This is a genomic window from Nostoc sp. DedVER02 (assembly GCF_034530675.2).
Classification (GTDB): Bacteria; Cyanobacteriota; Cyanobacteriia; order Cyanobacteriales; family Nostocaceae; genus Nostoc.
In genome coordinates, this window is sequence record NZ_JAVRCP020000008.1 from 1 (window position 1) to 57,671 (window position 57,671).

At 40.1% G+C, this 57,671-nt stretch carries 45 protein-coding genes and 1 pseudogene; 20 read left to right on the forward strand and 26 right to left on the reverse strand.

Going from position 1 to position 57,671, the window contains the following annotated elements:
• Positions 1-588: 588 nt before the first annotated feature.
• From RMZ41_RS10915 to RMZ41_RS10930, 4 genes are all read right to left on the reverse strand, one after another.
• Positions 589-1,020: a DUF2808 domain-containing protein gene (locus RMZ41_RS10915; RefSeq protein ID WP_322642041.1), complete on the reverse strand. Its 432-nt coding sequence runs from the start codon at positions 1,018-1,020 to the stop codon at positions 589-591.
• A 251-nt stretch (positions 1,021-1,271) separates the two neighbouring features.
• Positions 1,272-1,760, reverse strand: a complete 489-nt coding sequence (locus tag RMZ41_RS10920) for a DUF2808 domain-containing protein (protein WP_322642040.1) — start codon at positions 1,758-1,760, stop codon at positions 1,272-1,274.
• 355 nt (positions 1,761-2,115) lie between these two features.
• Positions 2,116-2,580, reverse strand: a complete 465-nt coding sequence (locus tag RMZ41_RS10925; RefSeq protein WP_322642039.1) for a DUF2808 domain-containing protein — start codon at positions 2,578-2,580, stop codon at positions 2,116-2,118.
• 127 nt (positions 2,581-2,707) lie between these two features.
• Positions 2,708-3,523: a CemA family protein gene (locus tag RMZ41_RS10930; RefSeq protein WP_322642038.1), complete on the reverse strand. Its 816-nt coding sequence runs from the start codon at positions 3,521-3,523 to the stop codon at positions 2,708-2,710.
• A 917-nt stretch (positions 3,524-4,440) separates the two neighbouring features.
• On the opposite strand from RMZ41_RS10930, the pseudogene RMZ41_RS10935 reads away from it, so the two are divergent.
• Positions 4,441-5,001 (forward strand): annotated as a pseudogene (locus RMZ41_RS10935) (MBL fold metallo-hydrolase); the annotation flags it as partial.
• Positions 5,002-5,141: 140 nt separating this feature from the next.
• On the opposite strand, the gene RMZ41_RS10940 reads toward RMZ41_RS10935, so the two are convergent.
• The 6 genes from RMZ41_RS10940 to RMZ41_RS10965 form a co-directional block, all read right to left on the reverse strand.
• A complete protein-coding gene (locus RMZ41_RS10940; protein WP_322642037.1) occupies positions 5,142-6,056 on the reverse strand; it encodes a cation diffusion facilitator family transporter in 915 nt (304 codons plus the stop codon).
• A 9-nt stretch (positions 6,057-6,065) separates the two neighbouring features.
• Entirely contained in the window at positions 6,066-6,395 is a 330-nt protein-coding gene (locus RMZ41_RS10945) for a DUF190 domain-containing protein (RefSeq protein ID WP_322642036.1), read from the reverse strand.
• A 369-nt stretch (positions 6,396-6,764) separates the two neighbouring features.
• Entirely contained in the window at positions 6,765-7,295 is a 531-nt protein-coding gene (locus RMZ41_RS10950; RefSeq protein ID WP_322642035.1) for a hypothetical protein, read from the reverse strand.
• Between the two features lie 163 nt (positions 7,296-7,458).
• Entirely contained in the window at positions 7,459-10,578 is a 3,120-nt protein-coding gene (locus RMZ41_RS10955) for an efflux RND transporter permease subunit (RefSeq protein WP_322642034.1), read from the reverse strand.
• 503 nt (positions 10,579-11,081) lie between these two features.
• Positions 11,082-11,765 (reverse strand): tetratricopeptide repeat protein, encoded by a 684-nt coding sequence (locus RMZ41_RS10960; RefSeq protein ID WP_322642033.1) that lies wholly within the window; start codon positions 11,763-11,765, stop codon positions 11,082-11,084.
• A 94-nt stretch (positions 11,766-11,859) separates the two neighbouring features.
• Positions 11,860-13,167 carry an Nramp family divalent metal transporter gene (locus RMZ41_RS10965; protein ID WP_322642032.1) on the reverse strand — a complete coding sequence of 436 codons (1,308 nt, stop codon included), beginning with the start codon at positions 13,165-13,167 and terminating at the stop codon, positions 11,860-11,862.
• Positions 13,168-13,447: 280 nt separating this feature from the next.
• On the opposite strand from RMZ41_RS10965, the gene RMZ41_RS10970 reads away from it, so the two are divergent.
• The 3 genes from RMZ41_RS10970 to RMZ41_RS10980 all read left to right on the forward strand — a co-directional run bounded on the left by RMZ41_RS10970 (position 13,448) and on the right by RMZ41_RS10980 (position 16,158).
• Complete coding sequence (locus RMZ41_RS10970; protein WP_322642031.1) at positions 13,448-13,639, forward strand: CbtB domain-containing protein; 192 nt, start codon at positions 13,448-13,450, stop codon at positions 13,637-13,639.
• 317 nt (positions 13,640-13,956) lie between these two features.
• A complete protein-coding gene (locus tag RMZ41_RS10975) occupies positions 13,957-15,123 on the forward strand; it encodes a hypothetical protein (protein ID WP_322642030.1) in 1,167 nt (388 codons plus the stop codon).
• Positions 15,124-15,234: 111 nt separating this feature from the next.
• Positions 15,235-16,158 carry a cation diffusion facilitator family transporter gene (locus RMZ41_RS10980; RefSeq protein WP_322642029.1) on the forward strand — a complete coding sequence of 308 codons (924 nt, stop codon included), beginning with the start codon at positions 15,235-15,237 and terminating at the stop codon, positions 16,156-16,158.
• Between the two features lie 75 nt (positions 16,159-16,233).
• Here RMZ41_RS10980 and RMZ41_RS10985 read toward each other — a convergent pair whose 3' ends face one another.
• Both RMZ41_RS10985 and RMZ41_RS10990 read right to left on the reverse strand, forming a co-directional pair.
• Positions 16,234-16,851, reverse strand: coding sequence for a TMEM165/GDT1 family protein (locus tag RMZ41_RS10985; RefSeq protein ID WP_322642028.1), 618 nt, complete (start codon positions 16,849-16,851; stop codon positions 16,234-16,236).
• Positions 16,852-17,245: 394 nt separating this feature from the next.
• Complete coding sequence (locus RMZ41_RS10990) at positions 17,246-17,650, reverse strand: metalloregulator ArsR/SmtB family transcription factor (RefSeq protein WP_322642027.1); 405 nt, start codon at positions 17,648-17,650, stop codon at positions 17,246-17,248.
• Between the two features lie 133 nt (positions 17,651-17,783).
• On the opposite strand from RMZ41_RS10990, the gene RMZ41_RS10995 reads away from it, so the two are divergent.
• The 5 genes from RMZ41_RS10995 (at position 17,784) to RMZ41_RS11015 (ending at position 23,550) form a co-directional block, all read left to right on the forward strand.
• Entirely contained in the window at positions 17,784-20,585 is a 2,802-nt protein-coding gene (locus RMZ41_RS10995) for a heavy metal translocating P-type ATPase (protein WP_322642026.1), read from the forward strand.
• A gap of 3 nt (positions 20,586-20,588) precedes the next feature.
• Entirely contained in the window at positions 20,589-21,512 is a 924-nt protein-coding gene (locus RMZ41_RS11000) for a cation diffusion facilitator family transporter (RefSeq protein WP_322642025.1), read from the forward strand.
• A 204-nt stretch (positions 21,513-21,716) separates the two neighbouring features.
• Positions 21,717-22,094 carry a hypothetical protein gene (locus RMZ41_RS11005; protein WP_322642024.1) on the forward strand — a complete coding sequence of 126 codons (378 nt, stop codon included), beginning with the start codon at positions 21,717-21,719 and terminating at the stop codon, positions 22,092-22,094.
• Positions 22,095-22,173: 79 nt separating this feature from the next.
• Entirely contained in the window at positions 22,174-22,848 is a 675-nt protein-coding gene (locus RMZ41_RS11010) for a cation diffusion facilitator family transporter (protein WP_322642023.1), read from the forward strand.
• A gap of 84 nt (positions 22,849-22,932) precedes the next feature.
• Positions 22,933-23,550, forward strand: a complete 618-nt coding sequence (locus RMZ41_RS11015; protein ID WP_322642022.1) for a hypothetical protein — start codon at positions 22,933-22,935, stop codon at positions 23,548-23,550.
• A gap of 29 nt (positions 23,551-23,579) precedes the next feature.
• Here RMZ41_RS11015 and sigB read toward each other — a convergent pair whose 3' ends face one another.
• From sigB to RMZ41_RS11045, 6 genes are all read right to left on the reverse strand, one after another.
• Positions 23,580-24,578, reverse strand: a complete 999-nt coding sequence (sigB, locus tag RMZ41_RS11020) for a sigma-70 family RNA polymerase sigma factor SigB (RefSeq protein WP_322642021.1) — start codon at positions 24,576-24,578, stop codon at positions 23,580-23,582.
• Between the two features lie 300 nt (positions 24,579-24,878).
• Complete coding sequence (locus RMZ41_RS11025) at positions 24,879-28,034, reverse strand: efflux RND transporter permease subunit (protein ID WP_322642020.1); 3,156 nt, start codon at positions 28,032-28,034, stop codon at positions 24,879-24,881.
• Between the two features lie 60 nt (positions 28,035-28,094).
• Positions 28,095-28,721, reverse strand: a complete 627-nt coding sequence (locus tag RMZ41_RS11030) for a class I SAM-dependent methyltransferase (RefSeq protein ID WP_322642019.1) — start codon at positions 28,719-28,721, stop codon at positions 28,095-28,097.
• 225 nt (positions 28,722-28,946) lie between these two features.
• The gene (locus tag RMZ41_RS11035) at positions 28,947-30,635 is read right to left on the reverse strand and encodes an efflux RND transporter periplasmic adaptor subunit (protein ID WP_322642018.1); all 1,689 of its coding nucleotides are present in this window, start codon (positions 30,633-30,635) and stop codon (positions 28,947-28,949) included.
• 42 nt (positions 30,636-30,677) lie between these two features.
• Positions 30,678-30,779 carry a tail fiber protein gene (locus RMZ41_RS11040; RefSeq protein WP_368736700.1) on the reverse strand — a complete coding sequence of 34 codons (102 nt, stop codon included), beginning with the start codon at positions 30,777-30,779 and terminating at the stop codon, positions 30,678-30,680.
• 407 nt (positions 30,780-31,186) lie between these two features.
• Positions 31,187-31,774, reverse strand: coding sequence for a hypothetical protein (locus tag RMZ41_RS11045; RefSeq protein WP_322642017.1), 588 nt, complete (start codon positions 31,772-31,774; stop codon positions 31,187-31,189).
• Between the two features lie 380 nt (positions 31,775-32,154).
• On the opposite strand from RMZ41_RS11045, the gene RMZ41_RS11050 reads away from it, so the two are divergent.
• From RMZ41_RS11050 to RMZ41_RS11060, 3 genes are read left to right on the forward strand one after another with little or no spacing between them, the layout of a single operon-like run.
• Positions 32,155-33,084 (forward strand): chromosome partitioning protein ParA, encoded by a 930-nt coding sequence (locus RMZ41_RS11050; protein ID WP_322642016.1) that lies wholly within the window; start codon positions 32,155-32,157, stop codon positions 33,082-33,084.
• A gap of 23 nt (positions 33,085-33,107) precedes the next feature.
• On the forward strand, positions 33,108-33,914 hold the full coding sequence (locus tag RMZ41_RS11055; RefSeq protein WP_322642015.1) for a hypothetical protein: 807 nt from the start codon (positions 33,108-33,110) through the stop codon (positions 33,912-33,914).
• 55 nt (positions 33,915-33,969) lie between these two features.
• Positions 33,970-34,590, forward strand: coding sequence for a DUF6753 family protein (locus RMZ41_RS11060; protein WP_322642014.1), 621 nt, complete (start codon positions 33,970-33,972; stop codon positions 34,588-34,590).
• A 4-nt stretch (positions 34,591-34,594) separates the two neighbouring features.
• On the opposite strand, the gene RMZ41_RS11065 is transcribed toward RMZ41_RS11060, so the two are convergent.
• Positions 34,595-35,383: a response regulator transcription factor gene (locus RMZ41_RS11065; protein WP_322642013.1), complete on the reverse strand. Its 789-nt coding sequence runs from the start codon at positions 35,381-35,383 to the stop codon at positions 34,595-34,597.
• Between the two features lie 264 nt (positions 35,384-35,647).
• Between RMZ41_RS11065 and RMZ41_RS11070 the strand changes: the two genes are divergently transcribed.
• The gene (locus RMZ41_RS11070) at positions 35,648-35,893 is read left to right on the forward strand and encodes a hypothetical protein (protein ID WP_322642012.1); all 246 of its coding nucleotides are present in this window, start codon (positions 35,648-35,650) and stop codon (positions 35,891-35,893) included.
• Here the strand turns inward: RMZ41_RS11070 and RMZ41_RS11075 are convergent.
• From RMZ41_RS11075 to RMZ41_RS11085, 3 genes are all read right to left on the reverse strand, one after another.
• The gene (locus RMZ41_RS11075; RefSeq protein WP_322642011.1) at positions 35,890-36,660 is read right to left on the reverse strand and encodes a hypothetical protein; all 771 of its coding nucleotides are present in this window, start codon (positions 36,658-36,660) and stop codon (positions 35,890-35,892) included. The two genes, RMZ41_RS11070 and RMZ41_RS11075, sit on opposite strands and share 4 nt — an antisense overlap.
• A gap of 7 nt (positions 36,661-36,667) precedes the next feature.
• Positions 36,668-44,449, reverse strand: coding sequence for a hypothetical protein (locus RMZ41_RS11080; protein WP_322642010.1), 7,782 nt, complete (start codon positions 44,447-44,449; stop codon positions 36,668-36,670).
• 465 nt (positions 44,450-44,914) lie between these two features.
• Complete coding sequence (locus RMZ41_RS11085) at positions 44,915-45,271, reverse strand: hypothetical protein (protein WP_322642009.1); 357 nt, start codon at positions 45,269-45,271, stop codon at positions 44,915-44,917.
• 203 nt (positions 45,272-45,474) lie between these two features.
• Here RMZ41_RS11085 and RMZ41_RS11090 point away from each other — a divergent pair, with 203 nt between their 5' ends.
• On the forward strand, positions 45,475-46,803 hold the full coding sequence (locus RMZ41_RS11090) for an IS701 family transposase (RefSeq protein WP_322642115.1): 1,329 nt from the start codon (positions 45,475-45,477) through the stop codon (positions 46,801-46,803).
• A gap of 196 nt (positions 46,804-46,999) precedes the next feature.
• Here RMZ41_RS11090 and RMZ41_RS11095 read toward each other — a convergent pair whose 3' ends face one another.
• Entirely contained in the window at positions 47,000-47,680 is a 681-nt protein-coding gene (locus RMZ41_RS11095) for a hypothetical protein (protein WP_322734499.1), read from the reverse strand.
• 319 nt (positions 47,681-47,999) lie between these two features.
• Between RMZ41_RS11095 and RMZ41_RS11100 the strand changes: the two genes are divergently transcribed.
• Positions 48,000-48,254 carry a hypothetical protein gene (locus tag RMZ41_RS11100; RefSeq protein WP_190895227.1) on the forward strand — a complete coding sequence of 85 codons (255 nt, stop codon included), beginning with the start codon at positions 48,000-48,002 and terminating at the stop codon, positions 48,252-48,254.
• 263 nt (positions 48,255-48,517) lie between these two features.
• Here the strand turns inward: RMZ41_RS11100 and RMZ41_RS11105 are convergent, their stop codons facing one another.
• Entirely contained in the window at positions 48,518-50,026 is a 1,509-nt protein-coding gene (locus tag RMZ41_RS11105; protein ID WP_322734498.1) for a relaxase/mobilization nuclease domain-containing protein, read from the reverse strand.
• A gap of 41 nt (positions 50,027-50,067) precedes the next feature.
• Positions 50,068-50,454: a plasmid mobilization protein gene (locus RMZ41_RS11110; RefSeq protein ID WP_322642006.1), complete on the reverse strand. Its 387-nt coding sequence runs from the start codon at positions 50,452-50,454 to the stop codon at positions 50,068-50,070.
• 920 nt (positions 50,455-51,374) lie between these two features.
• Between RMZ41_RS11110 and RMZ41_RS11115 the strand changes: the two genes are divergently transcribed.
• On the forward strand, positions 51,375-51,953 hold the full coding sequence (locus tag RMZ41_RS11115; protein ID WP_322642005.1) for a hypothetical protein: 579 nt from the start codon (positions 51,375-51,377) through the stop codon (positions 51,951-51,953).
• Between the two features lie 258 nt (positions 51,954-52,211).
• On the opposite strand, the gene RMZ41_RS11120 is transcribed toward RMZ41_RS11115, so the two are convergent.
• Positions 52,212-52,355 carry a hypothetical protein gene (locus RMZ41_RS11120; protein ID WP_322642004.1) on the reverse strand — a complete coding sequence of 48 codons (144 nt, stop codon included), beginning with the start codon at positions 52,353-52,355 and terminating at the stop codon, positions 52,212-52,214.
• A gap of 582 nt (positions 52,356-52,937) precedes the next feature.
• On the opposite strand from RMZ41_RS11120, the gene RMZ41_RS11125 reads away from it, so the two are divergent.
• The 4 genes from RMZ41_RS11125 (at position 52,938) to RMZ41_RS11140 (ending at position 57,192) form a co-directional block, all read left to right on the forward strand.
• A complete protein-coding gene (locus tag RMZ41_RS11125; RefSeq protein ID WP_322642003.1) occupies positions 52,938-54,173 on the forward strand; it encodes a ParM/StbA family protein in 1,236 nt (411 codons plus the stop codon).
• 693 nt (positions 54,174-54,866) lie between these two features.
• Positions 54,867-55,670: a ParA family protein gene (locus RMZ41_RS11130; RefSeq protein ID WP_322642002.1), complete on the forward strand. Its 804-nt coding sequence runs from the start codon at positions 54,867-54,869 to the stop codon at positions 55,668-55,670.
• Positions 55,671-55,673: 3 nt separating this feature from the next.
• Positions 55,674-56,825 carry a ParB/RepB/Spo0J family partition protein gene (locus RMZ41_RS11135; RefSeq protein ID WP_322642001.1) on the forward strand — a complete coding sequence of 384 codons (1,152 nt, stop codon included), beginning with the start codon at positions 55,674-55,676 and terminating at the stop codon, positions 56,823-56,825.
• Between the two features lie 163 nt (positions 56,826-56,988).
• Complete coding sequence (locus tag RMZ41_RS11140; RefSeq protein ID WP_409875133.1) at positions 56,989-57,192, forward strand: hypothetical protein; 204 nt, start codon at positions 56,989-56,991, stop codon at positions 57,190-57,192.
• The last annotated feature ends 479 nt before the right edge of the window (positions 57,193-57,671 follow it).

A 57,671-nucleotide genomic window follows, 5' to 3' on the forward strand; every position in this document is an offset into this window, starting at 1 on the left:
AAACGGGCGGCTCATGGCTATTTAAACTTAGGAGTTGGCTTCTCCCTATTATATGCAGCTTCATATTAAATTGGTATTAGCAGTAGATAATCTCTAAGAAAAACTCAGTACATCCCATTGCTCAATTGGTGTGAGTGATACTCAGTTAGATAAATTAAGAAGTCTAACTAATTGCAATAAGTCTACTAAGTTATTTTTTATTCTGACAGATAATGATGAAATCTTAAGTCAGCTCAGAAAATCTCTAATTGCACTTAACCCAAACCACAATACACAAATCAAAAGCTAGGGTTTTGACTTCGTTTATGTACTAACAAATAAGTATTATTTTTGATATACCACCCTAGAGAAAATAGCCCTTATTTATATCAATTATAAATTTCAATAAATTGCTCATTTTTCCATATAAAAGCCCGTCCGCAGGCGAGCTAAAACTTTTCCAAATGATAATAGCTAATAGTTAATAAATATTAACCATTATCTGTTAGGCTAGCCGTTTTAGAAAGCAAAAGTATTACGCAGTTTACCAACGTAGATGGTGTCGTTCTAGCCACCGTAAGTCTGAATTCGGGCTAAACCAAGTGGAATTTATTCTTTCATATCAACCCTTTTGACAGATACCGGATAATGCCAAGTTTTCTCATAATCTGGAGTGTTAACTCCTTTCATACGAATTGATATGCTTGTACCAGGGGCTACTGGTTCCGAAAAAGCTACAGTAGCTTTTCTGTTGTTAATGGAAACCGTTGTCGGAATTTTTTGACCTAGTTTATTTTCGACTTCAATTCCTTTATCAATACTTACTCCCTCTGGTAAATCAATCGTTAATTCTGAAAGAGCTTTACCTTGGACATAAACATCAAACTTATGAGCAGCATCTAGGGTACGGGCATTATTAGGAACAGCAGCACTATTTCCTAGATGGGAAAATTTAGCATCGTTTGGATTTTTTGCCCAAGCAGTAGGAACTGAAGATGCAATAACTAAGGTAAAGGCAATGGTGTAAATCAGCTTTTTCATCAATATTCTCCTTGTTTTCTTAATCGGTTAATTACCTCTATATCTATAATTGTGAAAGGTATTGATGAAATAGAAATGAAATATTTTTATGTTAAGTAAAATTTTAAATATAGTGATTAGATGCAATTATTGAAGATTATTGAATAATTAATAATATTTGATAATTGGGTTTAAAAAATCAAAAATATCCTGACATTTAACTTAGAGATAAGTTAAATGTCAGGAGGTTTATTTATTGAATAGCGCTAAGTTTAAGGATTTACACGAAATCTAGCTACACCTATAGGTATTTCTGCATTAATGCCAACAAGATTAGCAGATAAATGGTAGACAGGGCCATTACCACGAAAAGGTTGTTTGACATTCTTGATGTCAATCTTTAGCTTAGTATTAGGAACAATTGGTTCGGCAAAAGCTAGCAGTATAGTTTTGTCATTTACAGAAATATTAGTATTAATTTTTCGACCATTCTCTTCGTTTATAACAACATTATTAGTATCATAACTCCATCTGACAGTATTTGGAACTTTAATTTTTAACTGCGAAACACTCTTGCTATTTTTGGGAACGTGTACTCGCAAAGTATGTCTAACAGGCGACCAGCGAGTCTGAGGAAATTGATAGTTACCATCAACATGAGGAACATTACCATCCTCTTCATTGGCACTTGCATAGTTGGCAGGAATTAAAAGTGCAGCAGCTAGAGTAGATATAGCAACGTAAATTAGAACTTTCTTCATGTTTACTCCTCACTTAATTATTAATGTCAGCAAATCAAAATGAACCTGTGATAAATCAATACGTAACAATCTGGTAAAACTAAAATTAACTACCTTCTACGTTTCTTACTTTTCACAAGGTGAAAAAAAGATTAGGTTTTAAGTTTTTACACTCTTACACCTTGTAATACCAACATTTTCAAAAATTTCTATGAAAAGTCAGTCTACGCTTACACGTTAATTAAAGGAAGTTAGAAATATTACCATTAACTTGTTTACCGATTGAAGTCCAAAAGGTATACTACCTTTATTGATCAGTTTGGCAGGTCTAAATGAAATCAAGATGAAATTTTTGATGATTGTCAAAAATTAAGGATTAAAATGTAGGGAATTGAGCTACACCAATGGGGATCTCTATTTCACTACCAACAACCTTCGCTGAAAAGTGGTATACAGAAGCTGGGCCTGTCACTGGTTGTTGAACTTGATTAAAATTAACTAAGAGTTTAGTGTTAGAAATAACCTTTTTAGGGAAATCTATAATAATTTGTTTGCCATTCACGGAGATATTAGTATTAATTTTCTGATCATTTGCATCGAAGACATCAATGCTATTACTCACTGCTACAGTAGATGGAGTTTCAATAATAAGTTGGGAAAGAGGGTTGTTGTTTTGAGGGATGTTTAACCGAAAAGTATGTTTTACAAGCCGCCAACTATTAACAGGATATTGCAAATTATTATCAATATTAGTCTCCTTAGCATTTGCATGACTAAGGGAAATGAAAGCTGTAGTGGCAAGAGCAAACACTGTACTTGTGTAAATCAATGTTTTCTTCATCTGGAATTTATAAGTAAAAATTTATGTAAAATAAGCTACATGCTTTTGCTTATTGAATGAACCTTTACATTATGAGTTTGACAGGTCACGATGAAATCAAGATGAAATTTCGGCTGGTTTGGGAAAATTATTCATTCATGCTATGGTAGGTAGCCACGGCTGAAGGAGAACTGCGGTTGACGTAGCGAAAAATCCAATATTTGAAAATTGTATTCATGACAACTGGGACAGTAGCAATGAATAGTGAAATCAGACTTCTATTTTCTGGAAGACCAAAATGCTTTGAGGTGTTTTCTAAAATTATTTCCCAACCATAGGTAGAGTGATAGCCGACAAAGATATCAGTAGCGAGAATAATGAAAAAAGCTTTTGCAGAATCGCTTAAGCCATAAATTAAGTCAGCACTAAAAAATTGAATAGTGATAAGCTGCTGCTTACCAAAGACACATAATATAATAAATGACAATAATGAAAGTATATCTGCAAATACGTTAGCAACTGCATCAATACTTTCAGTTTTGTATTTTTGAGATAACGCAATAGCCTTATCTTTGACCTTCTGTTCTACAATATTTGAAGAAAGTTCTGGAGCTTTTCTCAGCAGTACTTCAAACTGAATTTTCTGCTCAAATTTTTTCAATTCAGCTAAGGCTCTTTCTTCCTGAGAAGAATTTAAGAAAATTTCTGATGGTTCTTGGCTCCAGTATTTATCAATCAAAGGTTGGATTAAAAATGTTTTAAACAGATTATTCACTAATAATGGAACAATAAATAGAATTAACAAATAACGGAGAGAACTAATTGTTTTCTGACGAGAAGCGCGAAACTCTTCAACAACCTTATGCTCCGCATTTGGCTCTAGTGATTGTTTTAGCTTGTTTAAAGTTTGTAGTATCGACCGAGGAACAAAGCTAGGTTGTTGAGATTTTAGATTAGGTTTCATTCTCATTTGTTCGATAAAGTCAGGCTATTAGTATTACCGTTGTGGCTGAAATAAAAAGCCTGAAAATAGTGTGGAGCAAAGCCAAGGAATAAGCTCCTAAAATTTACTATATATAATCAAGATGAAATTAGGATGAAATAAATCATCGAAGAATAAAAATTTACTAATAAAAAATCAGACTCTTTGAGCTAACTAAACACGACATAAACAAAAAGCCGGATTAAACTTTAAAATTAGGAGTATAAAACCAAAATTTATTATAATTATTATCAATAAATTTACATATAAATAAATTTTGATATATAGGACTCATATTTTATTGTTGAAAAAACTCAGTTCATCTGTGACTGATATGTTAATATATTAGAGAGAAAAGAAACATCAACAAACTGCCACCTTTCAAGCTGTAAATCCTAAAGTCAAAATATTTTAGGGATTCTCTGACACCTTATACCTAACTAGTCTCAATGCGTTACGTTTTCGTCTGTCAATGGTCAACGACGTTTTTGAAGCGATAGGTCTCAGTTAATCGAATCTGTGAACAATAGAGCCTCTAGTCTTTTATCAGTTAAGCGATGCACAGGCTCCCAGGTTCTTAAACCAAGTGAATGAACCCAAGCCTGGACGTAGAGAAAGAAGTATAACAATGCACTCACGATGACTATTTAGCAACAGGCTGAACGTTTATCTTTACACCGCAGGATTTGTGTTATGTTTCTGCGATTAGGCGATATTATCCCTAGTTTCACTCAAGCTTCCACTACAGGCGAGAGCAATTTAGATAAAATGCTGGTCTAGTCCATAAAGAACAGCTTGCTGCGTGGGAAAGCAGTTGAATTTAACTGTACTAATATCTCCACCACAAGAGAATTCACCCGGAGTCAATTGCATAGATTAGTGTATTAGGAGAGCTATAGATGTTTTTTCGGCAATTATTCGACCGCGAATCTTGTACTTATACTTACCTAATTGCTGACCTCAATACACAAGAAGCAGTTCTGGTCGATCCAGTTTTGGAACAAGTTGAACGTGACTACCATCTTCTTCAGGAGCTTGGCTTCACACTCCGGTATTGTCTGGAAACCCATATCCACGCAGACCACATTACAGGAACTTCAAAACTGCGGGAATTGACTCTTTGCCTGGGGGTACTGCCAGAAAATGCTTAGGCAGACTGTGCTAATCAGTTTATTCGAGATGGAGAAATGTTGCACATAGGAAGCATAACCATCGAGGCGATCGCCACACCAGGTCATACTGATAGCCATACGGCTTACTTAGTCAATAGCATTAGCGAAGTGGCTCCAAAGGAGCTTCACGTTCTCACAGGAGATGCTTTATTTATTCGAGGTTGTGGGCGAACAGATTTTCAAAGCGGTGATGCGGGAATTTTATATGACTCGGTGACACAACGGCTATTTACATTACCAGACGAAACCTTTGTGTATCCTGGTCACGATTATCAAGGTCATATAGTAGGTTTTTACCTGGAAGATCCCTCAAATGTAGGAGTAATACTTGGTGTTTCTGATGCGAATGGGGAAGCTTTATTGAGAAAGACGAATGACTAGTAGATGTAGCTAAGAGTGTACCCGTTACTAAATACCTAACAATTGAATTAAACTAGGTTATCAGGAGCAAAAGGACATTGGTAACTAGGATCGCCTGTCTCCACCTGAATAGTTGGGTGTTCAATGCTGAAATTGTCGTGAAGCTCACGGACTACCCGTGCTAAAAAAGTATTACCGGGATAACCTGCTGGTATGACAAGGTGAACAGTGAGTGCTGTTTCTGTGGTACTCATTGCCCAAATATGCAAGTCGTGAACTTGAGCCACGCCTGGGAGTTCAGTTAGATAAGTACGGACAGCCGAAGGTTCTATTCCTGCTGGTACAGCATCTGTAATTAAATTCAAGGATTCCTGCAAAAGTCCCCAAGTGCCAGCTACAATCACCACAGTAACAATCAAACTCACCGCCGGATCAAACCACAGCCAACCTGTAGCAATAATTGCAATACCAGCTAGTACAACCCCTACAGATACCGCAGCATCTGCAACTAGATGTAAGAATGCGCCTCTGATGTTCAAGTCACTTTTACGCCCCGATAAGAACATCAAGGCACTTACTGTGTTAATGACAATTCCTATAGCTGCTACTGTAATTACCGTTCCCCCTGCTACCGGAGCAGGTTCACGAAACCGTTGAATTGCTTCCCAGCCAATACCGCCAGAAACAACTAGGAGAAAAGCGGCGTTTAAAAGCGCAGCCAAAATTGAAGAACGACGCAGCCCGTAAGTGCGACGTGATGTCGGGCGACGACGGACGAGGATGCTTGCTCCCCAAGCAAGTAGTAAACCCAAAACATCACTCAAATTGTGACCTGCATCAGCAATCAAGGCAAGGGAGTTAGCAACAATGCCATAGGTTGCCTCAATGACGACAAAACCAGTGTTGAGGGCAACACTGATAACAAAGGCGCGGTTGTAATTACTCCCACCGTGGTCGTGTCCGTGACTATGATTATGAGACATGACTGTTTTTCAGACTCCGGTGGAGAGAACTTCTATGGTTTGACAAGTAACAAACTTGTCTTTAAGTATATGTTTGACCGAGGAAAAAAATTCGGTTATTGCAGTTTCACTATCAATAACCATAACGAGAAGCGGTAGTGCAGATGACTCAGTAGATGGGTCTAGCTGATTTAGAGTACGAAAAACGCCATGTTTGCCATATCCAGAAATTGCCCGCACCACTGTTACTCCCGTTAATCTTTGTCTGCGAGCCATTCCGAGCAGAACTTGATGAAGGGGTTGATGCTCCCAACAATCCAACTCGCTAACATAAATTGTTAATTGTTTCCATGTTGTCATATAGCTTTTCCTATACTGGTGAGACGCTTTGCGAACACTACGTGACGCAAGCTACGAACAAAACAATCAGTGGCGGGTTTGAATCCCCCACTAATAGCTTCTCTACGAGACGCTGCGCGAACGCTTAGGGAATTCCAAGAAATAAATTATCCTGCTTGAAGTTGCGGACTGTGGTCAGCCAAAGTGTTGACTGTGAAGAGTGGGATATTCTTTTATTTGTCAGTCCCTTAGAGCTAGTCTGCGTACTTCTTTCTGCCCAGAAGCAAGCTATGGGCATTGTCTCACAGAGAGTATCAAGATTACTGAATTCTGTTAGCGCAGCGGGGCGTAGGCCATTCTGAATTCTGCATTCTTCTTCAATTGCTCGGATTATCGTTTAAAGGTAAAGCGGCCATTAAATTTTTCACCTTTTACATCCGTTTGAATAACAACTTTATACTCTCCCGTTGCAGTTGCAGGCAGCTTTGCTGTGTATTGCTTTTCCTCGGTATTATAAGGAAGTTGTAGGGTTTTGTTACTGCCATCTGGTAGCTGAATTTGAGCCGTGAGCTTGGCATCAGTAATTGCTTTGTCCTGCTCACCGTGTACGCTCACATCTAAATGAGTAGAATCTTTTTCTATATTTTGTTTGAACTCTAAATGATATTTGCCCGACTCTATAACTTGACCTTTATGCTCTCCATTATTAGATTGATCGCCTTTTTCATCATGAGCATGACCGTCGTTTTCATTATGCGCTTCTCCAGTTTTAGAAACGGGTTCAGTTTTGGCAGCTGTTTCTGTAGTTGCAGTCTTGGTAGCACTTTCCGAGTTAGCAGCTTGATTCCCACCATTACAAGCACCCAAAAAGATTAATCCGACACTGCTAACAATTACTAAACTGGTCTTCAGAAATTTCATTAATTCAAACTCCTTGATGTTTTGTGAATTAAAAACTAATACAGCACGTTGTAAGTAAACCACCCATTTCAAATCAATGAAACCCTTGGGGTATAGGAATTCCTAATTCTTAATTCTGTTAGCGTAGTGAAGCGTAGCCCATTTCAAATTCCGCCAAGCTTTACTAGGCTCTGGCTTCTCGTGTAATTTCTGGTTGAATAATTGGTTCAGCCTTTCTCGGCACCAAAAATCTCCTAAACTGCACATAGGAAGCTGGAAGTACTAACAGGGTTAAAGCAGTAGAGGTAAACAATCCACCTAATACTACAACGGCTAGTGGCTGAAGAATTTCTTTGCCTGCACCACTACCAATTACCAGTGGTACCATACCCAATGCTGAAGCCAATGCTGTCATCAAAATAGCAACTAAGCGTTCCATCGAACCTTCCATCAAAACCTGCGGTAAAGGTTGTCCTTCTGCTAATCTGGCATTGTAGTTCTCAACCAACAAAAGTCCGTTACGTGCTGCTACACCAAATAGAGTAATAAATCCTACCATTGAAGCTACGGAAATGATGCCACTTGTCAAGGCTATGGAAATCACACCACCAATTAATGCCAAAGGCAAATTAATTAAAATCATGATGGTTGCAGGGATTGATTTAACAGCAAAGTAAAGGATAAGTGCGATCGCAATAAAAGCTAATACCCCAGCCGAAAGTAAAGTTTTCGTCGCTCCCTCTTGCGCTTCAAATTGACCACCGTATTCAATAAAATATCCAGCGGGTAATTGCACCTGTTGCTTAACTCTCTCCCGAATATCCTTAATTACAGAACCTAAATCTCGTCCACCCACGTTGCTGGATACGACAATATAACGAGAGACGTTTTCACGGTTGATGGTATTGGGGCCTGTACCATAGTTGATTTTTGCGACTTGGGCTAAGGGAATTTTTTGTCCGTTGGGTGTATCAACTAGCAAATTACCGATAATTTCAATATTGTTACGGTATTTTTCTTGCAACCAAACCACCATATCAAAGGTTTGTTGTTGCTCCAAGACTTGGGAAACGACTCGCCCATTCAGTGCAGTTTCTACTACCTCTGACAATTCGCCAATAGTTAAACCATAGCGGGCTGCTGCATCGCGGTCAAATTGAATTTGTACTTGTTTAATCGGTACTTGCGGTTCCAGTTGCAAATCTACTAGACCTGAAACCCCGCCCATAGCTGATTGTACTTGTTGACCAAGGGTGCGGAGTTGTTCCAAATCGGGGCCAAAAATTTTCACAGCGATCGCACTCCGTACACCTGAGAGTACCTCATCCATCCGGTGCGAAATAAACCCGCCGATATTGGGAACGACTCCGGGGATTTTTTCAAATTCTTTACGAATCGTTTCAATTGTTTCTTCTCGATCTTTTGCCCCCTCCTCGCTGAGTTGGACATCTATTTCTGCCCCGTTTACACCAGCCACCTCAGTATCCCCCTGAGCTCGTCCAGAGCGCAATTGAGCCGTTTCAACCCCAGGATTTTTTTTCAGAGCTTCTTCGATCGCTATCCCTACTTGATTAGTCGCATCCAGAGATTGACCAGGCATTAAAACTGCGGCGACCACCAAAGAGCGGTCTTGGAATTCTGGTAAAAAAACTTGCCCTAAACCCAGCATAATTACCAATGAAGCCACAAAGCCAGCGATCGCCATTCCCAAAACAATTTTGGGGCGGCGAATTGAAAATTTCAAAGCTGGACGGTAAACTTTATGGGCTTGTTTTTCCAACCAAGTTTCTGTACTGGGTAATCTTGTATTCGTTAGCAACAGGGCGCACATAGCTGGAGTTAATGTCAGCGCTACTAGGGTGGAAGCAGCAATTGACAGCAGATAGGCTAAACCCATTGGTGCAAAAATTCGACCTTCCACACCAGAGAGGGCGAAAATCGGTGCAAAGACAACTGCAATAATAATTGTGGCGAAGAGGACGCTAACCCGCACCTCAACTGAACCATTAAAGACAACTTGCAGAGGTGGAATGGGATTACCTGCTAGTTGGTTTTCCCGCAAGCGGCGGTAGACGTTTTCCATATCTACAATGGCATCATCCACCACTGAACCAATAGCCACCACCAGTCCGCCCAAAGTCATGGTGTTGATGCCTTGTCCTGTCCAGTTCAGAATCATCATTCCTAATAATAAGGACACGGGTAAGGCGCTCAAACTAATGATTACCGTGCGCCAATTCATCAAAAACAGAATCAGGATGACGGAAACGATGATAATACCATCACGCAAAGCTTCTTCGACGTTTTTGATCGAGGCTTCGATAAAATCTTCCTGACGGAAAGTAGTTGTAATTTTGACATCTTTGGGCAGACCGGCTTGAATTTCCTCGATTGCTGTCTCAACCGCCTTCGTTACTTTTGGCGTATCTGCTGTTGGCTGTTTGTTGACTGTCAAAATTACCGCTTTTTTACCCGCAAAACTGCCATCGCCGCGTTTGAGTGCTGCACCGATTTGCACATCCGCCACTTGTTCTAACAGAACTGGCGTGCCATTTTTGGCTTTAATTACTGATTTTTTCAACTGCTCGATAGATTCAATCCGCCCTACCCCTCGCACCAATGTCTCTTGGTCAGGAGTAATTAAGAATCCCCCTGGTGCATTGGCGTTGGCTGCTTGTGCTGCTTTGGTGACATCATCGAGGGAAACATTAAACGCTTTCAGTTTATCTGGGTTAACCAACACTTGATACTGACGCTCATCCCCACCAAAGATGACGATATTACTTACACCAGGGACAGCCAGCAGGCGGTTCTTCACTTGCCAGTTGACAATACGCCATACCTCCATTATTGGAGTGGTTTCAGAGGTAAAGGCGTATTTGATAGTCCATCCTAAAGGGGAACTGACGGGAAGAACCTCTGGATCTTCTACACCTTGCGGTAGTTGACTGCGTGCTTGTTGCAACCGTTCCGTTACCAATTGGCGGGCGCGGTAAATTTCTGTATCCAAGCTAAAAGTCGCTCTCACAGCCGAAAGACCTACAGCCGAGGAAGAACGCAATGCTGCCAGTCCTGGGGTACCGTTAATGGCACTTTCTACTGGTCGGGTGACTAGGGATTCAACTTCTTCTGCTGCAAGTCCTGGAGCTTCGGTCATAATTTCCACTTGCGGTGGAGCAAAGTTGGGAAATACATCCAGTGGCATTTGCGTAAGGACGAGAAAGCCCCAAACAGATATGAGGATGGAAGCAATAACTATTAGCCAGCGTTGAGCGATCGACCATTTAACAATATAATCAAGCATTTTTAAATGTTTTAAGGGATGTCTGCTTGCTGTGCAGCTAAGTAAGCTTAAAGATCAAGTACTTTACCTACTCTCCCAAATGAAGATGAAATTGAGATGAAATTTTTAGCTTCAACTTAAAGTTGCCTCACGTCTGTCCCTTCGGGAAGCGATTTTTTTCGGGGGAGATGGGACTGATAATACGGTAAGATGACCTAATGTCAGAATTTTTATTAAAGTCGAACTCGGTCGTCATACCCAAGTCCCACTTGTCAGACAATTCAATCGCCAGGGGAAAAATAATAGAGAAAGTGACAACACAAGCGGGTGTTACCCTTTGGCGCGTATGAGCTAAATCAGCAGACTATCAATAATGTCTTTCAATTACAAAATGGCGGTAATAACTGGAAAAAATTGAGCTAAAGCAGCCCATAGTTTCCTCAACAATTCGATAACAAAATTGAATAACCCAACTATTTCGTAAGGTTTTTTGAAAAGTTGGGTTTGACAATTATTTGAATTGGTTACATCTGAATCTGCTGAAGAAGAGCTTGTGTTTGCTTATACCGAAGAGTATCTCCTTGCCGTTGAAACAGACTTGCAGCTTGCTCTAAATCATTAATGGCATTTTTGCGATCGCCTAAAGCGTATTCAGCAAGTCCTCGGTTGCCGTAGGCATCAGCTAAGTTGGGGTTAATTTGTAGTGCTTGGTTAAAATCTGCGATCGCCAACTTGTGATTTCCCTGTCTATAATTCAGAAAGCCTCTATTGTAGTAGGCATCTACAGACTTCGGATCAATTCTTATTACCTGGTTAAAGTCGGTAATTGCAGCTTGAATGCTTCCTAGTTCTGCATGAGCAGTTCCCCGACTGTTGTAAGCATCTGTATGGTTGGGATTTAGCCGCAGCGCTTGATCAAAGTCGGTAACGGCTGCTTTAAAATCTCCTAATTGAGACTTTGCCAATCCTCTCAGGCAAAAACCCTCGTAGTATCTGGGATTTAACTGTACTACCTGATTAAAATCTTCTATTGCACCGTTGAAGTTGCCTTGCTCAAGCTTTTGCACACCCTGGTTATAGTATTCCTGAAAATTCATCTGTTGGATGCGCGTTTGTGGTTCTTGTGCAGCAAGGACAGCAACAGGTATTCCACTCAGTACGCAACTTATTATTCCCAGGATGGCTACAGATTTGTGAATGTAGTTCATGGCTTGACTTTCTCCATGTCAGACAGATCAAAGCAGATGCACAGGATTATTCTCGACTAGATCCATCCTAAGCGGTTTGAAGCTTGAAACCCAGCTAGCCCAAAATACTTTGTAATAGCAAGCAAACATTCAGCCCAACGATAACAGTAGCAACTCCCCAAGCTAAAGATTTAAGCCATAACGGATTTACAAACTCACCCATTAAGCGACGGTTACTTGTGAACATCACCAAAGGAATCACTGCAAACGGTAACTGCAAGCTGAGGATAACTTGACTGAGAACTATAAGACGACTTGTGCTGTGTTCTCCAAATATAATAATTGTAATTAACGCTGGGATGATGGCAAGCAGACGGGTAACTAAACGCCGTAACCATGACGGAAGGCGAAATTGTAAAAAGCCTTCCATTACAATTTGCCCAGCCAGGGTTGCAGTCAATGTTGAACTTTGACCAGATGCAAGTAAGGCAATCCCAAAAATTGCACTAGCAGCACTAACGCCCAATAATGGTGAAAGCAGTTTGTAAGCATCTTGAATTTCTGCTACATTCTGATTACCAGAAAAATGAAATGTTGCAGCAGAGATAATTAAAATCGCCGAGTTGATAAACAGTGCTAATGACAAAGCAAAAGTTGAATCAATTGTGCCAAACTTAATTGCTTCCCATCTTTTTTCATTAGTAGGTTGCCAATCACGGGTTTGCACAATTGCAGAGTGTAAATATAAGTTATGAGGCATCACTGTTGCCCCTAAAATACCAATAGCGATGTAGAGCATTTCTGAATTCTGTAAAATTTCTTCTTTGGGCAGATATCCAAACATTATTCCGCCCATATCAGGTCGGGAGAACAGTATTTCCGCTGTAAAACAGATTCCTACGGTTGCTACCAGCATTATTACCAAGGCTTCTGTATAACGAAAGCCTTTATGTTGCAGAAATAACAATACTAGGACATCCAACGCAGTGATGCATACACCCCATATTAAAGGAATGCCGAATAAAAGTTGCAAGGCGATCGCACTTCCTAATAATTCTGCCAAGTCACAAGCAGCAATGGCAATCTCACACAGTACCCACAAACAAAAGTTAACTTTTGGATTGAAATAGTCTCGGCAAGCCTGTGCCAAATCTCGCCCCGTAGCAACGCCCAAACGCACACATAGCGATTGTAGTAATATCGCCATCAGGTTGGACATCAGAATGACTGTCAACAAGGTATAGCCAAACTTAGCTCCCCCAGCGATGTCTGTAGCCCAGTTTCCTGGGTCTATGTATCCCACTGAAACTAAATATCCTGGCCCTGCATAAGCAAGCATTTTGCGCCAAAAGCTCTTGCTGTTGGGTACTCTGATGCTGCGGTGAACTTCTGGTAGACTGGGCTTGTTTTCTGGGATAGTCATCTATTCTGTCGGAGATTTTTTCATATTTCTCTCATAATGTCAAAAAATCTGGCAGAAATATCAATATACTCAATATAGATATTCATCTATGCACTCAGGCATAAAAAAGAGCATTTGGAATTGCTCTCAAAAATATTTTTGTGAAGATTTAGTCAAGTCAAATTGCTTAACACATTTTATACACCATTGTCAAAACAAGTCCGAGCGTATATGTTTTTGCAATCAAGTAGCAAAGTGCCTTGATTAATGAACTAGCCAATTTAACTATGGAAGGTCAAAAATGACTACTTTTTCTTCTAATCCAGTATTGCAAAAGACCGCAGGTGTTACCCTATCCAAGCCTGTTCAAGTAACTCTTTACATGCTGCTATCTTCTTTAGTCATCTGGACTGTGTTGTTCTCTACCTATCCTGCGGTTCACAATACAGCTCACTCAGTACGTCACCACACTTTAGGCGTTGCATGTCACTAAATCATCATAAGTCTGAAATTTTTTAGATGCATTCAACTTTACTAAAACGCCCAACAAATTAAGGACATTATAGGGCGCGGCTTTCGCGCCAATGTTTTTACTACCAAATCAATTTAGATTTGTAGACATGCTTCGCTGATGATTTCTACATTGTCTTAGCTTGATTTGATAGCATGTTTAATTTATCACCTATTTTTTGACTGTAATTTTTCTACCTTTAATCAACAGAAGCATTATTAGGTGGAATGAGTTCATTTACCGCTGTCAAGGTATCGGTCGCAAAAGATACGCATTTTGCACACAGAAGGCAAGGCTTTATGAAAAAATATCGACTGTTTGGGGCGATTGGTACTGTTTGCATCGTGTTGTCAATTCTTTATTCCTTTGTAGGTATTTCTCAAACTCCTGCACCCAGAGTGCTACTTTCTACTAATCCACCTTTAGAGCATATTCTTCCCTTTGAAGCAGAAGCACAAAAACAACAGTCTCCTGTTACCCTAACGCTACAAGCTGTTGATGCTGTGGATAAACCTTTAGAAAATGCTTTAATCAGTTTACAAATTCTGACACCACAGCCCCATCCTTGGTTAACAACAGATTTTCCGATTGTTGAAGGAACAAAATTGCTGCAAATGGATGCGGCTGCACCTGATGGAAAGCTAGAATTTGAGCAGATATTACCGATTCGTGGTAACTACCAACTACGGGTGAATGTATCACCCTTGATAGCAAACGCTTTTGCTCCATATCAGCAAACTTTGAATCTAAATGTCCACGAAAATCCAGTCAAGTATAAATATTTTGCTATTGTCGCGGCTATTTTACTATCAGTTGGATTGTTGGGTGGTTGGGTTATCGGTGGACAAGAAGAACTGCGACAAGGAGAAATTGCACCAACCTCAGTGCGTTTGCTATTAAGTGCCTTGACAGTAGTGGCTATAGTAACTCTATTGTTTATTAACATTAGTGCAGAAGTTGCAGAAGCTCATGGCAGCGAACACAATAGCACTACCAAAGCTATTGCACCCTCAGTCCAGAAATCACAGGGGTTATCAGTCCGCCTTGAAGGAGATAAAAACGCAACTGTAGGCAAACTTGCTAATCTAACAGTGCAGGTGAAGGATAGCGCAACAGGTCTACCTATTAAAGATGTCACGTTGCAAGTCAAAGCGATCGCCCTAGAACATGATTTTACAGTTTTTGCCTACAAAGGGATTCCGAACGCAGAAGGCAAGTTAACATGGCTAGAACAATTTTTTGATGGCTCACCTCACAAAGTTGAGGTGTCAGCAACTCCCAACCCTGGTTCTAGTCGTCAATTTTCTGAGGTGAAAGTAGCCCAAGAGGTAGAAGTGGAGGGAATTGCACCACCAATGTATATCCGGTTGATTGGTTTATTCTACTTTACTGCCATTGTCGGTATTGGTATGGCAATAGGATTGCTAATACAACAGCGGCGAACACCAAAAGTAAGGGCAAGCTAGTACTTTATTCCCAATTTAGTATAGAAAGCTCTCGGTAGTCATCTTAGGGATGATGAAGGTGTAAGCAAGATTTGTTACTGTTAGCTCGCTTATCTCTGTTGCTTAACCTTAATGAGTAGTCGAACAGCTCGCTCCTATGCTTTCTTATCGATTTCAGCGGCAGTCGTCACAATTGCCCTGAAGTTTGGGGCTTACCTGCTAACTGGTTCAGTAGGGCTGCTTTCAGATGCCATTGAATCGTGTGTGAATCTTGTGGCAGCATTGGTGGCGCTGTGGGCATTGACTTATGCAGCCAAACCAGCCGATGCAGAACACGCCTTTGGGCATTCCAAAGCTGAATACTTTTCCAGTGCAGCCGAGGGTATGTTGATTATAGTGGCAGCCATCATCATAGCCTTTGAAGCTTGGGGGCGCTTGTTGCATCCAGAACCGCTAACTGGGCTGGGATTAGGATTAGCACTCTCGCTATTGGCAACGGCAGTCAACGGCATTGTTGCCTTTATTTTGCTGCGGGCGGGGCGGCGGTTACGTTCCATTACGCTAAGGGCTGATGCTCACCACCTGTTTACCGATGTCTGGACTTCAGGGGGTGTAGTCATTGGAATTGTTCTAGTCAAAGTAACAGGCGCTCTAGTGCTTGACCCAATTATCGCTCTATTGGTAGCAGCAAATATTGTCTGGACAGGATTTCGTTTGCTGCGGGAAACTGGTTTAGGGCTACTGGATACTGCCTTGCCCAAAGAAGAAATTGACACAATTTTCGGAATTCTAAACGAATACAAACCTCAAGGTATCCAGTTCCATGCACTGCGAACTCGCATTGCTGGAACCCGCCGCTTTGTCTCCTTCCATGTTCTTGTGCCTGGAGCTTGGACAGTGCAACAAGGGCATGATTTGTGCGAGGCGATTGAGCTTGCCATTATCCAAGCATTACCTCTAACCAGCGTGACAACACATTTAGAACCTTTGGAAGACCCTACCTCCTGGGATGATTTAGAGTTGGAGCGGAGGAGCAAGCAGCAGAGCAAACATTGACAACTCAAAGGGGTACAAAAGGAGGTAGGAGGAGAAACCCCTGCCTCAAAACTTCGTCAGCCTGGGGTAGCTTATCTAAGCTCCTTCCCAAATAGCAACAACTGCAAAGACCAAGAATAGGAATCCACCAATTGTAGTGATTGTGCGTTCAGAGATTTTCCCAGCAATTAAACGTCCACCGATTACAGCAATTACAGTGCAGATTGTATGTCCCAGGATCGCACCCAGAGTAACGCCGAGTGTATCGTTAGACGCTGCTAGCGTGACTGTAGCAATTTGAGTGCGATCTCCCCATTCCGCCAGAAATGTCAAGAAAAAACTTTCTAACAGCACTGCTACGGTACTACTGCTATTTTTAAGATTTTTTTCACTCTGTTCAACTGCTGCTTTTGCCTCTTCTACAATCTCGTCATCAGCTTTAGCTGACATCTGAGTTGCATCATAAAGCAACTTGATACCGAACAGTAAAAATAGTCCAATAGCTGCATAATGGGTATAAGTTTTGGGTAAAAAAGCAATAACTCGCCCAAGTGCAACTGATAGAACTGTCATTGATGCTAATGCTCCAATGACCCCAGCAAAAACTAGGTTCCGAGGATGGCGCATTGACAAGATGACGGCAATAAAGAAAGTCTTGTCACCCAGTTCAGAAATTGTAATTAGTAATAAACCTGCCGTAAACGCTGTTAACACACTCAGTCTCCTCAGAATTAAACATCTTCCTCTGAGTGAGCCTGATGAAAGTACTAACACTTCACCAAGCTCACAAGGAATGTGAACTTAGTGAAGGTCTCGCATATCAATAGTAAATATTTAACTCAATCTTGTTCCTAGATTAAGCTAAATATTAAAAACTTGCTACCCAAACCAGGCAAATTGCCAGTATGTTGATTTGGGCGACTGGTTAAGTAACCAGGTGCTACTCCCCTTCAATTAGTAACTATCGTAACATTAGAAAAATAAAATAGCAAAGTTTTTCTAAATAGCTTTGAAAGCTAAACACTCTGTATTACGATGTATTTACTCATATTATTTTCATTTTTGAGTCATATTCTTTTTATTTATTGTCTAAATTCTATTTTGACAATTAAAGATTTGATTCATCTAAATGTTCCTCTACAGAACGGTACAGGTTAATGATATGACTGTCAGCCACACTGTAATAGACATTCTTACCTTCTCGACGATAGTTGACTAAACGCATCGCTTTAAATAATCGCAGTTGATGACAAACAGCTGATTCGGTCATTTTTGTTAATGCGGCTAAATCGCAAACACACAACTCTTGGTTAGCCAAAGCTGAGAGGAGGCGTAGACGATTCGGATCTGCCAGGATTGCAAAAACTTCTGCTATTTGCTGTGCTTTAGAAGTTGCTAATATTTGCGTTTGAGTTGAACGCACATTATCTAAATGCACCAAATGAGTGTCACAGCTTGGCACATCAGAGTTTTGTCGGTTGTCGAAGTCTTGTTTTGCCTTGCCCTTGTTCATAGTGTTGTGCGTAGGTAATGGTTATCAATTCCAATCATACCTAAAATGAGAATCATTGTACAATTGAATAGTTTCTCAATTGTTGTAGTAAGATATTGAAAGTTAACTTTGTAGTTTTTTATGTAAAGCTCCCATGACTAAAACCCCTTCCTTCAAAACCCAGTTTTTGCAAGTTGATGGTATGGACTGCGGAAGCTGTGCTAAGACGATTGAAGCCAGCTTGCAACAGCTACCCGGTGTGATGGAAGCTTCAGTGAGCTTTGCAACTGCAAAAGCCAAAGTTTTATATAACCCGGAGATCCTGAGAGAAGCTGAAATTATAAATCGTATAACTGTCTTGGGTTATACAGTTGAGCAGAGTGGTGAACTAAAGTCTCATAATCACAGCAATTCTTGTGAAGGTGAACACGACCATAATCACGACCACGTTAAAGCGGACGTTAGTAAAAAGTTACAGGCAAAAGTCGGTGGGATGGATTGTGGCAACTGTGCCAAAACTGTTGAAGTTGGCTTGCAGCAAATCACTGGAGTTTTAGAGGCATCGGTTAGTTTTGCGACTGAAAGAATGCAGGTATCCTATGACCCCCAACAGGTAAGTGAAAAAACAATTTACGACCAAGTTAAAGCTTTAGGTTATACAGTTGAACAGAGTCATGAAGTAAAGCCCCATAATCACACCTCTGACTGTAATGGCAACTACGACCACCATCACACCCATTCCCATGACAGCGACCATGAGCATTTGGAAGTAGCTTCTCCTCAAAAACTACAAGCAAAAGTCGGTGGGATGGATTGTGGCAGCTGTGCCAAAACTGTTGAGGTTGGCTTGCAGCAAATCGCTGGAGTTTTAGAGGTATCGGTTAGCTTTGCGACTGAAAGAATGCAGGTATCCTATGACCCTCAACAGGTAAATGAACAGACAATTTCAGACCGAGTTCGGACTCTGGGTTATACGTTTGAACAGATTGGTGAGGTAAGCTCTCATCAACATACCTACAGTCGTGACCACGATAATTCAGTCTCGAAACCAACTCAAAAACGCGACCCAGCAAGCTGGAAATTCTGGGTTAACAACCGCCGAGGACAGAGCGTAATTTTAGCGGGATTGGGGTTAGTCCTGGGTTTGCTGACTCAACATTTAGCATTACCGATCTGGATAGCAAGGGCTTTTTATGGCATTGGCATAGTAATTGCAGGCTATCCTATTGCACGGGCAGGTTTGTTTGAGTTGTGCTTGCGCCGTGCCGATATGAATCTGCTGATGACCATATCAGTTATTGGGGCAGTAATTTTGGGGGACTGGTTTGAAGCGACGCTAGTCCTGTTTTTGTTTTCTTTGGGTACAACACTGCAAGTTTTCACCTTTGGTCGCACGCGCAATGCTATCAGCGCTCTCATGGATTTAACTCCACCTACTGCTACTGTCAAGCGAGGGAATAAAGAAGTTACAGTTCCCGTTGAAAGCATTCAAGTTGGTGAAATTTTGACGCTTCGACCGGGAGGGCGCGTGGCGTTGGATGGCATAGTTATTTCTGGCAGCAGTGCCATTGACCAATCGCCAATTACAGGAGAGTCAATTCCAGAAGATAAAGAAAAAGGCGATACTGTCTTTGCTGGAACATTGAATCAATCAGGCTTTTTAGAAGTTCAAGTCACTCACACTGTTAGTGATACAACTGTTTCTAAAATTATTCATTTGGTAGAATCAGCTCAAGGAAGTCGCGCTCCTTCTCAGCAGTGGGTGGATCGGTTTGCTCTTGTCTACACCCCAATTGTAATTTTGATTGCGATCGCCATTGCCTTGATTCCGCCCTTGGCTTTTGCTCAACCTTTTAACGTCTGGGTTTATCGGGCGCTAGTGATGTTAGTAATAGCTTGCCCCTGTGCTTTAGTAATTTCTACTCCTGTTTCAATTGTCAGCGCCATTGGTGCAGCAACTCGTAAGGGCGTTTTGTTCAAAGGGGGTAATGCGCTGGAAACCGCCGGACGTTTGACTACTTTTGCTTTTGATAAGACTGGTACGATTACGCAAGGGCTACCCATAGTACAGAAGGTTTATGACCTTGGCAAGGTAAGCGCAAACATGGTGTTACAGATTGCAGCTTCAATTGAGCAACAGTCTGAGCATCCTCTCTCCAAGGCAATTGTAGCCAAGGCTCATGAGCAAGGCATGGAGTTAGAAGCACCTATTAAATTTACAGCACTACCTGGGAAAGGGATTCAGGCGAACTTGAGGGAGCAGTTGTACTTCATAGGCAATCAAAGGTTGTTTTTAGACCAAGGTATTCGCTTATCTGGTGAAGCGGAATCTTTGTTAGCTGAAATTGAACAACTCGGTCAAATTCCGGTGTTGGTAGGGACAAATGAAGGGTTATTGGGAGCGATCGCACTTTCCGATGGCATTCGCTTGGAAGCTACAGAAGCCCTGCGACAATTGAGGCGGGTTGGATTAAAGCGGTTGGTAATGTTGACAGGCGATCGCACTGCTGTTGCCAAGCAGATTGCCCAGCAAGTTGGAATTACAGAGTACCGAGCAGAACTGCTACCCGAAGATAAACTTGAAGAAATTCAACTCTTGCGCCAAAAAGGAGTAGTAGGGATGGTTGGAGATGGTATTAACGATGCTCCTGCGCTTGCTGCTGCGGATATCAGTTTTGCGGTTGGTGGAATAGATATTGCTTTGGAGACAGCAGATGTCGTGATCGTGGGAAGTGACCTCAGACGACTTGCTTATGCAGTGGAACTAAGCCGTCGCACTGTATCTGTAATTCAACAGAATGTTGTCTTTTCTTTAGTAACAAAAGGTTTGTTTCTGCTGTTGGGAACCTTTGGATTTGTTGGGTTAGCTGTAGCCGTCTTAGCAGATACAGGGACTTCCTTATTAGTTACCGCAAATGGAATGCGGCTATTTAAAACCAAGACGGTTAAGGATTAAGCAATGGTACACGACCACAGCCATAAGCATCAGGGACACGAACATGGACAGGGCAACTACAACCGCGCTTTCGCAATTGGTACTGCCCTGAATATCGGATTTGTGATTGTCGAAGCAGTCTATGGCTACCGAGCAAACTCGCTTGCTTTGGTTGCCGATGCTGGTCACAATTTGAGTGATGTATTGGGATTGCTACTAGCTTGGGGAGCAAGTGCCCTCACCCTACGACCACCAACCCGACGGCATACCTACGGATTGCGTCGTTCCTCAATTTTGGCGGCTCTGATTAACGCACTTGTTCTCCTCCTAGCGATGGGTGCGATCGCTTGGGAAGCAGTTCGCCGCTTTAGCGAACCTAGCTCAGTATCGGGAGGTACAGTCATCGGTGTTGCTGTAGTAGGAATTATCATCAACACAGTTACTGCCTTGATGTTTATGTCCGGTCGTCAAAAGGACTTAAATATTCGAGGAGCATTTCTGCACATGGCGGCTGATGCCGGAGTTTCGTTGGGGGTTGTATTAGCTGGCATTGCCATTGTTTTCACTGGCTGGTTGTGGTTTGATCCAGTTGTGAGTTTAATTATCGTTGTCGTAGTGGTAGTTGGAACCTGGCAACTGTTGAAAGACTCTCTAGACCTGGCATTAGATGCTGTACCAGCAGGCATTGAACCGCTTGCCGTCCGTACTTACCTAGTTGAACTCCGCGATGTAGCTGGTGTCCATGACCTTCATATTTGGGGTATGAGTACCACAGAGACAGCCCTTACAGCTCACTTGGTAATGCCCACAGGACATCCCGGCGATGCTTTTTTAGTCCAGGTAAATCGAGAGCTTCAAGATCATTTTGGAATTGAACACACCACGTTTCAGATAGAAACTGGCGATCCGAGTTACCCATGTCCTCTTGCTCAAGAAAACGTTGTGTGAACTAATTAAGTAAGGGTGGATAAACTTATATTTCACCAATTCAAACATAATGAGTGTAAGTCTGGTAAAAGGGGAAAGGTTTATTTGCTTGGTCATGGTAATCGGTAAATTGAAACACAAGAGCATCTGGATCAATAAAAAATTTCTGTTTCTCTTTCTATCTCCTCGTTCTGCAATTTACTCTTAACTAAGACGGTAAATTTTATGGACAAAGATATGCTGCGATCGCTCCTATGTTTTAGACTCCAACGCAGTTATCGTCATAAACGATCTGCATTCCGTCTTTACCAAGCCTTGGCTGAACGGGAAGCTTTAGCATATCGACGACAATTGTTACTCATCCTTGCTAGAAATGCCGAGAAATCTGCTATTACCTACGCCATCCGGTTATTACACTTAAATGTTACAGTACCCCAGGATTTAGATACTTGGAGCGAACGTCTTTGGTATTGGTTATTAGTGCATAGCAAACTTCAGTGGGTAATTGCCTGGATTGAGTGGCAACAACACAAAGATGCTAGGCTTTATATTCGGCTATTTCAAATGTATTCAATACTGTCACCGACATTAAAACATCGTTGAGTATCTATTATATTCCATTGCTTTAATTTTCATTTATCCTCAATTTTTAAATTAGAAGCTTTGAATGTAAAAAATAAAGATGAGTTTTACCAACCAAAAATTACAACGTTCCCATCATTCCTACACCAAAACTGTAGATTATACGCAAAAATTAAATTTACTTTGGGTAATTTTCGGGCTGCGGAGTAGCCTATTTTTAATAGAATTAGGAGTTGGACTTTGGGGAGGTAGCCTGTCACTTTTAGCAGGTTCGGGACACCTATTCTCCGATGTGGTGACTTTGGGATTGACAGTGTTAGTAGTTTGGTTAACAGAGCGTCAATCTTCAGTTGAAACGAATTTTAAGTACCAGCAAATAGAAGCTTGGATAGGGTTACTAAATGGGGTGAGTTTAGTAACTTTAGCTGGTTTCATTGCTTTAGAAGCTGTGGAACGTCTTCAAAATCCTCAACCTGTATCAGGCTTACCCATGCTGGCTGTAGCTACCTTGAGCATTGTAATTAACAGTTTAACTATCCACCCATTACACAAATATAGTCATCATGATTTGAATCTGCGGGGAGTTCTCTTACATGGGATTGCTGATGCTGGCAGTTCTCTCGGTGTAATTCTGGCTGCTGGTTGTGTTTATTTTTTTAATTGGTTATGGGCAGATGCAGTAGCTAGTTTACTGGTTGCCTTGTTTTTGAGCATCAGTGCTATTTCTCTAATTCAAGATAGTCTGAGGCAGTTTCAACTTACTTGCAAGCTATGACGTTCGGTTCAGTCTGACACTTTGTCTGTTGACAGAAGCGATCGCCATAGTTAAGAATTCGACTACCATCTGCCGTACACCACAATGTCACACCAATCAAAGATCAATATAAGCTTGATGGGAGCGGTATTTCTGTCACTGCTTGTCACCCCAGTGTTAGCACATAACATTAAACTATCGGGGGATGTGGCTGGTACTTGGCACGTTGAACCAAATCACAGTCCCAAAGCAGGAGAAACAGCGAAAGTCTGGATTGCACTTACCCGCAAGGGAGGGAAAATCTTGCCAGTGTCGGAGGCGAATTGCCAAATGGCTGTCTACTCTCAACCTCGTAAACAGAAAGATTCGCCTGTACTACAGCCTACGGTGCAAGCGATTTCAGTTGAGAGATATCAGGGTATTCCTGGTGCAGATGTTGTTTTTCCTAAGACAGGAGCTTATCAGTTAGAGTTAGGTTGCACTCCCAAAGTCGAAAGTAATTTTCAACCTTTCCAGATGCAGTATGAGGTAATAGTAGCTAGTGGTGTAGCAGCATCGACACCAGCACCAGTTACAAGTTCTCAAAAAACTGAGCAAGAATTATCATCCAGTCAGTCAACCAACTCTGGAAATCAATGGTTTACTGGAGCTATGGCGCTCGGTGTTATGATTGCAGGTTTGGGAACCTTTTGGTGGATGAAGCAAAGGGCGAAAGTCAAATAACTACTACAAACTTTCAAAATTAAGGAGCATCAGCCAGCTAGATAGCTACGTGAGCTAATCCCATATCTTCGTAGAAGTGTGAGAGCTTGTTGTTCAACTTGTCGCACTCGTTCCCGACAAATGCCCATGCGTTGACTAATCTGTACTAAGGTAAGTTCGTATCCATCTGCTAGACCAAAGCGTAAGATTAATACTTCCTTTTGCTGGGGAGTCAGCTTTGCTAGTAGATTGTGAATGTCTTGATAGAAAAATTCTCGCTCGGCGTAGCGTTCGGGAGATATTCTATCATCCTCCAGCATATCCTGCAATTGAGTATCCTGCTCAGGCCCAATTCCCATATCTAAGGAAACAGGTTGACGAGCAAACTGCAAACATTCTCGAATCTGACTGGGTTCCAGATTAAGCGCTTGGGCGATTTCTCTCACGTCGGCAGTGTGACCAAGCTTTTGAGATAACTCTCGCTGGACACACTTAATTTTGTTTAATTTATCAACCATGTGAATGGGTAAACGAATGGTGCGGGATTGTTGTGCTATAGCTCGTGTAATTCCCTGACGAATCCACCAGTAAGCATAAGTAGAAAACTTGTATCCCAGAGTTGGATCAAATTTCTCTACCCCTCGTTCTAGCCCCAATGTACCTTCTTGAATTAAGTCTAAAAACTCAACATTGCGTTTCTGGTATTTTTTAGCAATAGACACCACCAAACGCAGATTAGCCTGAATCATCTTCTGCTTGGCAATTTGTCCTTGGCTTAGTTGTTGCAGCAGCACTTCTTTTTGCAACTGCATCTTGTCAGCCCATTCTTGCAGCGTAGGTTCACACTGTAATTTTTTAGATAGTTCTTCCTTCGCAGTCAGCATTGTCATCATTTGCTGAACTTGTTTAGCAAAAAAAACTTCTTGCTCATGGGTTAACAGAGCTATACGTCCAATTTGATGAAGATAGATACGCACTATATCTGCTGTAGATGAAAATTCGTTATTCTTGCTCTTAAGTTTAGTTACTTGGGATGCTGAATTAGGCATGAGCAGGTTATCCTCCATTGAATAAATTCAAAGATTTACATAAACAAACATAAATTAATCGAAATGAGAAATCTTACAAGCTTCCTCGCTATCTCTATCTGAAGCACCTCATTGTGAAGTTTTACGGAGTTTATTAAACATTGAAAAAACGTGAAGGTGTTTATTAAATAAGAGACATAGTTATTAAAGCTTTTAATATCTTGAATATTAACAAATAAGAGTAAGGTTAAATATTTTTTACAGTTGATTGTTTTAGAAGATGAAAGCTATAAAATTCGCATTTCATCCCTATCCCAAAAATCAATTTTCCAACACAGATCCCGCTACCTTTCCATTTTCCACAACAACCGCACTTCGCTTAGGTAACAAAAACCTACCAAACTTAGAATATAAAGCAGGTAAAACCAGCAAAGTTAACGCCGTAGAAGTAAACAACCCACCTAAAACTACAATCGAAAGAGGTTGCAAAATTTCCTTGCCTGGGCCCACTGAAATTATCAACGGAACTAAACCCAAAGCTGAAGTTAAAGATGTCATCAAAATAGCGTTGAGTCGTTCCATTGACCCAGCAATTAATACTTCTTTTAAAGACATACCTACCGCAAATTTTGAGGTATAATTATCTACTAATAATAATCCGTTTCGAGTAGCCACACCAAACAAAGTTACAAACCCCACCAATGAGGCTACAGAAACAACTCCACCTGTAAAAGCTACCGCAATTACTCCACCCACTAATGCAATGGGCAAGTTAATCATAATCATTGCTGTTGAAGCGATTGATTTCACAGAAAGATACATTAGTACTGTAATCACAACAAAGGAAATAGCACTGAAAACCAGAATATTTTGTGATGCTCGTTCTTCTGCTTCAAATTGACCTCCATATTGGATAAAATAACCCGAAGGAAGTTGCACTTGTGCCTTAACTTGATTTTGAATATCTGTCACTACAGAGCGCAAATCTCTGCCTTTAGCATTAGCAGACACCACAATTAAACGCGAAACATTTTCCCGATTGATAGTATTAGGCCCAGTGCCATAGGCAACCGTAGCAACTTTAGCTAAGGGAATTTTATTCCCATCAGGGGTATCAACTAACAAATTCTCAATTGTTTGTAGATTTTTGCGATACTGTGGTTGCAACCACACAACCAAATCAAAGCTTTGTTGCTTCTCTAAAACTTGAGAGACTGTTCTTCCATTAAGCGCAGTTTCAATAATATTAGATAATTGTCCAATAGTTAAACCATAACGAGATGCAGCAACCCGGTCAAACTTAATTTGAATTTGTTCAATAGGAATTTGTGGTTCGAGTTGTAAATCTACCATTCCCGAAACAGATTTCATTGCGTCTTCAACTTGCTTTCCAAGCTTGCGGAGTTCTTCTAAGTCGGAACCAAAAATTTTGACTGCGATTTGACTCCTCACCCCAGACAAAATTTCATCAATCCGGTGAGAAATAAATCCACCAATATTGGATGCAGCGCCTGGTATTTTGTTAAACTCTTCCCGCAACCATTCCACAGTAGCTGCGCGAGTTTTCATTCCTTTGTCACTTAACCCAATATCAAGGTGAGCCAAATTCACAGGTGCAGCATCCGGATCGTTGGGGGCGCGTCCGGCGCGTAATTGAATATACTTTAATCTAGGGTCGTCTTTGAGTTTATCTTCCAAAGCAAAAGCAGCACTATTCGTAGCTTCTAAAGATGTACCTGGGTAAAGTGCTAAAGTATTTACCAAAGTTGATTCTTGAAATTCAGGTAGAAATGCCCGTCCTAAAGTTGGGAAAATTATAATTGCTGCTATCATTCCCGCCGCAGCCACAGTAATAACAACTACCGAATTGCTGATAGCAAAATCGAGAAAAAGGTAATAAATCCTTTTGCAAACTCTTGGTATCAAGGGTTCCCTTGCTGACATTTTATCGTGAGGTAATAAAATTGCACACAAAGCCGGACTTACAAGCAGCGCTTCTAAGCTAGAAACTATAACTACCACCAGATAACTAAGACCCATCGGGCCAAAAATCCGACCTTCCACGCCAGCGAGGGCAAATATTGGAGAAAAGACGACAATAGTAATTAAAGTTGCCCCAATCAGAGATTCTTGGACTTCCTGTACTCCTTCAAAAACAATTTCCAGTACTGGATTAGGGTTGGGAGAGTATTTATTTTGTCGCAACAAACGAAAAACATTTTCTGCATAGACAATGGCATCATCGATCGCTGTACCAATGGCGATCGCTAATCCTCCCAAAGTCATTGTATTCAGCCCCAAGCCCAAAAAAGATAATACTTGCAATGAAAATATAAAAGTCAGGGCAAAATTCAACAGCACAACTCCCAGAGTCCGCCAATTCATTAAAAAAGGGATGAGGATAACTGCTGCAATGATACTACCTTCCACCAAGGCTGACCTGACATTTTCCACCGAAGCATCGATATAATCTGCTTGGCGGAAGGTTTGATTTACTTTAATTCCTTTCGGTAAACCTGCTTTTAGCTCAGATATTGCGGCTTCAATTGCGCGGGTGACGGTGGGAGTATCAGCTAGGGGTTGTTTATTCACCATCACCACAACAGCATCTTTCCCATTTAAACTACCATCGCCGATTTTCACAGCACCACCAATTTGCACTTCGGCGACATCTCCCAAGCGGACGGGCGTTCCTTGACGGGCGACAATGACAGATTGTTGAAGATCATCAAGGGATTCAATCCGCCCAATTCCCCGAATTAAAGTTTGTTTGTCAGGAGTAGTCAAAAAGCCACCAGGAGCATTGACATTTGCCGCTTGTACGGCTTCACTTACCTGTTGTAAAGATACATTAAAAGCTTGTAGTTTATTGAGGTCTACTAACACTTGATACTGACGCACATCGCCGCCATACACAAGTACCTGACTGACACCGGGAACTGCTAAGAGGCGATTCGTCACTTGCCAATCAACAATTCTGCGGACTTCCATGAGGTCGATTTTAGTAGCAGATTGGTTATTGCCTTCCCCTTCCACAGTCAAGGCGTACTTTAATACAGTACCGATGGGGGAGCTTGTGGGGGCAATTCGTGGGGTTTCGACTCCTTCTGGTAGCTTGCTTATGGCTTGTTGCAGTCGTTCTTGTATCAACTGGCGGGCTTGAAAGATATCTGTTCCCCAGCCAAAAACAACTCTGACTACAGAAAGTCCTGCTGAAGAAGAGGAACGAACGGTGGTTAAGCCTGGAGTTCCATTAATGGTACTTTCAATTGGTAATGTCACCAAAGATTCGATTTCTTCTGGCGCTAGTCCAGGGGCTGCTGTCTCAATTTCGACTTGGGGAGGTGCAAAGGCTGGAAAAACATCCAGCGGCATTTTGGGGATGGTATTAAAGATGATGACTAATGTGGAAATGAGCGCAGCAATTACTACGAGCCAGCGTCGATAAATTACCCATCTAGCAACTGTACTAATCATTTGGTTTTTGGTTAAGAAATGGCGAAGGTTTTGTTTCTTTGTGATAAACGAGTGAAAAATTTAAATATTAGGTGTGGCTGTTGCTAGCATTAAGCCCCAAATCAACCCAAAGCGAACTTTAGTTGCCCTACAGATTTCAAAGTTTGAGGAAGTAAGCAGTTGATGAAATTCAGCTTGGGAGTAACACTGCTTGTGTCCTGAATCAAATACTTTCAATAAAAAGTCGCATATTTTACACAAAATATAATCTCTGCACCAATCCAAAATTACTAATTTACCATCAGGCTTGAGAACCCTTTTCATTTCCGCCAATGCAGCATCGGGATCATCAAAATAGTGAAACGAATTAGCAGATACAACTACATCAAAACTGCTACAACGAAAAGGTAATGCCGATGCAGATGCAGTGAAAAACGAGACATTAAGGTAATTACGACATTTATGTTTAGCAACCAGCAGCATATTTTCAGAAATATCTACTCCCATAATCTGTTGTGTTGGATTGTCATTGAGTAGTAAATGCTCAAATTCCCCTGTTCCACAGGCGACATCAAGAATTGTGGCTTGTGGTGAGATATGCGCCGAAGTTTTGAGAAAAGTAAGTGTCTTGGTAATATAAGTATTCCACCTCTGGTCATAGAAATGCGCCATTTTGTCATACTGCTGGCGAACTACTGTCTCACTCATAGGTACACAGGAACTTGATGATTTTTATAAATTTACAGTATTCCTAAATAGGATATGAACAAACTACATTCTTATACTCTCTGCGCCTAAAGCATGAGATTTATAAACTGTATGTTCAGAATCTAAATAGTTTTGCGGTAGGTTAGTTTGATATTAGAAAATCTAACAGAACCAAACTTCAGGTATTATCTGCAACTTTGCTAATTACTAACCACCATCTGAATGTCAAGGACGATCGTGCTCCTCAACATTTTTATCAGAAGTAGACAGGGTTGGTTGCTTGTGGTTGTCGAGATAAACCTCTGTTTCATAATTGAACCCGTCGTACTCTAAATTACCTGCTGGTACTAAACGGGAACGGGTACGACGATTAGACCAGAAAGCACCTCCCATGAAAGCAACTGTCACAAGTGCTACTCCTCCACCTGCTGTTAACCACAAAGGTAGTGGGAAACTGTTAGTTTTAACTTCAGTTTCTTCTCCATGAGAACCACTTTCTTCGTTGTGTTCTTCTTCTTCTGGTTTACTATCACCCCGCAATGATTGAGCGTAAAGTTGGGGCGCACGTTGGGTGACGATCGCATCTCCTTCAAACAAACCCGTTTTCACCTCAACCATGTCCCCAGAGGTTTGACCCAAGGTCACTTCCGCAGATTGGAAAGCATTACCATTTTGGACGTAGACCATTTTTTTCCCATTCGCATCGACTACAGCCGAGCTAGGAACCGCCAAGATAGGTGCGGATGATTGGTTTGTTAGTACCTCCAATTCCGCAAACATTCCAGGTTTGAGTTGTCCGCCTGGGTTATTTACTTCAGCTTGTACTGGGACAACCCGTGTTTCCCCTTGTACTACCGCACCAATCTGTGTAATCTTTCCAGAGAAGGTACGGTCTGGTAAGCTAGCAACTTTTAGACTTACTCTTTGACCTACTTTTACTTTGTCTAAATCTTTTTCATAAATATTGGCTGTGGCAAAAACCCGACTATCGTTGACAATAGTCATGAGTGTGCCACCTGCATCATTAAAAGTTTGACCAAGGGTAACTTGGCGATCGGCAACTTTACCGGAGATGGGAGCAGTCACTGTCACCAATCCCTTAGCGTTAGGACGGTTCCCTATTTGTTGCAGTCTAGTATTATAAGCAGAATCACTAAGACGTAAACGCTCTTGTGCTACTTGAACAGCAGACTGAGCGCGTTTCATTTGAGCTTCGCTTTCAATGACATCTCGTCTGCTGTTAGCTGAGGTGAGTTTGGCTTTTGCTTCCGCTAATTGTGTTTGAGATTCGAGCGCGTTGCGACGTGGTAAAGCGCCTTCATTAGCTAACTGTAAATCCTTATTATATTTTTCTTCAGCAAATGCTACCTGGCTTTGTGCTTGGGCAATGTCGGCGTTAGATATTTGCCAATACCTTTGATAATTTTGTTGAGCTAATCTGGAATCGGCTTGCGCTTGCTGCAAAGAAGCTATAGCTTCCGCTCGTTTTTCTTGGGAACTAACCCGTAACTCCACCAGATCGGGACTAGTGACAACGGCAAGGGGTTGACCTTTTTTAACTACAGCACCGGGTTCCACCAACAATTCAACTACTTTTGCCCCTGTAATTGGGGTATTCACTTCCACTTTTTGGCTAGGTAAGGTTTCAATCTGTCCAGTGCTTTTAATACCCAAAGCCAGCCGTTGCCGTTTCACTGGCTCGACTTTAATTCCTAGCCTCTGGGCGGTTTCGGCATCAACTTCGACAGAACCACTTGCTTCGCTTCCACTACCCTGAAATGAACTTCCGCCGGTATGATCGTGTCCAGCACCAGCTAACACAGCCGTGGGAGTTGTCAATAATAAAAGGCTCATGAGTGTGCCGGAAACACAACGAATTACTGTAGGTGGTTGGAGACTGTTAGAGATTCCCATCGCTATTTTGTGTCCTTGAGTTACTATGGTGTAGATTTTTGCTTAGACGTTGGTTGACTTTTTAAGCGGGATTTGGGGAACCGCTTTTGGCAAGCAAGCTAGCGTTTCGCTCTTGGAATTTGTTCGCGAAGCCAACTTAACCACTTAACTTAATAGTTTTTCACACAGATATGAAATTGAGATGAAATTAAAACGGGCGATTAGCATTCAAACAAAAGTTATTTGTTGGTAATGAACATACAGCACGGTATCTACTGGCATTTGCTCTCCAACAGAAGCCAGCTTTGACAGCCGAATAAATGTCGCAGTTTCTTTTATCTACACCTAAATTCGTCGATTTTTTTCGTCCCTCTCAAGGTGTAAATTTAGGTAGGTTATTTTATAAATCAGTTTTATGACGTGCAGCCAACTGACTGGGCATCCCAGGCGTTGCAATTTCTAGTTGAATGGTATAGTTGTATCGTGGGATACGCCAAAATTTCTAATTTTTGAATAGTTTGTAGGTAATTTAGAGGTTTATCATAACCATAGTCCAAATAACAAAAAAAGTTTTATCCGATTAACTTACCAATTTCATTTAATTTCTGTGACAAGATTTCTTGTAAAGATTGAAGTTGTTCTCGACTAGCATTAGCTAAAGTTATCTCAGATAATCCACTACTGATTTTTTGAATAATTACTTTTACTTCTTTCGATTCTGATTGTTCTGATGTTAAATACTTAGCTTTAATGTTCTTAACTAAATCGCGTGTCTCAGGTACAGTTAAACTTTCATTTAATACCTGTTCTGTTGCTTTTATTCGTTCTATAGCTGCTTCTTGTTCGGAAATTTTCAATATTTTTGATGACAATGTTGCTAATGCCAATGCGTGAGCGCCTTTCAGTTCTTGATGACGAATTGCTTTTTTTAAATCTTCTGGCAAAGATAACATTGGTAAAAAATTGGACTGAACAGAAGCAGGATTCAACCCAAATTCTAAGAACACTAAAAATAAAGCTTGCTCCTCGTTATTAATATCCAATGCTTCTAAACCTTGTTGTTGCTCCTGACTACTAGCAATTAATAATTTTGTTAATTCTTTGACTTGATTATTACGTTCAAGCCGGTTAAGTACAGCACCAAGAAAGAGTTGTAGCAACCCTTGATAAAAAAGATTTGATTGTACCTCAGTTGCTTAGTAAACACTATATTTTTTCTGAAAAATTACGTAATTATTATGGACTTACTCAACTAATTTTTACTACAAGTAATTGTATCTAGTCTTACAATCTATTTGCTTCTTTATAAACATTGAAGCAAACTACATGAAATTTGTTAGTAGTTTACATATCAACAAATGTTGTTTAAATATTGAAATTTTGTTGATTGGCTTTTTGAAATTGAGGTTACACAATAGAAGTAATATAATCACTTATCTAAAATTAGTGCCTACTTTATATATGAAATAGTTTTTTCAACATAATGGTTAAGAATTTGAATTTACATTAACAAAGTGTATTCGCTTTGTAGAGGATTGTTATGTCTCAAAATAGAAGCAAAGGTAAAAAAGTCATGTCTGATAATAATACAACCAATAGTAATATTTCCTTAAACACTGATAGTAAACCTCAAAAGCGGTTAATAATTGTCACAGGTGATAAAGGTGGTGTAGGAAAAAGCACTTTTGCAAGAGCGCTATTTCAACTTTATATCAATAAAAATTTACCCAGTGTTACTTATGAAGCTGACTTAAGAAATCCTCAGCTAGAAAGATATTTCAAAAAAGATTACCGACCTATAATACGTTACATCGACATTTTTCATAGGGGTGGTGCTGACGATTTATTAATTAATTTAGATGAGAGTGATTGCCCTATTACATTATTAGACTTGCCAGCACAGTCGGGAGGCTTTTTTGAAAGTTATGTCAAGGAACTTTCATTTTTTGAAGTGCTTAAAACCGATATTAATTGTCGAGTTACGATGGTTTCAGTGATTAGTAGGGTTCTTGATTCAATAAATGTTCTAGAAAAACTGCGCGAACTTTGTAAAGACCAAGTAGATTATATTGTTGTCAAGAATTTATTTCATGGTGAAGAAGAAAAATTTGAGCGTTATAATGACGCTTTTCTACGTCAAAATATGCTTGCAGAAGGTTTGGTAGAACTTGTGATGCCAGATTTATTCTACAAGTCTTACGACTTTATTGACCGCCATGCTTTGACGTTTAACGAAGGTCAGACTCATAAAGCAACAAATATTGTGATTAAGTCAAGAATTAAATCTTGGCTTGCTGAGTTTGAAGCGCAAATTAAGCCAGCATTTAATTTATTAGGCTTTGATATACAACCAGATGATTGTTACTATCCAGCAGTTGTTGAAAAGTCTAAAGAGCTTAGAGAAAATGAAGAAAAAGAAAAAGCTAGAAATCAAGATTCAAATTTACAATCTGAAAATATAGCTGCTTAATTTAGTAGTTTGCTTAGTTTATTATGTTTAGAAAGCGTTTTGTGATTACATCGGGTGATGCTCGTGTAGGTAAGTCTACAGCTTCTAGGCTCTTGCTAGAGTTGTACTTGAAGAATAAACTCAATGTGCGTGTTTTCTACCACGGGCATCGCAATAAGCTATCGATGTATCAAACACAACGCTTTGAGATAAACCATTTGGGATTCTCTAGGGGTGATTCTGATAGGTTATTACTCGACTTAGAAATGTTTCCGAAAATTGAAGTGATTTTGACTGATATGCCAGGTCAAAATCTTCGAGAATTCAAGTTTTTTGATAGAGATGTTTCACTGATAGAAAATCTTAATTGTCTAGGATATCGTGTTACTTTCTTGCACCCGATATCACACCGTAAAGACTGTGTTGAAGATTATCTTCAGGATTTATACCAGCATTTTGGTAGTCAGGTTGACTATGTTGTTATCCAAAATCATTACTTTGGCAAGCAATTTCGATACTATGAGGGGAGTGAATTCCAAGCTGCTATTAAAAAATTAAACGGCTTGGAACTAGTTTTAGGTGGATTGCATAATGACTTTTACCAGTTGCTTGAGGATACTTGTTTACCTTATGCTCAACTGATTGAAACTAACTCTTCTCTTAATACTATTCAGCGTTCGATAGTATTCAACTGGATGGAGAATTTTCATAACTCTATTGTTTCTAATGGAATAGCTTCTAATTATCTAGGTTTGAGTATCAACTGTGCAGAATTAGTTTCTACGGGTGTAAGTAAACAAAGTCCTTCCAATCTTGATGTAACTGAAGATATTGAATCTGAGAAATGGTAAGTATTGGCTTTACCAAATTGAAAGTGAGACTTTAAATTGACTGTTTAAACAACCTATGACCAATATTGCAAAAGTTGTTGAAAAAGTTGTTGCAGAATATTCTGAAGAAAAAAAAGCAGAGGTTACTGATTGGATACTGAAATTGGGTGTTCGACCTGATGACCCCTTGTTTAACCTATATGCGGAACTGGGTACAACTCAATTTGCGTTGCAGCAACTACCAGGTAGACTTGACTCCCTTGTGGTGGGTTGGACTGACATGGTAGACGATAAGCTTAATAGTGCTTCTAAAGTGGCAATACAACAACAAAAGAGTGCGATCGCCCAAGCGGCTAAGGATTTAGTTAAGATGACTAAGCAAGCTGGCGGGGCGTTGCCTCTCTTAGGTGTAAATAATTGGCGATTGGCACAAGTAGCGGGAGTGTTGGGTTTTGTACTGGCTTTAGGAGCTGCAATTGGTGTTTTTACATACAAGACTATTGCTGGAAGTGTAACTTTTCAGCAGGCGGCTTCTGGAACTGCTATTTTACAACCCGAAGATAAAAAGCTTCTGGATTGGGCTAAGTCCAATGAAGGTAAGCTAGCACGTAGTATTTATGTTAGAAACGCTGCCATTATTAAAACTTGCCGTCAGCAGAAGAAGTATTCAGGTGGCTGCATAATTGCTGTTGATTAATTTTCTAGGCAACCCAGCCTTTATATCCTTTATTACTCGTTTTAGCTGTATCCTTTTGACTATTTTGGTTGGTTTTGACTCTTGTGTGGTTTTCTTGAGTAACTTCTTCTTCAATTTTCATGTCTGTAAAGCTAAGGATTCCCAGGCGGATTGCTTCGCGGATAGCGTTTAACCTATCTTTAACTCCTAGCTTAATAAATGAGTTATGTAGATATGACCTTACTGTACCTTCAGAAACATACATGACATTAGCAATTTCATTATTTTTCATGCCTCCGGCAGCTAATTTAAGAACTGTTATTTCTTTATTAGAGAAATCACTTAATAAATCTAGTGTATTTCTATCGGGTGTCTCATTTAACCTGAGACTATCAATTAGAATGCGATTAATAGTTGGGTCAATCCATGATTCATTATTGTATGCAGCCATTACTGCTTCAACGAATCTTTCTCCCACTTCTTCTCTAACACTATTTTTACAGTAGTAGCAGTCTGCGCCATTACTAATTGCTGCGTTAATGGTATCTCGACTGCTATTTGCAGTCATAACCACGATTTTAATCGATGCGTGTTTGGATTTAATTACACTTATTACATCAATGCCATCGATATCAGGTAAATCAATATTTATAATTACGATATCTGGCTTTTCTGTGTCAACAATTTCTATTCCTTGCTTTCCGTATTTGGCAAGGCCACAGACTTGGATTTTACCAGTTTCAGATAATATTGTTGCCGCGCCAATCCTAGATATGTTCTCATTTTCAATGATGACAACATTAATAGGTTTCATATTATATGCTTTTTTGGTTTGGTATTGTTATTGTTTCTGATAATAATACTTATAACACTTACCTTTTTTAGATTTTTTAATCTTTACAATTCCTATAATTTAATTAGCTTATTTAAAGTTTTTACTATTATTCGTAAAAACTTTACAAAGTGATTGGGTGGTTTGTGTAGTTTTCATTAAGCAATATATTGACTAGATGATTTTATTTATCAGTACTGGTTTTAATAGCTATCAGCGAATTGATAGAGGAATAGATAATTTTTTATGAAGAGCGATAAACTTTTAGGATGGATAGAAAAGATTGTTGTTTGGTCTTTAATGGGGATGCTATGTTTGGTCGGGTTAGGCAGATTGCCTGTTAACCCGACGAGTTTGTTTGACTTTACTGCGTCTTTTTACTATTTTGCTGTTGCGGTTGTTATTTGTCCTAAGACCCCCCTGAGTTTTAATAAAAAGCTGGTTTTTGGATTTATAGCTTTTATGTATGGTGTGTGGTTTGGGTTGATTTAATCTAGCTCTTTAGCAGAATCCTGGTTTTTTAATTGTTGTTGACTCTGTTCGCGGCATGCTTGTTGCTCATTGAACAGAGTCTTGAAACGTTCAAATTCCTCTTTGGTCAGATTATTAATGGTGATAGAGTACTCTTCTGAGTTATTGTCACGAGATGCCAAGAGTGCTTCTCGACTTTCTTCGTAATTAGGCAAATTTCTATCAAGGCTAAGAGTTTGCGAATCTTGTTCTAATTTTAGATTTGCAGTATATTCTTCATTTTTATAAATGATACATTGTGTCTCTTTATCTGCTTTTCCAAATATATCTAAGCGGTCTAAAATTACAGGAATAACAAACTGTCTAATTTGAGAATCGGCGGTAAGAGATTGTACTCTATCTTCTGGACTCTCTTCTACTGGGTTGCCATTATTGTCGTCATTTTTATTTGTGGGGTTTTTTACAACCTCTGGTTCAATCGTTGTTCCTGTGAACTGGCTTGCTTCGGCTTGTAAAGTTGACTCTTGATTAACTTGATGAACAAAAGTGATAGGTTCAAGTTCTGTAGAGTTTACTTTTGCTTCATCTTGCACTACTTCACTGATTCTGTTAATTTCCGAATTCAACCTTAGCACAGCCTCTTTTGTTTCCTCAGCAGTTGGAGGCTTTTTTGCAGATTCTTCAAATTTATCATCAGGGATGTTAAGCTGTTTGATCAATTCTCTGAGGAGACTGGCTTGCATAGCTGGAGTTAAACCTTCTACTGGAAGTTCGATTAGTTCTTTCATACTAAAATTACCTCTCTACTAAATCTTTTTTGACATTTTTGAGAGCATTATTGATACGGGAATTCATGAGTTGAAAATCCTGTAATGTTTCATTACTGATGTTACTTACTTGGGTTTTTCCTTCTTTGATATATAATAATATGTTGTCATGTTTATCTTTAACTAAGTAAATTTTGTCTTGGGCTTTTGTCGCAATTTGGTATTTTTCTGTTTGTACTGACATAATGCCATTGATATCTTCCTGTCCAATGATTTTAACTAAACTTTGGACAAGACTGGTCATTTCATTAATTTTTTCTAGCTCTTTAATATCTCGCTCCCTTGCCTTAAAAGCGTTCTCAAGACTGATATTTTCTTTGATGTATAAATCAGTTATCTCCTGAATTCTATTGAGATATGTTTCTGATTTACCGAGTTTTTCAGCTGCTACATACCAGTCTTGAAGATTTTGCACTGTATTAGCTTTCATCCGCTCGATAATGTTATCCATCGCTCCAACCTGCTGTATTATGGGTTGAGAAGGTGATGTGAGTGCTAGGTCAATATTTGGTTGTTGACTTTGTTGTGGAGAGAAAATGCTCTTGTGATTAGTAATAAATGGGTTATGTGATACTTGTGTATTGGAAGGAATAGTGTTGGTACTAATTTTGATATTTTCTATAGGATTAAATACAGCGTATCCTTGAGAAGTTTGTTCTACTTTATAGCCTTTTTCTTGAAGATAATTTTGAACTAATTGATCACTTCCTTGTGCGTTTCCGACTATGAAAGAGCTTTTGGCTTCTATTGCCTTATTAAGTAACGGTTTGTAGTGATTTTCAAATGTTTGGGTAATTTCCTCGCTTCTTACTCCGCGCCACGGGCCAGACCCGGATACCATAATGATGTCGTCTTTCGAGTAATTTCCTGTGTTGGCGCGTTCTCCCCATGCTTGCTCGTAATTACGGGTGCTTGAAGGTGTATTGGGGGGTGCAGCTGATTTACCGATAAACTGGGTAGCTATTTGTGCCATCGCAATATCTTTTTTCATGTGTTCAGCGACGGCGGCGTTTATAGGTTCGAGTTGGGATAGTGGATTTGTTAGCGGCCGATCAGTCTGTTCGGACTTTTCCTGCTGGGTTTGTACTGTAGTTTGTTGTGACTTTTCAGTTATATTGCCGTATGCTTCGCTGAGGGCTTGAATAAATGCGGATTCTTTACCCTTACCTTCCCAGTGTTTACCCTGGGCGTTAGTTATACTGGTACAGTTTTCCAGCCACTCAGTTCCTCCGCGTTTGGCGATCGCCTCAGTTAACCGGGGGTGTTGTTCGAGTTTAGCCTGAAGCACTTCTACCATTAGCTTGTATTCATCAGCCGATGGATGCAACTGCTTTTGGTGATTAAATGCGTGTTCGGCAGATGCGTATGCTACTCCTTCAGGTTTTTGGCTGTGGTTCTCTACTCCATATCGTCCGGCGGGAGCTTCTGGATTATTATTGACTGAAACTTGGTAATCATTTTGTAGCTTGCCTTGTTCTTTTGCGAGTGCAGTGGCAAGGCTGAGTGCTACTCCAAGTCCATCTTTGGAGTCGGGGCTGATATTTATCGGGGTGACAGTTTGTTTTTGGATGGCTGGGAATGGAATAATTTTGCCATTGACATAATCCCCTAGCGGCTCCATGAATAAGCCATATACCTGACTCTTACTCGCCTGGGTTTGGGTAAGTTCTTTCGGTGAATGCTTTTCCCATTTCGCCCAGGCTTGCTGGTAACTTGGATCTTGAATCATTTCGGGGGTAATTTTGTACTGCTTACCCACTCGGAAAGCAACTTGTTCGCCGTTTTTACCAAGGGCGATCGCAATATCTCCCTCTTTGACACCATAAGTTTTTTGGTAATCTACACCTCTGGTGGTGTGTATCCTACTGTGTCCGCGCATGGCATCGATAGTTGTATCAGCTGGTACTGTGGAAGATTCACCGTGCAGATGCAGCGAATAAACCATTGGTACTGGTTTTCCAGATATAGTCGGGTTGTCTGGAATCTGAGGGTTAGCAGCGCGTATTGCAGTAGAATTCCCGATGGCGATAATTTCTTCGACAGTTGGTTGGTTTGAAGAGTTTGAGGGTATGTTTCGAGTGGCTTCTCTGAGGTTGGTATAACTGCGCTCTACTTTAATTTCTCCCCCAGGTGTCCACTCGTTAGTTTTGATGGTGAGGTCGCTGTTGCTTTGGACTACTGCAAGAGGAAGTTGGTTTGAGGCGAGGAAGTCCTCAAATTTTTGGCGAACGCTGTTTTCTCTGCCCAGGTCATTTTTAATTGACCAGATGTTGATAGACCATCTGCCAGCCTCAGTATTGAGGGCAGCGTGTTCATTCTTGCAGTTAAAGCGGGTTACTGTACCCGACTCAAGTTTAAACTCTTGGTATAGTGCGTCCTGATTCTCCTTCCTAGTCCATGCCATTCGTTCCTTAGCAGCGCGATACCCCCAATCAGAATTTCCGATATTAATGCTGCGGGCTTCCGTCGCGGCGTAGGAGTCATCGCGATGGTAGTTGATGCCAGCGCCGGGGTTTTCGGAGTAAGTGACCAACACAATATCAGCATCAGGATATACCTGCTTGACAAGTTCCATTAACCTGTCGTCCTGTACCCCTGGCTTGAAGTCTTTGTCTTTTAAATCCCATTTTGCACCGACCCATGCAACTTGTCTCAGTAGTGCGTAGTTGGATTTATCGTTTTCAAGTACAGGTTTGAGGTGGGTTTCAAGATGCGATCGCAATTGTTCTACTTTTTCCTCGCTTACCTTACCCAATATTTCGATAGCTTTAGTTGGATCGGCTTGGCGCGAGTTTAGTAGTAATATTGCTTGGTTATTAGCTTCTAATATTGTGTTTTTTGATACCTGTATTTCAACTGTGTTTTTGTAAACTTGTGAAATTCCTGCAACTGTAGCGTTAGTATTTGATTGAATATTAGTTATATTCTTTTCTGGTACAGCTTTCGCAGGAATAATTGGTACTGGAGAATCTTCTTGATTAAGCTCTCTGGGACGGTTAGGTAGTGCTTGTAAAGCTTTTTTGTACTCACTATTTTCTGGAATTTGGTTTAATTGTAAAAGACTACCTTCAGTCGCAACTTTTTGATTTAACTCTGCACTAAGTTGTCCGTAACGGTCAAATCCATCAACTTCACCGATATTAATCGGTTCTCCAAGTAAACTATTTAATTCCTCGTTTATTTTTTCACTAATCTCATTTTTATTAAAAATAAATGTAGCTATGTTACTCTCAATAAAATAATGATTTTCAGTAGATTTTGATTCTAGCCAAGTAGCTACAGCGATCGCGTCTTGTGCGGGAACAACTAATCCGAGAGCTTCTTTAGTTTCTAAGAGCGATCCATCTGGAGAAGTATATTGTTGGTTTGGGTTATAAAAATATACAGTTTGTTCTGGAATGATTGGAGTGGGTTGTGACGGTGTATCTGCACTCTTGATATTACCACCAGCCCGGTCAATAAAGGTTTGTTTTAGTTCGTCACTAATAGTAGTTTCATCGAGTACGAATACAGTCATACCTTTTTTGGTTTCTAACCGAGCTTGTGATTCAGGAAGGTGTTCGTATAATACTCCTACTTTTTCTAGATACTTTTTGGTTTTTTCGGCTATATTTTCATCAACTGCTAATCCTAAAAGTCCTACTAATTTTTGTTCTTTATCTTGGAATATGATTGTCGGACGTTCGTTAATTTTACCGAGTATTTGGTTCTGTTTTTCTTGCTGTTCGTTTCTTACAGGCTTTTCATTACTTATAAGCTGACTGCGTTTAACCCATTTGTCGGGATACTGTACTGTTTCTGGATTAATAGTTATTTTACAGGTACTTTCATTACTGGTAATCTGTACAGGGATACTAGTTCGTTGTTGGTTTAAGCGAATAATACCCGTATCAATTAATTTTTGTACAGTGCTACTTTCTTTCCTTTGCCACTGTTTTTGTATATTCCCTTTATTTAAATCAGCTTCGAGGCGTTCACTATGCTGACCAATAATACCGAGTGATTGATCGCCAACTTTAGCAATATAAACGTGCTTTTTATCAAATGCTCTAACTAAAGTTTCTTTAAATGCTTGGTTGCTAATCTCCTGTTTTTTGTACTTGGGATTAGTAATATTAATTCGTAAGAAATTTCCCTTAGATGTCTCTGCTATTGCATAGGCATTTTGTCCGGTGATGATGGTTTGAATTTTAAGCTGTAACTGTTGGCCATTACCAGGTTTTTCTGCTAGCCAACCTTGAACAATACCATCCTTGATTGATTCCTTATCAATGTTGCCTAGTTTCTCAGGTTTATTACTATTTTGAAGATAAATACTATAGTCTTCACGAATAAGATCAACTTTTTCGATTGTTAACATTACAGGTTCATTATTAAACCTTTGGGAATTTCCAAACTTATTAACTTCACCTACTTTAAAGGTAAGTTCTGGAAGTCCGGGTACTTTGGTTGTAACAGAGGTGGTATATACTTCACCTTTTTCAATGCTGGCAATAGCAGTAGTACCAATTGGTAGTCGGGCGTTACTTTGTTCTATATTGCCAAATGTTTTGTAATTACCTTCCTGATTCTGGAGTTCAATGACACTTTTTCCATCTTCAGCTAAATTAAATCGAATATTTTGAGGTTTATTTTCATGAAATAATTCACTACTCCGGTCGGAGCCAGTGATACTAAACTCGTTAAATCTGAGTGTGTCTAACTGACTGATAATCTCTTCAGGAAAGGCAGCAAAGGCGAAATTAGAAACTTTCTTTTGGTAATCGCTACCTTTATCATTACTACTCTCACGAGTAGTTGATACTGCCCAGGTAGCAGCTGCCATTGCTAGCTTTTGTCCTTCTGGAATTGAATTGGAAAATTCTTCTGCTATCTGGTAGGCTTTTTGGTAAAGAAGCTTAATTTGACCTTCGCTTAGTTCAGCTTGGAAGGCTATTTTGTTAGACGCTACTTCCTGTCCAAGTCCAATTCCTATTTCTTCGGGTTTGTTTTCTTGCTCCTTGGCAAGTGTTCCTAATGCCCTAAACTTGGGTTTGTTGTTCTCAGTCTCATCGTTAATTTGGGCATAAACTACATATTTATGCGGGCGGTTACTGTTGCGCTTGTCTTCAGATATTTCTGATAGCTTGATCGTAATTTTATTAGCTTTCCAGATAAATTCGTTATCATACTGTAAAAGGTTAGTTATACTTACTTCATTGCCGTTAGCAAGGGTAATATTTGCAGACGGCCCTTTTTCAGTTTCTCTTTGTCTAGATAGCTGATTCGCTTGGTTAAAGGATTTGTCGAATTCTTTTTTGACAAGAGTAGCTCTTAATCGCTGTTCGTTAGAAAACTCGACACCTTTAAATAAAGCTTGAAATTGGGCGATTTCACGCGATTCGAGACGAGCTTTTTCAAAATACTGGTTGGTTTGAGCAATTAGTAATTCAACAGGCGAGTATCCCGTGGGTTGAATTGTATTGTCAATATAAACATCTTTCTTCTTATCCTTAATATAGTTAACTTCCCGGTGGAGAATCCGACTGTTGTTGCGGATAATTTCCATTTCGGGTTTTTTGGCACTTTTGAAGAGGTCAACTGCAATTTGGTTTTGAAATGCTGCCTCGGCAATCATTTCGCGATATATCTTGATGTTAGTATTCATTGCCACCAGTGCATTGACCTGGTTTAAGGGTTCTTGCCGAACAGTTTTGATAAACTCTTCCATGTAACCGCGATACTTGGTCGGAACCTCCTTCCCTTCAATACCCTTGGATTTTGCCCAGGCTTCTGTTTTAAATAAATCTTCGTAGTGTTTGGCTACCTGCTGTACGTACTCAATTTGGTCTTTTTCACTACCAAAGTTTTTCAGAATAGTAATTTCTGACTCTAACGCTTCGATTGAGGTCAGGTGATTGTTGATAACACCAACACTAATGCCATCGCTCATGTGGATGGCGATTTCTTCAAATTCCGGCTGACTGCCATCTTCCTGGTAAAAAGATTGTTTTTTGAGTTTAACAGTTGGATCGTAAGCGTTTTCAGGCAGGTTGCGCTCCCTTGCCTCGGCAGTGAGGTTTGGATACCTGCTTGCCCGCTCGAAGCCAATACAATCACCATCGTAGTCGCGTGCCTGCCGCTCTTGTTCGGACTCTTGAGGAAGAATTTCTAGTTCGTAACCAGCTGACCTTAGTTCTGAAATATACTCATTAAATTTGTTGGTAAACTCGATTTTGTCTTTAGTTTCAAGGTTGCCGATATTTTGATCTAAGTAATTTTCAATACCTTCTAACTGAATATTTTTACTTTGGGCTTCGGGTAGGACATATTTAATTTGCTTGTTTAGACGGTTATAAATGCGATCGCTTGTTTCGTCTGAGACAGCGATCGCACCTGCCAGAGGTTGACCATCAGGCCCAAGGATGTCTTCTACAACTTTGTTAGTTGAGATGCACAGACCATTTGAGTTGAGGAAAGGTGAACGGAAGTTGAGAACTTCTTCCCCGCCTTGATAATGCGGGATGGAGATTTCCCCATTTTGCAGGTCTTTGGAGGGAATGACCATTGCTCGCTCAAATGTGAGCGTCTTGCCGATGGCGATTTCTTTCCACTCGTTTTGGACGAACCGGGCGAGTTCGCGCTGTACTTTCTCAGTTTCAAGAAGTTGACCCTCTCCTTGCAGATCAGCTTTGATAAGTTTGTAAACGAAAGAGTCAGTAGCAACGCGATCGCCTACGGCGGGCGCTCCCGCGCCATCGCGCAAAGTTTCTAACTCTTCTACTACTGTTGGATCTTCTGCTGCTTGTTCTTCTAGTGTGGTTGCTTGTTCTTCAAGAAAAGCTTTCCGTTTCTCGTACTTTTGGCAGTAAAGTTGTGCAAGTTGCCGGGGGTCATCCTGTACAACATTCAGCTTTTTGGCTTCAAGTTCTAGCTGTTCGGTAAAGTCTTTCAGTCCGTTAGGGAATGAAGCGAGTAACTGGGAGATAGCTGTTTTACCGAGTTCAGATTGTGATTTTTCACCTAGCCAGATATTTTGCCTGTACAGTCCAGGTTGAATTTGGGGCTTACCTGGCCCATTAGGGTTGTCTTTATCAGTTCCCTTGAATGCAGATAAGGGAAGAATTAAGTCAATTTTAGTTGAGTTCTTGGGATCTGAATAATTGAGGATTTGCTCAAGGTTTGCAGGTCGTAAAGTACCTTTGCCAAAGCGGTATTTGTTATCGTCTCCGTCTTGGTCAGTCCAGCCGAAGCGGTGCTGAATTACTCGATATTTATCACCTTTTTGATGCTTGGTTAATTCGTGATATAAGTCTGTGGATATTTGCCCGTAACAGTCTCCTGTTAGCCGATACGCCTGGTCATTACTAATAACGCCACCATTTTCACCATTACTGTCATCAACAATTAGAACATTTAACTCTTTATTGACGTTATTTTTACACGAACCGAGAAAAATAGATCCGTAAGCACCTCTATCTTTGTTGTCAGGGCATAATTGTTTAATTCTATCTAGACATTCTTCCGGCCCATATAGCAACCGTGTTTTTGATGATAATAATAATTTGTGACCTTCAGGATGATTAATTAATTGTTCCACACTAGACTTTTCGTCCATATGCCCAAACGAAAAGTTAGCCCCAGGAAAGAAATGTTCTATTAAGGTATTATTAAGTTCTTCTTTTAACAGTGAATCTGGATTAACCGTATTACCATCTGTATGAATCCACTGATTTAACCTAGTGTCAAAATGTTTAGCTTGAATTGTCATATATAAACAATTAAACTTATAAATTTAAATATAAATTTTTACTTTTTGGCACTAAAATACCCTTAGAGCTTGATTTTACTTTCTCTATATCGGTAATTTATTAAACAATTTTCTAATTTCTATTTCCAAAGTAAATGTAATTTCTAATACAGATTAATGTAGTTATTACTTAGATCCAGTTTCCTGAAGACCTATTCGGCGTGATCTCAAAATTTAAGTATGAAAAAAATATACAAACTTCTCAATTACTTCTTGCTTAATGCTAAATCAGTAGTAACATTCTTAATGTTTGCCATTGTGCCGATGTTTGTAGTTTGAGAGAGAAAGCTAAATTAGTGTGGCAGCAGGTTGATAATTTTATGTCTTTGGATCTGTCCTTTGTTCTAGCTATTATTTTTATTTAAAGTAACTAGAACAAAATGGCTTGAGATACAAAGCTTGACTTCTCAGTATACTGAGCAAGATTCAAGTAGGATTCCTATATAAAATACATAATTTTGTATAGTGTTGTAGACGTTCTGCGTAATATTTAGCTTTAAGTTGGTTCTCTAACTCTTCCAATTTAGATGATTTTATAGGTTCTAAACCTAAATAATTATGATACGCCTCATTAGCTTCATTAAGAACGCTATGAGATTGATATGATGCTTCGTTTTTAACCATAAACTCTATCAAGCTTTCTATAGTGTCACCCTGCCAAGAGTCTGAAATCTTATCTTGAAATCTTCCTCTTTTAGTCGATGTGGCATCACTCCATAAATCACTAAAGGGTGCATCTTGATTTTTAAATTGTTTGAGCCATTCTCTAAAACTTATGGTCATTTTTCATTTCTCCCTAGTCGGTTTTTAGCCTGTTAGCATACCTATCAGAGCAATTCGATCGTAACCGTCACAGCGTACTGGTAGATAAAGCAGCTTTACAGATAAGATAATCCTGTATTTCAGTATCTACCCCTCTTCTGTCACTTTCCGGGTATTCTAAATAAAAGTATTAGAAGAAAAAACCCTGAAAGGTAAGTATGGCAATGGATGTAGAATTACAAATCTTGAAACATTTGGCAAGAGACGCTCACCCAACAGTTGCCACCATAGATGAATATTGTGCAGAGTATAAAGACCTATTTAAAGAAGTAAGAAATTATGAGTGTTTCAAATATTTACATCTGGGAATAATGTCACCAATTAAAAGAAAATCGTTACCAGAGATAGCGAAAGCCGTAAGTATAAACTCCGCTCAGTCATTACATCATTTTATAGCCAATTCACATTGGTCAGTAAACAAGTTAAAACAACGAAGATTAAATAAATTGAAGAAAGAATTAGATGGTAGAGCAATTACATTAGTCATAGATGAAACAGGAGATAGGAAAAAAGGTAAAAAGACAGATTATGTAGCTAGACAGTATTTAGGGAGTGTGGGAAAAATCGATAATGGAATAGTATCAGTCAATGCTTATGGAGTCTACTCGAGTATAACATTTCCATTAATGGTAAAAGTATTTAAACCAAAAGGAACACTAAAGGAATCAGATAAATATAAAACTAAAATAGAGTTAGCATCCGAGATAATTACAGAATTAATGGAATCAGGATTCAACATTGAATTAGTATTGGCTGATAGTTTGTATGGTGAAAGTAGCCAATTTATTAGAAAAATAGCTGAATATAACTTAGGCTATGTGGTATCAATCAGAAGTAATCATGGAGTCTGGTTGCCAGCAGAGCAAAGAGTTAGAGCTAATAAGTGGTGTAAATTTAAAAGAACATTTAGCAATCAAAAATCAGAGACTAGATACATTAGGGAAATAATTTATGGAAAAAAAAGAGCCATAACTTACTGGGAAATAACTACTGACCCAGAAACTATGCCAGAAAATTCTACCTCCTTCGTAATGACGAATCTTCAAGGCAATTTGAAGAAAACTTTAGGCGACTTATATGGATTAAGAACCTGGGTAGAATATGGGTTTCGACAGTGTAAACAGGAACTAGGCTGGACAGATTACCGTTTCACTAATTTTCAACATATTGAGAGGTGGTGGGAGATTATTTTTTGTGTTTACACGATGATTATTTTAAATTCTTCAGTCTTCTTAGGCTTAAATCAATCTTGTCAACTTGAGACTGAGGCGCAAGAAAATAGTGATGTTGATTTTTCTAATCATCCACAATGGAACCATGAATCCGGATGGAAGAATACTTTAAATAATCTGCGTCTCATTATCCAACCACTTTTACTATTTTGGTTGATTTACCCCTGGTTAAGTATTTTCCCTAATTCACGCTTATTGCTGGGATTCAATCATCTAATTGCGGCAATGAATCAATTTAAACCCTGTTATGCTTCTGGATGATTTAGCTTATTTACTACTTCCTTGTTCCGGAGAGTGACAGAAAAGGGCTACAGCGTATTTCAGGTAAATGAGGTACGCGCTTCAGGGCATGGCAGTGCCATGCCCCTACAATCAAAAATTATCTGTGCCTCACTAACTTGCAATCCGCTGTATATTTTGTGGCAGTAATGAAGTAAATTTTCCCTTTTTGCTGGTTTTATGAGTCGATGGGTATAATTTCATCACTGTTGAAAACTTCAACTGTAGCATTTGGACTGTTCATATCTGTAGTTTGTTCGAGTAGGCGTGTTGCTTCCTCAAGCAATGTGCTTGCGTTGTGAAGCAGTGTTCGCACTTGGGTTAACTTGTTCCGCCGTTCGATACCAAGTTGTGCTTCTATATACCGCGCATCATGCTGATGGCTGAGATGAATTACCCGTACTTCTTGTTCTTTCTCTGAAGGTGTAAACATTGCGTTTTCGGCGGTTAATTTATAGTACGAGTACGTACCACTCGGCCGTTTGACATTGTAGATGTGGAGTTCGCAACCAGGTGGCGCGATGTACTGTCCGTCGAAGTTGGTAAGTCCAGTACGAATATTATCTAATGTGGTGGCGATCGCCTCAATGGCCGGGATAACACTTAACGATTCTGGTGATTGCGGGCAACCGCGCCTCATCAGCATCATGATAGCGGCAGAACGACGGGTCAGGCGAATTCGTTCTTGATACTGGCGCATTTGTTCTTCCCGAATACGAACAAGTTCGAGTTCTTCATCGGGGCTTAGTTGAAGCGCACTCCCACAGGTTTTGTAATTTAAGCAGTCGCCAGAGTCTATGCCTGGGTATTGCATCATACTGGCACAGTCAAATCCAAGTCCGCATTTTTTCTTGGGCATAGGTTACATTTTTTAGTTCTAGTTACTTTTATAATTTAATATAGCTAGAACTAAGTAGAGTTATTTCCTATGGGGTTATGGGCGAGATAAACGATGTTAGGATTTTTGCACCTGAGCAAGATATTACGTCGTGGTAGTCGTTGTTTGAATCAGATACATTCGTCAGAATAGTTAGAAAAAATAGGTGTAAGTTGAGCAATCAAACTATTAATTATACTGAGGTAATTCTGTATTCTGGCTCTTGGCTTATGAGTGCTAAATTATTACATGTTGTTAATGCTGGGGCTGATTATTCTTCATAAAAGATAAAATAAAAGTTATGCCTAAAAAAAATGTCTGGGTAGTATTTGGTCACTTTCTAGATTTAAATTACTATTACGTATCAAATACTGAATGGACTTTTGAAATAGAAGAAGCTTGCTTATTTAAAACCAAGGAATTAGCCGAAAGCACAATAGGTAGGCTAAAAACTTATGAGAAAAAGAATCTAGACTTTCACGGAATCAACCCAGATAGCTTGTCTGTTGAACGCACCTGGCTTGAAGTTAGCGAATTTCTGCATTTTACGGTTTAATTCATCTCTAACAAATACGAGCGCAAAAAATTGTACTTTTGATGCTTAGACACCAATAGACAAAACAATTTTTTATGCCCCACAAATCCACAAATAGCTGCCCCCAAATTCACATCCAGCTAGACAAAGAACCCGGATTGCTAAACGAAATTTTTAAAACCTAAACTGTTTAGTTTGCACTTGGTGACAACTTCGCCAACAGTGTCTTTGCCAGTCCTACCCCTAATTTTGAGTAGATTAAACTCTCTCTATCTACAGATTTACTATTGCTCAATACCTCTTTGCGATCGCTGTTGATTGATTAATGCTTGTTGGGTAAAGAAACGCAGACTGCTAATCTGCTCAATTTCGTTTGTTGTTAGTCGAGTTGGTATCTCTTCGTACCAGGTTCCCTGACTGTAGCAGGTTTGCATCACAGGAGTATTATCCCCATGACGGTAAACATTCAGAGTATTGCTATCTAAGCTGGCGCTCAACTCCCGTCCTTTGATACGGAAGTTATTGGTAACAAGCATATAGTCAGTGATTATAGAAGGCAAATGTTTGAGGTTAAAAGGGAGAAGGTTAGGAAAAAAGGGAGTAGGGGAAGATTGCTCTTGCAGGATTTGTTGAGCAGTGGATAGACGGTTTTCTTCTGAAATATCCTGTTGTGGGTGCTGTTCCTTCAGATACGGCTGTACTTTTTTCTTAACCTTATTTGCTTCCGACGTGGGTTTATCTTCTAATTTTGGTTGTATTATCGAAATTTGATCTGGATAATTATTGTTTAGTGCATTTGTACTCTCAAGTGTTTTGGAGTTACTATCGGTATCGCCATTAGCATCACTTGTACTGATGCTAGTAGGTTGTTCAGTATACAAGTAATTATTATTACTTATAATATTAATATTTATGCGGTTAATTGCTCTGGCTTTAGCTTGTTGAATTACTTCCTTATCTTTCTCTTGATCGTATGTTATTCCGTATTCAGACAGCAGTTTGTTCCAACTATAGGGTTTGTATACTTGATAACCAGCGATTTTCACATCATTATGGATGTAGGTAAAGCCTAGTAGTTCCTCCCGCCGCATTTTAGGCAATACCCCAATGTTGTTTTCCTCCAAGCGTTGGATGAACGTGGAAACAGTGGGACTATCCTTGATGGCTTCCCCTATTGCTTGGCGAATAATTTCCTTACTTGTTGGGGTTTTGTGCTTACTATTGACTGCTCTAATACTTTTCGAGCGGTTGGGGCTGGTGAGTGCAGTTATGCCATACTCTTGCTGTAACTTAGAGGCGACGGCTTCATTCGTTGTCGGTGTTACTTCCAATCCTAGTTCCGCCGCGATGCGTCTAGTTGAGACTTGGGAGTTGAAATAATCATAGGAATCATTAACTAAGCTGCCATCTAACCGAATCCGGGAGGTGATTATATGCAGGTGTTCGTGGTGGCGATCGTGGTGGCGTACTGCAACGAACTGACTGGTAGCTGCTACAGATGATTCTTCCTTGGGCAAGTATCCCATATCTTTGAGATATTCTCTTGCTACATAACTGTACTGACTGTTGGATAAATGCTCGTGGTAGTTTGGGCGGTGTGCGATTGAGATGATGAGGTGCGCGCACTGCCGTTTAACTGCTTTGTTGGTGTACTTGATGGTGAGAAACTGCTGGTTAAATTCATCTGGTTTTGTTCCCATCATATCAGTATCGACAATCGCAGCATCATCTTTCCCCAAGACATACTTGAGCGTGTCGAGAAAATTCGGTTTTTTATAAATGACAGGAATCAAATTGAGGGAGTTTAAAGTGGATATATAGAACCTGTAATGCCTTATTTATCTTGGCTTGAGGGTGATTTGTCTGGAACGTCTAGGTTAAATGCAGCAGCTATGGTCTGATCTACGAGTGCGATCGCATTATTGACAGTATCCAAAATTTGCTGGTTGTTTGTTTCCTTTGCTAAGTGAGATAACATCATCAGTTCGCTTTTGAGGTTTCCAGCAGTAGCGCGGATAGTTATCAAGTTGGCAGACGGTTTTGCCGTTAGTACCCGCCTTAATCCACAAGAACGTAAATACTCAGATGCAGTTACCCCTGTGGCGATCGCTTTTTCCTCAATGGTAGTTTTCTCTTGCTCAAAGAGGTATACCTTGATAGATTTGGTTCGCTTTATGGAGTTACTTACCATACCTTCTTTCACTGCGGGACTGAGGGGCATAGTTAGAGACTGCACTGAGGGAGTTGGGGATAACCGGAAATCTGACAACAGGTGCGGTATCAATTGCGGACAATATCGCTGCTATTTTTGGTATAAACTATACTTGATTTAGATGTCGACAGTGAGAGTACTGTAACTATTGTGATATAAATACCATGAGGTTAATATCTTGTGGTTTATTTTGTAACTGACACTGAAGCCCTAAACCTTATTGTTAATTCTGCAATTGCTGGGATGTAGTAATTGTATGGATTATATGGCTATGTCGCCAGCGTGCGAACCGACAGGTCGGCGCTTCTCTGCGAGACGCTCCGCGAACGCTATCGCGTAGCGGGTGCTATCCATCATCAGCATGGATTAAATTATACGTAATTACAATTATTTTCAGGTATTATTTTTTCAATCTGTTTATTTATCAGACACTATATGTAGTGTAAATGTCGAATTCTATGCTACAAGACCAGGACGATTGGTATTAAATGTACTGTCAATTAATCTAGTTTATTGATAAAAATCTAGTGATAACACGACCCCATTAGACATACCTTGTTTTAGTTACAGGACTGTACGGCGACAGCAATAGTCTGTTGTGGAGTGCGACTGTAGTAAATCAGATGCAGAGAGGATCGTGGGGTTATTCCCTAAGCTGATTAACCTTTGACGTAATGCTGAAATAATTGGGTTAATTTGCCCTCAGAATACCTCAATTATGGGGATTGTCAGAGTTTATTTTTCAGTTAATTATTTATTTTGATTGACAAAATCAAACCAAATTTCACTTGATTGGGGTAATTAGTGTGTGAATTGAGGTAGTTCGGAGTAAATACGGGGGTGAATTCTCCCACCGTATGGTTAAAGTATGAGTATTGACAAATAGCTTATTGAGAAGCTTGATTTGCACGTTATATAGAAGAGAAGTTATGGCAAGAGCGAGTAAGCCAGCTGATTCGGTTGAGTTGGCGCGTATCATGCGGAATAAAGATATGGAGGACGGTATAGTAATTAGCTATCTCCAGTCGAAGAAGCGAGGGCAAACTGAGTTAGTATGTGAGGCGCTGCGGGCGTATTACCTACCGTTTGCGCTATCTGCTGCGGGGGTATCTGGTGTTGAATTGCAGTCAGCCCTCCATGATGCGATCGCGCAACTTGAAGTTCAGATCATTAAGATGAAACGGACGTTTGGGATGGAGGGGTTGCCCCAGATAGTTCTTGTTAATCCTCATAGTGGAGTTTTCTCGCAAGGTGCAACTGGGTTACAACCAACAGTTGGAACTAATGGCGTGGAAATAACTCCTATTTCAGCTAATTTGGTTCCCCCTTCAGTTTCTTTTTTTGATTCCACTGGCCCAAGTCCTGTGTCGTTACCTGTTGCGACAGAACCAGTCGGATCAAATGTTTTGGAAGAAGATTCCAAAGATGATGGGTTCTTTAATGATGAGGAGGATGACCCAATTGCTAAGGCAAAAATAGAAGTTGATGCAGGATTTCGTCTGGAGTGAGGGAATTATGAGGATATCGATGGTTAGGTGTTGGAGAAAAGCATACTCTCTGTTTTTGCTTGTGATACTTGCGTAAGTCGAGTCCTTGTCCTGTTTGTTGTAGGCAATATCTCCTGGAGTGCGAACCGACAGGTCGGCGCTTCGCTATCGCAGGCGCTGTTACCAGTAAGTGCTTTGCACCACTACACTGGGCGCATTTAGAAGGAGTTTTCGCTCAAGCACCTGCACTGCATTCCTCAAAGTTTCTATGAAACCATTTCAGCCATACATTTGGTCAAAACCCTTGGTCGAGGGCATCAACAGTATTTGACCGAACTGGAAACGCGATCGCATTCTAGTTTTAGAGGTGCGATCGCCTAGAATAATCACTTCATATATCTCATCTGTAAAAGCTGCGATCAAAAATTTGACAGCAAAGCAAATGTGTAATTAACCCCATCTGGCATACCTTGTTATTGCCCAAGACTGCACAATAACGATACTTTTTACTGGGGTAATTGCGGGGATGGTTGAGGTAATACGGTGTGTGATGATGACAATCGTATTGTTTGAATTACAGGCAAAAAGCTAATTTTGTTTAATAACTCAACTTTTAGTTGATACAGAATTTGGGTGTGATTGGGGTAATTCAGCCATAATTTAGGAGGTGATTTGACAGTAAATTTTAAAGCAGTTTTTAGTACATTAGTGTACTTAGAATCTACGGTTTGGATTTGGTATTAGTGCTATAAAGTTACTTCAATTAGCCCCGTGGCAATTTGAACTTGGTTGCTTGCTGGCAGTTTGCAGTGGACTCTCTACTCAATGGAGTTGGTATGAATTCTGTAGCGCCATCGAAGAGCATCGCCATAATAGTTTTTTCTCTACGCACTTTGTATGTAAAAAAGCTGTTAAACCCTGTAAAGAAAGTGTTTTACACCATAGTATTTTTCCCATTTCGGTTAAATTGGGAACGATAGTAAAAGGTAATAAAAGATTAAAGATATGCCCAAAACTAAGGAGAAAACAGACGTAAAAAAGGTAGTAATTACGATTGACATGGGTGCAAGTAAAACCAAGGCGATCGTTCAAGAGTATCCAGAGGGAAAGCCTGTTGTTTTACTTTTCGACTCAGAAGTAGCAGATATTGCTAAAGCTTCGATTGAGAGCGTTCAACAAGAAGGTAGTCCTGAATCTCGTACTTGGGTAGGAATAGGCGATGAGTATTGCGCCTTGGGAGAGCTTGCCCGTCGTCGGTTTGGGGGTATATCGCAGCTGAAGGAGCTAAAGTACGAACTAGCAGTCCCTAAAATTTGTGGTGCATTTTGGCTGGCTAAGGAGAAGTTGAACCTGGGTAATGATATTGCAGCTTACTTGAGCATCTTGCTACCGCCCGGTGAAATGCAAGACAAAGAACAGTTACAAGTGCGGTTGAAGGATGCGTTTCGAGGATTTGATACACCAGCAGGTAAGATGCGGGTAAAAATGCTTCGTTATGATGCAGCTTCTGAGGGTAGTGGGATATTTTTTCACCGTAGGCGATCGCTTGGCAATAATATGCCTGCTTCTATGTATGTAATGCTTGGTTATCGCAACGCAAGTATTTTCACCTTTCGCAGTGGTTCAATTGGTGCGGGAATAACCAGTAATTTTGGTATGTCTTGGCTGGTGAATAATTTTACTTCCAAGACATCGGGACTAAGCCCTGATAATCCCAATATTATCGAGGTGTTGGTAGAAGCTGGAGTTAGTTGTGACTCCCAGGTGATGCAGAAACTCTCACGCAAGCGCAAAGGTGATGAAATTCAATTAGATGGCGAATTGATGTCTAAGGCTTTATTGCTTGCTAGAGATGAATATTGGCGTGCGATCGTCAGATGGTTGCGCTCGAAGATGGATGAAGATATTGAAGAACTGGTGTTTTGCGGAGGGACTGCGGATTATATTCGTCCAGAAATAGACGCTTACTTCCAGAAAGAGGGGATTAAGGTATCTTGGCACGGTAATATTTTTATACCTGATGAGATATCTTTTGGTATTGGCAATCGGATGGCGGATGTCTGGGCGCTCTACCAATATATGATTATTCAGTTTGATGAGTTGACTGGTTATACCCGCTCTGAGGTTGTATTGCTAACTAAATCCGCTGGAGGTAGTACAGATGAAGAAGTTAAACGTAAGTATAATTTTACGCCTTGTGAGCGACCTAGTACCTTTATTGCCGTGAACGAGAATGTTTGATTAGCTCAGAAAAAGTAGTGTAGTTACAAGGACTGCAACTACACTTCTGGGATGCTTTTTACGTAACTTCTCAATAACCACAACAAGAATGAGAGGATTACTCGTGGTTAGGTGAGAATAGCTAGTTATAGGGGATTGAAAATACTTCCTTGTTGGCAGCGCCCTTTTCTGTAATGACATTAGCGTAGATAGAGAATATTGTTATCCCGCTTCAATCGAGTACACTTTGAACAAAGACTGTTGTTCAGCGTAGAATCTTCATGGCAGGTTGGTTATATTATGTCAACAGAAGATTTTTATTCTCAATAAGCCCAAAAAAGTTGCATTAATAGCTGCTGGTTGACACAGCTTTAAAGGTTGAAATCACACTAAAATTATGCTGTTGGTTTTTATACTTAATAACCAGTTTGCACAAAGGCAATAATGCTTTCCTAGTGAACTGTTTGATTGAGCAAGTGCTGAGTGAATATCTCTTTGACGGTGTATATTTCTTTTGGTGTAAAATTCCAGGCTAGGCAATCTGTGTAACTAGGTCGATGATTACTTGCAGTCAACATCTGTGTTGATAGCAATCCTTGTTAGAAAAATCAGAAAAATGATATAACATTATCTCAAAATTATTCCACCAAACTGATATAACGTTATCTCATGACTGGGAGTCGGAAATATAGTAATCAAGAAAGAGAAAAAATTATGCCTGCCAATTTGACACTTTCGATTGAGACAAACGCTGGAGGAGTGGCAAAAAGTACTATTTCATACAATCTTGCGTATGAATTGGGTGTTCGTGGTTATTCAGTGGCATTATTAGACATCGATCCTAACGAATCATTGACATTATTTTGCGGATTAGGAGAATTTAAAACTCAGGGAACAATGGCTAATGTTTACCATCCAGACTTCAATGGGAACTGGCCTTTAGTTACAGCTTGGCAAGGTAAGATTGACAAAATTCAAGTTTGTAAAGGCGGAAAAGAATTACACGAAACAATTCGGGAAGTTTCAAAGGATCTGCGTGGAGCTTATACTCTTGCAGATCGGTTGAGTGATTACCCCTTATCTCATGATTTTGTAATTATCGATTGTCCTGCAACATTGGAGCCTTTACCACTGACAGCTCTTGCAGCTTCTAGTCACGTGTTAATTCCAATTCAACCTGAATACAAGGCCTCTCAAAGTGCTGCGGCGATGATTGAGTGGTACTATTTCAACTGCAAGCGGCTGAGATTGAAACCGACTCCAAAAATATTAGGTATAGTTCCTACCCGTTGGAAAAGTGATTGGGGAGCGCATAGAAGTATTGTTGAGGAACTTCCCCTAGTCTGTAAAAATTTGGGAATTCAGTATTTTAACGCAATTCGAGAATCAGCTGATATTCTTAATGCTTCTGGTAGAGGGCTACCTCTGGGAATTTACAGACCCGGCAAAGAGGCAAGAGGAGATTTTATGCCAATTGTTGATGCACTAGTTCAAGAACTTAAGCTAATAAGAGGTTGATCGATGACAAAATTGAACAAACCGAGTGTACTTGGAATGTTTGCTTCTGCTGCTGATTCACAACAGATATTTGAGCTTGAAGAACGAGTAGAAGATTTACAGGCAGAGATTACAAGATTAAAAGATGAAGAAGCACAGGGAAAGCTTGCTGAAGAAGAACGTACACTCCTCAATCAAACTATTGAAGACCTACGAGAACATTTGAAAGCATCTGGAATTTTTAAAATTCACTATAGTGAGGTAAGACCCAATCCGAAACAAGCAAGGCAAACATTTACTTCGGATAGTATTCGGAGTATGGCTGTTTCAATTAGAGAGGAAGGGCAGCAACAGCCGATTATTTTACTACCGGGAAATCTCATTTTTGATGGAGAACGGAGATGGAGATCCGTTGCAGAAGAGTTACAGCCAGAAATTGAAACGCTTGATGCAGTGATGCTTGTAAAAGAACTTTCTGAAGAGGAATTACATGCACGCACGTTATTAACTAGTCTTCACCGAGAAAGCTTGAATGAGCTAGATTTAGCTGAAGGTTTGATTCAACAGGCTAAGTTAGCTTTGGAATTTGAACAGGAAGAAGTAGTTAGAGCGCTTAGGAGAGCAATAGCTAGATTAAACGCAAAAAAACTTTTGCCCCAATTAACTGAATTGGTTATTTTAACTAGAAAAGAGCAGTCAGAAGGCATTAAAGAATTTAATTTAGACGAAATAGAACAAAGTATTCTTCTGTTGTTACTACGTTTTCAACAAAATCCAGCATCAGTAGATGCAAATGTCTTTCCTTGTTTACGGCTTTCAGAAGACTTAAAAATTGCGATTAGACAATCAGGACTTGGTGCAAACCATGCCCGATCGCTCCAAAAACTAAATTCTAAAAATTTAAAAGTTGAAGAAACTAAAGCTCTTAAAATCCGACAAGATGCTACATCACAAGTTTTGCAAGAAAGACTAACAGTCGCTCAAACTCGTTTTCTAGTTGCCCAAACTATTGCTGAACATGCTCCTGAAACAAAACCTAAACCAAGTCACCAAATCAGTTCTCTAATTCGAGATGTCTCAGCAACTAAGGTCGAAGATATCCAGCAAGAGCAATTGAGAGATTTATTGGCTGTATTAGAAGCTAAGGCAAAAGAGATTCGGAAAAAGTTGGACTAATACTATCTCGTCCGACTTAGTTCCCTGAATCGGAGATGTCCATGTAATCTGTGAGTGCCTATCTAAACTACCCAAATGGCTTTCGCCTGAATCCCGCAGAGTCAAACCAGAATTATCAGCGGAACGGTTTCAGCATGTGAGATTTCTAGACTGCGACAAAGCAGTGAGCCGAATTATATTTGAGTGCTGGTACTGCCAACAGGAGATACTTTGTGAGTTTACGGGTGAGCCTGTAGTTGGAGAATATAATGGACGGACTTCAATCATCCAAGTTAAAGTTCAATGCCCCAACTCTGAGCAAACTGCTATTAGAGTGAGTACGGGAGAAGTGCTTTCTACAATAGCGATTCCTTCTCCTTGGCCATAAATGAGTTTTCAAGAAACCAAATAATCTTTAATCTGGTCTTGCTCACCTCGTAAAGCTTTCATTCCTTGTCCATGAGCAGAGCGTACCTTACAATTCTTGTGTAGACAATCTCTTACTCTGGCAATAGCCTCGGAAAGCGACCAATTTCTCGTAAATAAATTCCAGTTGTATCAAAGCTCTGGCTAGACATCTTGCGGGAAGCTAATTTAATAACAAAGACATTGACAGGAGAGTATAAATCAAACAGTCAACCATTTTAGAGGGTGTAGGGAACCAACGTTTTGAAACGCGGGATTGAAGCAAGGACGCTTTGTATTTCGCGCTATGCGTCTCGAAATAAATATTTTTTTAAGTGGGCTTAGATCCACAACTAAAGTTTTTTATTCCTTCTTCTCTATTTTTTTGTAAGTTAATTTCTACTGCGTTGATAGAAAAGATTTCAAAAATTGCTGATGGGGGCTATGTGGGGGCTATATGTA

Excerpts from the sequence above, each read along its gene's own strand:
- RMZ41_RS10915 (WP_322642041.1), bottom strand. The coding sequence starts at position 1,020 with ATGAAAAAGCTGATTTACACCATTGCCTTTACCTTAGTTATTGCATCT.
- RMZ41_RS11090 (WP_322642115.1), top strand. The coding sequence starts at position 45,475 with ATGGATGTAGAATTACAAATCTTGAAACATTTGGCAAGAGACGCTCAC.
- RMZ41_RS11110 (WP_322642006.1), bottom strand. The coding sequence starts at position 50,454 with ATGCCCCTCAGTCCCGCAGTGAAAGAAGGTATGGTAAGTAACTCCATA.
- RMZ41_RS11060 (WP_322642014.1), top strand. The coding sequence starts at position 33,970 with ATGACCAATATTGCAAAAGTTGTTGAAAAAGTTGTTGCAGAATATTCT.
- RMZ41_RS11050 (WP_322642016.1), top strand. The coding sequence starts at position 32,155 with ATGTCTCAAAATAGAAGCAAAGGTAAAAAAGTCATGTCTGATAATAAT.
- RMZ41_RS11070 (WP_322642012.1), top strand. The coding sequence starts at position 35,648 with ATGAAGAGCGATAAACTTTTAGGATGGATAGAAAAGATTGTTGTTTGG.
- RMZ41_RS11130 (WP_322642002.1), top strand. The coding sequence starts at position 54,867 with ATGCCTGCCAATTTGACACTTTCGATTGAGACAAACGCTGGAGGAGTG.
- RMZ41_RS11015 (WP_322642022.1), top strand. The coding sequence starts at position 22,933 with ATGTCACACCAATCAAAGATCAATATAAGCTTGATGGGAGCGGTATTT.
- RMZ41_RS11135 (WP_322642001.1), top strand. The coding sequence starts at position 55,674 with ATGACAAAATTGAACAAACCGAGTGTACTTGGAATGTTTGCTTCTGCT.
- RMZ41_RS11055 (WP_322642015.1), top strand. The coding sequence starts at position 33,108 with ATGTTTAGAAAGCGTTTTGTGATTACATCGGGTGATGCTCGTGTAGGT.
- RMZ41_RS10970 (WP_322642031.1), top strand. The coding sequence starts at position 13,448 with ATGACTACTTTTTCTTCTAATCCAGTATTGCAAAAGACCGCAGGTGTT.
- RMZ41_RS10975 (WP_322642030.1), top strand. The coding sequence starts at position 13,957 with ATGAAAAAATATCGACTGTTTGGGGCGATTGGTACTGTTTGCATCGTG.
- RMZ41_RS10950 (WP_322642035.1), bottom strand. The coding sequence starts at position 7,295 with ATGAAATTTCTGAAGACCAGTTTAGTAATTGTTAGCAGTGTCGGATTA.
- RMZ41_RS10945 (WP_322642036.1), bottom strand. The coding sequence starts at position 6,395 with ATGACAACATGGAAACAATTAACAATTTATGTTAGCGAGTTGGATTGT.
- RMZ41_RS11085 (WP_322642009.1), bottom strand. The coding sequence starts at position 45,271 with ATGACCATAAGTTTTAGAGAATGGCTCAAACAATTTAAAAATCAAGAT.
- RMZ41_RS11080 (WP_322642010.1), bottom strand. The coding sequence starts at position 44,449 with ATGACAATTCAAGCTAAACATTTTGACACTAGGTTAAATCAGTGGATT.
- RMZ41_RS10980 (WP_322642029.1), top strand. The coding sequence starts at position 15,235 with ATGAGTAGTCGAACAGCTCGCTCCTATGCTTTCTTATCGATTTCAGCG.
- sigB (WP_322642021.1), bottom strand. The coding sequence starts at position 24,578 with ATGCCTAATTCAGCATCCCAAGTAACTAAACTTAAGAGCAAGAATAAC.
- RMZ41_RS11115 (WP_322642005.1), top strand. The coding sequence starts at position 51,375 with ATGGCAAGAGCGAGTAAGCCAGCTGATTCGGTTGAGTTGGCGCGTATC.
- RMZ41_RS10940 (WP_322642037.1), bottom strand. The coding sequence starts at position 6,056 with ATGTCTCATAATCATAGTCACGGACACGACCACGGTGGGAGTAATTAC.
- RMZ41_RS10955 (WP_322642034.1), bottom strand. The coding sequence starts at position 10,578 with ATGCTTGATTATATTGTTAAATGGTCGATCGCTCAACGCTGGCTAATA.
- RMZ41_RS10925 (WP_322642039.1), bottom strand. The coding sequence starts at position 2,580 with ATGAAGAAAACATTGATTTACACAAGTACAGTGTTTGCTCTTGCCACT.
- RMZ41_RS11000 (WP_322642025.1), top strand. The coding sequence starts at position 20,589 with ATGGTACACGACCACAGCCATAAGCATCAGGGACACGAACATGGACAG.
- RMZ41_RS10930 (WP_322642038.1), bottom strand. The coding sequence starts at position 3,523 with ATGAAACCTAATCTAAAATCTCAACAACCTAGCTTTGTTCCTCGGTCG.
- RMZ41_RS11075 (WP_322642011.1), bottom strand. The coding sequence starts at position 36,660 with ATGAAAGAACTAATCGAACTTCCAGTAGAAGGTTTAACTCCAGCTATG.
- RMZ41_RS11035 (WP_322642018.1), bottom strand. The coding sequence starts at position 30,635 with ATGGGAATCTCTAACAGTCTCCAACCACCTACAGTAATTCGTTGTGTT.
- RMZ41_RS11025 (WP_322642020.1), bottom strand. The coding sequence starts at position 28,034 with ATGATTAGTACAGTTGCTAGATGGGTAATTTATCGACGCTGGCTCGTA.
- RMZ41_RS10920 (WP_322642040.1), bottom strand. The coding sequence starts at position 1,760 with ATGAAGAAAGTTCTAATTTACGTTGCTATATCTACTCTAGCTGCTGCA.
- RMZ41_RS10995 (WP_322642026.1), top strand. The coding sequence starts at position 17,784 with ATGACTAAAACCCCTTCCTTCAAAACCCAGTTTTTGCAAGTTGATGGT.
- RMZ41_RS11065 (WP_322642013.1), bottom strand. The coding sequence starts at position 35,383 with ATGAAACCTATTAATGTTGTCATCATTGAAAATGAGAACATATCTAGG.
- RMZ41_RS10960 (WP_322642033.1), bottom strand. The coding sequence starts at position 11,765 with ATGAACTACATTCACAAATCTGTAGCCATCCTGGGAATAATAAGTTGC.
- RMZ41_RS11095 (WP_322734499.1), bottom strand. The coding sequence starts at position 47,680 with ATGCCCAAGAAAAAATGCGGACTTGGATTTGACTGTGCCAGTATGATG.
- RMZ41_RS10990 (WP_322642027.1), bottom strand. The coding sequence starts at position 17,650 with ATGAACAAGGGCAAGGCAAAACAAGACTTCGACAACCGACAAAACTCT.
- RMZ41_RS10965 (WP_322642032.1), bottom strand. The coding sequence starts at position 13,167 with ATGACTATCCCAGAAAACAAGCCCAGTCTACCAGAAGTTCACCGCAGC.
- RMZ41_RS11125 (WP_322642003.1), top strand. The coding sequence starts at position 52,938 with ATGCCCAAAACTAAGGAGAAAACAGACGTAAAAAAGGTAGTAATTACG.
- RMZ41_RS11100 (WP_190895227.1), top strand. The coding sequence starts at position 48,000 with ATGCCTAAAAAAAATGTCTGGGTAGTATTTGGTCACTTTCTAGATTTA.
- RMZ41_RS11005 (WP_322642024.1), top strand. The coding sequence starts at position 21,717 with ATGGACAAAGATATGCTGCGATCGCTCCTATGTTTTAGACTCCAACGC.
- RMZ41_RS11030 (WP_322642019.1), bottom strand. The coding sequence starts at position 28,721 with ATGAGTGAGACAGTAGTTCGCCAGCAGTATGACAAAATGGCGCATTTC.
- RMZ41_RS11010 (WP_322642023.1), top strand. The coding sequence starts at position 22,174 with ATGAGTTTTACCAACCAAAAATTACAACGTTCCCATCATTCCTACACC.